Below are 57,671 nucleotides of genomic sequence, written 5' to 3' on the forward strand. Positions count from 1 at the left end.
ACCCCTTCTCTGACCACAACGTACTGAGTTATAACGGCCATGACCTTCCTCACACTGTTTAAATATACAGTAAATAGATTGACATAAAATGCGCTATAGATGCAAGAGACGCGCTCTTTCTGATAGTATTTGCGAGTTTGTTTTGTCGACTCACTCCAATGGACCACAAGCAGCGCTGTTAGCGTGTTGACGATTAAGCTTGGGTCACCATGGCCAGAACAGGATATATCCAGCATTTGAAAGCGTATAATCCAAGCGACAACAAACCGGACTGCAGCATAGTGCTCTGCCGCGCCTGTGATCTGGCGGTGAGCAAACGTGCCCTGCCCTCCGGCGTCAGAGCGCTTTGTCCAAGATGCCATACGGCGCTTTATGATGCCCCCTACTGCTCCATCAATGGCATGCTGGCGCTATGTATCAGCGCCCTGCTGTTTTATCTGCCCGCCATGCTGCTACCCGTGCTGGAAATGCACTTTCTCGGCAGTGTCAGAACCACGACCGCATACCAGGGCGCCTTGGCGGTGATGGACCAAGGTTATTGGATAGTGGGGATTGCTGTGTTGGTGGCGGCCGTCATCGCCCCCGGAGTACTCAACCTATCGATTTTTATCCAAGTGCTGATCATCAAGGCAGGTCTGGTGCAGCATCACTTCTGGCGAGGGGTTCTCACCTGGCTGCTCAAGAAGCAAGGTCTGCTGTCGCAAATGACCATGCTGGAAATTTATGTGATCAGTTTCCTGGTTTCCGCCTTTCAGTTGTCCGACTTCTCTGATGTTTACTTTGGCATGGGAACCTTTTGTTTTACCATGCTGTTCTTGGTGACTCTCTTCCTGCAGCGCGAATATAACCTGGAGCATATGTGGAGTTTTCTCGATGAAAGCTAAAAAGCAGCTCCAGGGCAAAGACATGGGCCTGTGCAGCTGCCCCGCCTGTAAAAAACTCAATCAGATAGAGGATGAGTATTGCAGCCGCTGCCAAAACCCGCTCAGGCTAAGGGATGAAACCAGTCTGCAAAAAAGCTGGGCTTTGTTGATCACCGCGGCCATCTTGTTGATCCCGGCCAACATCTATCCCATTACCATGCTCACCAAACAGGGCAAGGTCACCTACGACACCATTTTTTCCGGCATCACCCATCTGGTACAGTCGGATATGTTACCCATCGCCATCATAGTCTTTACCGCCAGTATTCTGGTGCCCTGGCTGAAGATTATCGGCCTGGCTTTCTATCTGACGGCGATCAGTTTCAACCTGCCTATCCCCAAACGGCCAATGATGGCCGGGTTTCATATCATAGAATGGATTGGACGCTGGTCTATGCTGGATCTGTTTGTCATATCCATTACCGTTGCCCTGGTTAATATGGGGCAATTGCTGGACGCCAAACCGGCGCCGGCGGCAACCGCGTTTGCCTTGGTCATCCTCTTTACCCAACTTGCGGCCAAGGTGTTGGATACACGTTTACTTTGGGATCAACTGGACACTGAAGATGACGCAAATCGAAAAGCCTAAAATAGTCAAAAAGAAGCTTTTTTCCCCCATCTGGCTGTTACCTATAGTGGCGTTGGCTTTAGGCGCTTGGCTGGGGCTGAAGAGCATTAAGGAGTCCGGCATTGAAGTGCGGATCCACTTCCCCAGTGCCAGCGGTATGGATGTGGGCAAGACACTGGTGCGCTATCAGGGCCTGACCGTCGGCAAGGTGGTGGATATCTCCATCGATGAAGAGCTGCAGGGCGTTAACGTCGATGTCTTGATGGACTACCGCGCCGAGCCTTTCCTCAAGGATGAAACCAAGTTCTGGCTGGTGACACCCAAGGCATCCATCACAGGTGTCGAGGGTTTGGATGCCTTGTTCTCGGGGAACTATATAGGTATTCAACCCGGGGATGGCGATTCGCGTTACCGCTACGAGGCCGAGCGCTCTGCCCCGCCGGTGCTGCCCAGTAATGATGGTTTAGTGATTGAACTGAGCGCCGAGCGCCTTGGCTCACTGGATGTGGGCTCTCCGGTATTCTATCGCCAGGTACCGGTCGGCAGTGTGGTCAGCTATCGACTCGACAACAGCGACAAATTGCTGCTAAGCGCCTTTATTCAGGAGCAATATGCCTATCTGGTCAAAAAGGATTCCCGCTTCTGGAATGTCTCCGGCATAGAGATCAACGCCTCGCTTTCCGGCGTCAAAGTCAGTGCCGAGAGCTTGGCGGCGATACTCGCCGGCGGCATCAACTTTGATTCCCCAGAAAACTCAAAGCATGCAAAGAACGGCGACAACTTCACCCTATACGACAATGAAATAGAAGCCAGTGGCGGCGCCAGCTTTATTCTGTCGGCAAACAACGCCGAAGGCCTCGCCAAGGGCAGCCCCATTCTCTATCGAGGTTTGCCCATAGGGGAAATCGAAGAGATAGCGCTGGCCGATGACGGCGTGGCGCTGCATGCCCGCCTGGACGCCCCCTACTCGAGTCTTTTGACCGGCACGGCGCAGTTTTGGCGTGAAGGCGCCGAGCTGTCACTGTCCGGCATAAAACACCCGGGCCGATTGCTGAGCGGCGATGCCATCGCCTTTCTCCCGGGTACGGGCGAGGCTCAAACCCGTTACGCCTTGGCCGAGCAGGCACCGGATCTCAGCAAGGCCAAGGCGCTAAAGATAACGCTTAGAGCCGATGAAAACCCCGGCATCAGCCCTGAGGCCGAGCTGAGGTACAAGAAGATCGCCATAGGCAAGGTCACTTCAGTTGCCCTGAGCCGGGACTTCAATTCGGTAGAGTACCAGGCCGAGGTGTTGCCCGAATTTGCCCCGTTGCTGACTCAAGGCAGTGACTTCATCGCCGAAGCCGCACTGGACTTCAACGCCTCACTGGATGGCGTCAGCCTCAAGAGCGGCGATTTTGCGACCCTCACCAAGGGCAGTGTCAGCTTAAGACGCGGCCAAAGCCGCAAGGGCGCCGATCTTTCCAAACCGCTGCCGCTGTTTGCCTCGAGTGCCGAGGCCGGCCACTATTACCAAGGCATGGAGCAGCTAAAATGGCAACTCTACAGCGAAGATGGCGCCGACTTGAGCCCGGGCGCACCTGTCTACTACAAGAAGATGCAGATAGGTCAGGTGAAACAGGTCAGTTGGCAGAGCCAGGATGACAGATTTGCCGTTGCGCTCGCCATAGACCATACCTTTGCGCCCCTGCTCAAACCCAATGCCGTGTTTTGGCGCAACCAGGCGGTGTCAATCGATGCCGGACTTTCGGGAGTCAAGCTGGATGTCGCGCCGCTGGCCGGTGCCATCAAGGGCAGTATCAGTTTGGGCTTTTTGGAGCAAGGCGAGCCCAACAATAAGCAGCTTTATGCTTCCGAGTCACTGGCGCGCAATCAGGCCGTTGCCATTGGGCTGAGTTTCCCGGCCAGTGCCACTATCAAACCAGGTGCCGCTATCCGCTATCAGGGGCATCAGATAGGTGAAGTCACCCGGGTAACCTTGAGTGACGATCTCCACAGCCAGCAACTCAGTGCCGTTCTCTATGGCCGCTATGCCGAGCCGTTTCTCAAAAGCGACAGTCGCTACAGCCTGGTCAACGCCGAAATATCCCTTAAGGGCATAAAGGCACCGGAAACCCTGCTGACCGGCGCCTATATCAGTGCCCTGCCGGGCCAAGCCGCCGAAGTAAGCCAACAGTTCAATGGCCAAGTACACACGGCGGTTGCCCCAGAGGCCGATGCGCTGCAACTGGTGCTGAGCAAGCCCAGCCTGGGCTCGGTCAACGTAGGCACAGGGATCTTCTTTCGCGGCATTCAAATTGGCGATGTAACCAGTTACCGGTTGGCGCCCAAGGGCGATGAAGTCTGGATCCAGACTCAGATTGCCGCGCCCTATCGGCATCTTATCAACCAGAGCAGCAGGTTCTACGACTTGTCCGGTATTCGGGTCGATTTGGGGCTGTTTTCCGGAGCCCAAATCGAAACCGGCTCATTGGAAACCATACTCGCCGGCGGCATAGGAGTGGTCACTGAACTCGACAACCAAAGCAGTAAACCGCTTGAAAACCAGAGCCTGATGCCACTTCATGATAAACCCGAGCGCGACTGGCTCGATTGGCGTCCAAGACTCAGCCAGCCATAAAACCCAAACGGGGCTCATCTGAGCCCCGTTTTTTAACTCTGCAATCCTACCTATGTTTCACCTCAGCCATAAAACCAATAACACACCGCAATAGCAGTGCAGATACCCGCCAGATCGGCAAACAAGCCGCAAGCTAGTGCGTGGCGGCCATTGCGGATACCGACGGCACCAAAATACACCGCCAGCACGTAAAAAGTGGTTTCTGTACTGCCCTGGAAAATGGCCGCCAGCCTGCCGGCAAAAGAATCGACGCCGTAATGGGCCATGGTTTCCAGCATCATGGCTCTGGCGCCTGAGCCGCTCAAAGGCTTCATTAGGGCGGTTGGCAAGGCATCGATAAAGCGGCCATCCATCCCCATATGGCTCACCAAAGCGGCAATCACCCCGAGTAGATAATCCAGCGCGCCGGAGGCGCGCAGTAAGGCTATCGCCAGCAACATGGCCAGTAGATAAGGAATCAGCCGCACCGACTGTTCAAACCCCGACTTAGCCCCTTCGATAAACTCATCGTAAACCGCCACCCGCCTGAGCAGCGCCACCAGCACAAAGGCAAAGATGATCCCCAGCAGCAAACCGTTCCCCAGCATGGCGGAGACTTCGCCGATCCGCTCGGCTCCCAGGGTCAACAGGTACATCACACCGGCACTGAGACCGCCGAGCAGTATCGCGCCATAACCCAGCACCACCCAATCCAGTAAACGTATCCTTTGCACCAGCGCCACCAGACTCAAACCTGCCAGGGTCGAGCCCAGGGTCGAAAGCAAAATAGGCAGGAAAATATCGGCAGGATCAGCCGCCCCTTGCTGCGCCCGGTACAGAAAAACCGTCACGGGCACCAAAGTCACGGAAGAGGTATTGAGCACCAAAAACAGGATCTGGGCGTTGGTGGCGGTCTTCTTGTCGGGGTTCAGGCTTTGCAGGTCCGCCATCGCCTTAAGTCCCAATGGCGTGGCGGCATTGTCCAACCCCAGCATATTGGCGGTCAGGTTCATGGTGACGCTGCCATAGGCGGGATGGCCTCTTGGTACCTCCGGCATCAGCTTGCTGAGCAGCGGCTCAAACACCCAGGCGATGGCTGCAACCACTCCGGCTTTTTCCCCGAGACGCATCAGCCCCATCCACAGGGTCAACACCCCAATCAATCCCAGCGCTATTTCGGCGGCCAGTTTGGCGCTGTCAAACATCGCCGTGACAGACTCATTGAGAACGGTCGCATCGCCGCTCATCAAACGCAGCAAAATCGCTCCGAGCGCGATAATAAAGAACAGACTCCAAACCCGGTTCAACACCTAAAACACCCCACAGTCGCCGCGCCCGAGTGTGCTATACTGCCGCCATCCCGGGGTCACCCTTTTTGTTTATGGTTCAATTAAATCAGAATTTTATCAACAGTATCGCCAAGGATCTGCCTGAACATCTCAAGCTCGAGGATTTTATTCACTTTTGCAGCTTACCATTGAGAGCCGCCTTGCGGGTCAACACCCTCAAAATCAGCGTCGATGAATTCCTCTCGAGAATGCAAGCCAAAGGCTGGCAGTTTGAAACCATTCCCTGGTGCCCAGAAGGCTTTTGGTACCAGGCGGGTGATAGCCAACCCGGAAACTGTATCGAACATCAGCAAGGGCTGTTTTACATTCAGGAGGCGAGCTCCATGCTGCCACCCGCGGCGCTGCTTGAACCGGGAATGGAGCGGGTGCTGGATATGGCCTCGGCGCCGGGATCCAAGACCACACAAATGGCGGCCATGATGGCCAATGGAGGCGTGCTGATCGCCAACGAATACTCCTCCAGCCGCGTCAAAGTGCTTCATGCCAATCTGCAGAGAATGGGGGTCAGCAATACGGCACTGACCCACTTCGATGCCAGGGTGTTCGGCCAATACCAGTATGAATCCATGGATGCCGTGTTGCTCGATGCCCCCTGTAGCGGTGAAGGTACGGTACGTAAGGATCCGGATGCCCTCAAACACTGGGATCCACAGGAGATAGCCGACATTGCCGCCACCCAGAGGGATCTGATAGATTCCGCCTTTCTGGCACTTAAGCCAGGCGGGGTAATGGTGTACTCCACCTGTACCCTCAACAGCCAGGAAAACCAGGCGGTACTGCAACACCTTAAGCAAAAATATGGCGCTGCCGTGGTCTTTGAGTCACTTGATTCACTGTTTACCGGGGCAGAGAAAGCCTGCACTGCCGAGGGTTTCCTGCATATTTGGCCGCAAATCTATGACAGCGAAGGTTTCTTTGTTGCCAAGGTGCGTAAGCTGAGTTCAGTGGCACGCGAAAGTGATGAACCCAAACAGCAAAAGCAGTTTCCTTTCACTCCCGCCAGTACCAAACAGCAACAGGCCATCGCCGCCGAGCTGCAGCGGTTGCTTGGCAAAACGCTTCCCGAAGGCAGCCTCTGGATAAGGGATCAGGAGTACTGGCTGTTTCCCAGCGACTTTGAGCCCTTTATCGGCAAGATGCGTTATCAACGTATCGGCCTTAAACTTGCCGATGACAGTAAGCATGGGTTGAAACTGCGCCATGAAGCCTTAATGGCCTTGGGAGTAACCGCCGACAAGGGTTATGAAGTTACAGAGCCTGAGGCTCAGGCTTATCTGATGGGACGGGATATCGCGCTGGATGGCAGTGAAAAGGCCCGTGGTGAGCTGGTATTGACCTGGGGCGGGCAAGTGCTTGGGCTGGGTAAACATCTGGGCAACCGGCTGAAAAACAATCTACCGCGGGAACTGGTCAAAGACAAAATTTGTCTGTCCTGAACCCAAACACTAAGCTGCTATAGTTAGTATTCCATTAAAAAGAGTGGATTACCCGGTCAATCTGTTTGAGCGCTCGCATTTTGGTTATACCTTATAACAATTAATGCTAACAAATCCACTGTCTAAATGCATCTTTCAGCGGTTATCGGCTAATATTTATTCAGAGATAGCCAACCCTGTCGGATCTCAACATTAGCGCACGGCTCAACCATGAGCCATTCCCCTAGGCCCAAAACAATTGGAATAGTTTTGGGCCTTTTTTTGCCCACTTTCCAGCTGAATAACAGCTCATAACTTTTATTTACTGCCACTAAGGTTACAACAAACCAGGTAAACACCTTATCACCCGGGCATTTAATATCCTGCTCTGCGGTTAGGGCAGGCACCTCTTCTTCTTGGAGTGACAACATTGAAAGAGATACAATGCATTGTCTAAAGGCTGTTTCTTTTGATGTTAACCGTTTTAAGGAGTGCCAATGTGGCGTCAGCAACAATTGACCTTAAGCCCCAAGCAACGTGGTTTTCATTTAATAAGCGATGATATTGCCAAGGCTCTTGATGATATGCCTTACGTCAGTTGCGGCCTGTTGCACCTGCAACTGCTGCATACCTCTGCCTCGCTGACGCTCAACGAAAACGCCGATCCCACGGTGCGGCAGGATTTTGAGGCTTGGTTCAATCACGCCGTGGCCGAAAATACCTCTTACTTTCGCCACACCTATGAGGGCGCCGATGATATGCCGGCCCATATTAAATCCAGCCTGCTGGGCACCAGTTTGCTACTGCCTGTCAGCGCCGGAGAACTGGCACTGGGTACTTGGCAAGGGATCTATCTTGGCGAGCACAGAGACAATGGCGGTCGGCGCCGCCTGCTGTTGACCCTGCAGGGGGAATAAAGCGGCAAGACTAGGCAAACCGGTAAGTGTGAGCGGCGCGGTTTTTGTTGAGATGCTTTTGTTGAGATGCTTTTTGAGGCGGATGTAAAACCGCCTGTTTAAGTCAATATGACTCAAACAGGCTTGATTGTTACTCGGCTATCCGCTCAATTCTTGCCAGATAGAAGCCATCGAAACCGGTTTTGGCCGGGCTGATGGTTTCCTCATCGAGTAAGCGGAAATGGCTTTGCTGCTTCAGAAAACGCGCTACCTGCTGCTCGTTTTCCTGCGGCATAATCGAGCAAGTGGCATAAACCAGGATCCCGCCCACCTTCACCATGCGGCTGTAACTGCCGAGAATATGCTCCTGCAGCTCCATCAGCACCGGCAAGCGCTCAGGGGTATCACGCCATTTGGTGTCCGGGTTGCGTTTCAGCACCCCAAGTCCTGAGCAAGGCACATCCAAAAGTACCCTGTCGGCGCTGAGTTTCAAACGTTTGATAGTCTTGCTGGATGCAATAAGCCGGGTTTCCACATTGTGGGCGCCGGCGCGGCGGGCCCGCTGCTTAAGGTTATCCAGCTTCCACTGCTCGACATCCATCGCCAGTAATCGTCCCTTGCCCTGCATTTTGGCGGCCAGGTGCAGCGTCTTGCCGCCGGCACCGGCGCAGGCATCAATGACCCGCATCCCGGGTTCAACCCCAAGGGCTTCGGCAACATGTTGCGAGCCGGCATCCTGCTGCTCAAACCAGCCCGACTTAAAGCATTCGGTGCGAAACAGCGCTGAATCGGAAATCACTTCAAGAGCACTGGCAACCTCGGGGACTTCACAAGTCTCCACCCCTTCCTTGGCAAGACGAGCCTTGAGTTCTTCCCGGCTGCACTTAAGTAAATTGGTGCGCAGATAACGTTTGGGGGCCTGAGTCAAGGCGTGGCGCTCCGCCGGCCAGTTGTCCCCCAGTTGTTCACTCCCTAGCGCTTCGAGCCATTGCGGGCAACCATCGAGCAGCGCAGGCTGTGCTTGGGCCGCCGCCATCCGCTGCTCAAGCAGTTCACTGTCCATCTGCAGCGCGTAGCGCATTTTCGGCAGCTCAAGGCCATTGGCCATATGCCAGGCGTTGATGAGCCTGGTGCCTTCACGCTCAATTTGCTCCGCTGCAACATCAGCCAAAAAACTGTAATAACTTAAACGGCGCAAAATATCCCCGGTGACCAGAGCAATTCTGGCTTGCTCCCAAGGCTTGAGCCGCTCAGGTGCAAACTGCTTTGAGTAGGCGCGGTCCAGTGGCGCACCTTGAGTCAGTACCTGATTGAGAATCGCAATGACCAGCTCACTGGCATGTTCACTAAGCGGGGAGTTAAGCATATTTGGGCCTCGGGATGGAAAACCGCTGGATCATAGGAGTTCGCCCCCGGCTCTGCAAGGGGCTTGAGTGGCTTTGGCCGGATTAATCCCGTTTTAAGACACTATTTACCCGATTTGAGCTTTGGCATGCTTTGGCTCAGGGGCGATATGTCATCCCAAAAGAAACCCGGCAATCGCCGGGTTGGTTGAGTTAGCTCAAGTAACCTTGAATGCCGTCTTGTTAACGAGCCACGTACTCGCGGGCAATCTCAGCCGCCAGCTTGGCATTGTTGTATACCAGCTCTATGTTGGCAGTCAGGCTGTGACCTTCGGTAATTTCGGCAACTTTGGCCAACAGGAACGGCGTTGAAGCCTTGCCGCCTATGCCTTTCTCATCCATTTCAGTCACTGCGCGGGCGATGGCACCATCGATCAGTGCTTTATCCAACGCATGCTCATGGGGAATTGGGTTGGCAATCACCATACCGCCCTTAAGCCCCATGTCCCACTTGGCTTTCATGGCAGCAGCGACCTCTACCGGCTGCTCCAAGCGATAGTCGACGCCGAAGTCACTCTCGCGAGTGTAGAAAGCCGGCAGTTTATCGGTTTGGAAACCAACGACAGGCACGCCTTGCGTTTCCAGATATTCACGGGTCAGGCCCAGATCCAGAATAGACTTGGCACCGGCACAAACCACGGCCACATCTGTGTTGGCCAGCTCCTGCAAATCGGCAGAGATATCGAAAGTTTGCTGAGCGCCGCGGTGTACACCACCGATACCACCGGTAGCAAACACCTTAATACCGGCCATTGCGGCCAGGATCATGGTAGAAGCAACCGTGGTGGCACCGTCTGCACCTTTGGCGACAATAAAGGGAATGTCGCGGCGACTGGTTTTAATCACGGCTTCACCGGCCTTGCCCAGGTAATTGATCTCTTCCTGGCTCATGCCCACTTTAAGGCGGCCCTTGAGAATGGCGATAGTTGCAGGCACAGCGCCATTATCACGGATGATCTGCTCCACCTTGAGCGCTGTCTCAACGTTCTGCGGATACGGCATACCATGAGAAATAATGGTCGACTCCAGTGCGACCACCGGCTTGCCTTGTTCCAGGGCTGCTTGAACTTCAGGATGAATATCCAGATACTGCTTCAGCATAACGACTCCTTGATAATACGGTTTACAGAGATTTCAGACATATTGGGGTTGATAGTCGCGATATGAGACAGCGCCAAACGGGCCGCTGCCATCGCAAATTCTGTGGTTTCCAGCAATGGCCACTGCTTGAGCCAACCGTGAGCCAATCCGGCCAGGAAGGCATCTCCGGCGCCATTGGCGTTGACCATTTCCACCTGCTTGGTGGGCACCATCTGCGACTCGCCGCCATCACTGACAAATACCCCTTCACTGCCCATACTGAGGAAGATCCGCTTGACGCCCTGTTCATGGAACCAGTTAGCGATGGCGCTTAAGTCTTCTTTGCTGCGCATTTCGATGCCGGAGAGGTGTTCGGCTTCCTTGAGGTTGGGTTTGAGGGTGTGGATGGCGTTGAGATAAGGCTTGATTTTCATCGCCTTGACACAGGAAACCGTGTCAATAAATACCGGAACTTGAGGAAAGTTGCTCAAAAGATAGGATAAGGCGGCTTCAGAAAGGTTGGTATCCAACACCAGAAGTTCGGCGCGGCGCAGCATATCTTCCAGCCCTTTGAGCACTTCAGGGCCCAATCTTTCAAGAATGGCCATGTCATTGATGGCTACATGCATATCGGCGTCGCCATCCAATACCGAAAGATAGGTGGAGGTCACCGCGTCTTCAAACTGCAAGCTGTTGCCCATATCGACGCCGGCCTGACGACACTGGGCGGTAATCATCTCACCATAAGCGTCTTTGCCTATCGCCGTCACCAATCGAGTATCTGAACCCAGGCGCGCCAGGTTTTCGGCAATGTTGCGCCCAACACCGCCGGGTGAGCAACTGACGCAGCCAGGATTGGAATCCCCTACCCTTAGCTTGGAAGTCGGCCGACCAAGAATATCCATATTGGCACCGCCTATCACGACAGCATAGGGGTTCTCCACCAGGATATAACCCTTACCACGGATCACACCTTTATGAGTCAGGTTCATGATATGACCTGCGACTGCCGAGCGGGTTATGCCCAATTGATCAGCTAGTTTTTGTTGTGGGATCAATGGGTCAGCTTTAATCAGGGCCAGAATTTCGAGTTCACGTTCTGTCATTGGCGCGCTCCTGCACAAACATTTGTTTACGTGACAAACTTTTGTTTGCACAATAAACACTATATGAAGTGTAGGCAAGTAAAATTTAACCCCGAATGATAACTTCGTGATCCACCCAACAAACCCCAACAAATCCCAACAAGTAGGAAACAAGGTTTAACCACTACATATCAGTGAGTTGCGTTATAAATTACACCTAAGATTAACAGGTGCTTTGGGGGGCAAAGTTAACCGCAACAAATTAGAGGCTGAGCTATGCTGTTGATTAAAGAAACTCAACAAAATGGGAGACTTCGGCGAGTAAAATAAATTGCCGGACAGCCTCTTCCGCCAAAGAGTTGGTAGTTCCATTGCTGCAGAACTCAACTCGCTTTCATTCAGATACCTTGACAGCCATTTGGAGACAACCAAAGCCGGTGACCCTTTTTCGCATCAAAGTAACAGAGCTCTGATGAGACATAGAAAAATGGCGGGTTTTCTCAATAGGTTATACTATACCTTTCCATATCAGGGTTTATTCAGTCACGAAAATGATGAACATATATACACCTTTTACAGATCGCGTCGGCTACACGTCAGTCGTCTGATTACACGCCCATAGTCTTGTTATAACCCTCAGACACTAAACGATATAATTTAACTGGGGGCAAGTTTCCGGGAAGGCTAAGCTCCCATCAGGAATTATATTAAGCAACTGATTTAAAGGCTTATTACTGAGGATATATGCAAGGGAACCAGGCGAAGCAACAATCCACCCCATTACCTTGGCTTCCCGGCTGGTTGAAACGCCTGCCGGTTAAATTTGCCCTCAGCCAGTTAATTATCAGCGCTCTTATCGTTATCAGTACTGTACTTGTACTGCTCAGCATCCAACGTAACCAGTTGCTTAGCCAACAAAGAGCATTGAATCAAAGTTATGGTCAAGTCGTTACCGCAAGACTGCAGGAAGTCACCTCCCAAATAGAAAGCCTGGTCAGTACCATGGCGAACCTCGGAGCTCTGTATCGTGGCAACGAATTTGAACTTCAGGCCAGTATCAAATCTGTGTTGGAATTAGATACCCAAAAGGAAATGATTACCGGCGGCGGTATTTGGCCCGAACCAAGAGCTTTTGAACCGGGAAAAATTCTTGACAGCCTCTTCTGGTATCGAGACGGTTATGGCGAATTGCAGCAACTCAACAGTTATAATGAACAACCCCAACAAGGTTACCATAACGAAGATTGGTATAAACCGACACGCTTTTTCCCGGCAGACAGAACCTTCTGGTCAAGTGCCTATCGTGATCCTTACACTGCAGAAGCCATGGTCACAGCGTCTGTTCCTATTTGGCAAGATCATGAATTTATTGGTGCCGCCACTGTAGACATTAGCCTGGGAGGCCTGAACCGTTTCTTTAGAGGCGCCCTGAAAGATCTTAGTGGTTATGTGTTTGCCCTTGATTATCGCAACCACTTACTCGCATCCCCCTGGGAAGATGAGTTTCAAGACAATACTCGAGAAAAGCCGCTGAGTTTAGATGATTTTCAACGTTTGGAACGCCTTTTCCCAGAATTCCAATTCGTTGGTGAAGCGCTTCGCAGTGCGGATCAAGTACTTATCCAACAGGCAAACCAACACAAAGCCTTTAGCAATCAACAATTGGCATCCTTGTTGGGGGACCGTGATGAAACAGACGCTGCGTTACTCAATACTATAATCAATAACTCTGCCAGAGAATGGCCAGCAAATGCCAAACTTTTGTTAACTCAAGAGCTTAATCAAGACCCCTTGCTCAAGGAACCTGCACTGGTTTCGGTATTTTTGATGCCAAAGACCTATTGGAAAATAGTAATAGTTACGCCACTGTCCTCGCTCAAGAAAGATGCAACCTTAATAGCCGGTAAAGTGGGTATCTATCTTGTTGCAATTCAACTGCTGGCGCTGTTACTGCTGTTTCTGGTTCAACACAGGTTATTTATTAAACCTATTAGCCGTATGGCCGAGGCGCTCAGAGAAAACAACCCTGCCCGTTTGGAGTTGGATGCCAGAGATAGAGAAGATGAACTGGGGATATTAGCCGGCAGCTTTATCTCCCGTACCCGGCAGTTGGAAACAACTATGGCTAGCCTGGACGCCAGTAACCTGGCGCTGGAGCAACAGCTGGAAGTACAGTATAAGGCCCAACAAGTCCTAAAAATACGTACCGAGCAGCTGAACGCCTTAATGAATCACTCGCAAAATATAATATATATCAAAGACTTGACTGGTAAATACACACTAGTTAATGATAAATACTGCGAAATAACCGCCCATGAACGCAATCAATTTATCGGCGCCAATGATACTCAGGTATTTCCGCTTGGCTTGGCGCAAATATACCAGGCCAATGATAAAAGAGTGATAAACAATCACAGTCCGTTCTGCTCTGAAGAACCCATAGCAACCCCTCTGGGAGATGTGACATTTCAAGTAACCCGCTTCCCAATTCGGGATGAATTTGCCGAGATCTGCGGCATAGGCGCCATAGCATTTGACCTTTCCAGTCACAAACGACAAGAGCGACAACTGGAACAGGCCCTGGAATTGCAGGTTGATCTCAATAAGCGTAACAAACGTACCATCCAACAACAGCAGCAACAGCTTGAGCAGTTGGAAACCATGTTGCAACAAGCACAAAGCAAGTCCCAGTTACTCAGCCTCAGCACAACATTGATGCAGGAACAGGAGTTACAACTCCCCAATTTATTTGGTCAGCTCATCTGTGAGCTATCTAGCGCTTTTGATCACTTGGGATCCCGACTGTTCGAGCCTGACATAGGCGAAATACAACAAGAGTCCAAAGAGCTTATCTTGGCTGAGTCCGCCAGATTACGCCATCTTTTGGCCTTGGTTAACCATCCTCAAACAGAAATCAAAGCGCTCTACTTCGACGAGTTTGTCTTCCATATGCAGGCTCTGTTGGCATCTGCATTTACTGAAGCCAATGTTGAAATGAGAATAATTATTGAAGAAAAGCTCCTACCTGGCGCCAAACCATGGCAATTATTATTGCTCTTCTACCCTTTGTTGAGACAAATATTACATGATACTCCCCAAGGTTCATGCATCACGCTCAACGCCACCAAAATAGATGAACATCATTTCGAGACTAAGCTAACCAACAGAAGGGAAACAAATCCTGAGCATGTAGCGAAAGAACACAGCGCAACAGATTCCCTTGTCAACTTGCAAGATTACGTTAGATTAAAGTTGCTTGGGGAGATGACCATAAGCGTCGATGATGACAAATACAGCCATATAAGGCTGGTTATTCCTTTAGAATCAATGAGCTAAAACATAAGCTGTATATTGAGAAGTTGATATTAACTCAAAGTATTTAACCAAGCACCCTGAGTTAACAAAGGTCACTTATCATATCAGACAAGTAACATAGCAAGTGTTTACAGGAACCCAAACTTAGGGAAAAGGATAGGCCATTTGCTGCTTGCACTGCTTGCATCCAGCCCTGCAAGCAGTGCATACATGGGGCTTATTCGCACTTTCTTTAAATATTTATTGGTTATCCTGAGCCATTTCCAACGGCATAGCATCACGTAATTTTTGCCACATGATGCCGCTATCAATACCATAAGATCGCATCAAGGCCGGTACTTGAGTATAATTTTTGTCCTTGGCCAGGGTTTCAAGTTTTTGATAGAAAGCCAATGCCAAGGCCCGAGCCTCGGAGCTGCTGAAATAGTAGCGTCCGACTCTGGCATACAACCCTTTGAATCCGTTTAGGATAAGCACATACAGAGGGTTCCCCGATGAAAACGCTAGGGTGTGATGCAACTGGTAGTCAAACTCGGCATAAGCCTCTGCTTCATCTTCCAGATCATGGATTTTAGACAGTGCCTCGACCGCAGTATCCGGGTTATGCCGTAGCGCTCCACGAAAATAGATGGCACTGACATTGGTTCTGGCGGACAAGAGCTGATCAACCAGTACAGGAAAACCTTCCGGGTTGAGATCGGCAATCGTCTCCAAAATGTTAAGTCCTGAGGTTTCCCAGAAATTATTCACTCGGGTGGGTTTGCCATGCTGAATAGTCAACCAACCGTCGCGGGCCAAACGCTGTAACACTTCTCTTAAAGTCGTGCGGGTAACGCCAATAAGCTCTGATAATTCCCGTTCCGCAGGAAGTATGGAGCCGGGGGGAAACTTATTTTCCCAGATTGAACGCACTATATATTTCTCTGCAAAACTTGCAGGTCCTTTGGCATTGATTATCATCAGCCCGGTTTTCCGATTGTTAGCATTATTCTGGCCACAGATCATACCAGAGCGACGAAAAATGAAAACCATCAGATCACAAATGGGAAATCCAGCCCTGTAGAGTTCTCAATAATTGCTATAAAAGTGACCAAGTTCAAATCAGCAGTCACTGAATTTTGCGCTCGAGATCCGCTTTTTGAAATCCCTGTATACCCTAATCATTACATTGAGTTTATCTTTAGGCTAGACTGAACTACGCAAATTTTACCGTTCGTCAAACAATGACGTTACAACCACTTATAACAGATTAGAGAGGAAGACATGCCTGCTACACCGATTCAGGCTTTTATGAGTAACTTCTTGGGTAACTCACCCAAGTGGTACAAGCTTGCAATACTGATTTTTCTTGTCATCAACCCGATACTCTTCAGTATCAATCCCTTTGTTGCGGGCTGGTTTTTGGTCGTGCAGTTTATCTTCACTCTGGCCATGGCACTTAAGTGCTATCCTCTGCAACCAGGCGGTTTATTGGCGATTGAGGCCGTATTCATCGGAATGACCAGCCCCAGCCAAGTGTTACACGAGATTGAGGCCAACCTCGAAGTATTACTATTGTTGGTATTTATGGTGGCCGGTATCTACTTCATGAAGCAGTTACTGCTTTATGTATTTACCAAGATGATCACCAAGGTACGTTCCAAAATAGTTGTATCCTTGATGTTCTGTGTCGCCTCTGCCTTCCTGTCGGCGTTCCTCGATGCCTTGACGGTTATCGCAGTGATCATTGCCGTGGCAATAGGCTTCTACTCCATTTACCATAAAGTGGCGTCCGGTAAAGACTTCAGCGCCGATCATGACCACACCTCGGATGGTAGTGAACAACTCAATGCCCAAGAATTGGAGGCCTTTCGTGGTTTCCTGCGTAACCTCTTGATGCATGCCGGGGTTGGTACTGCCCTCGGTGGCGTGTGCACCATGGTGGGTGAGCCACAAAACCTGATCATAGCCGCTCAGGCCAATTGGCAATTCTCCGAATTCGCCCTGCGGATGTCGCCTGTGACTGTGCCAGTATTCTTTGCCGGTATCATTACCTGTATGCTGGTAGAAAAATTCCGCATCTGTGGTTATGGCGCCCAACTGCCTGAGGCTGTGCACAAAATTCTGGTGGAATTTGCGGCCCACGAAGATGCCCACAGAACCAGTAAAGATAAGATGAAGCTGGTTATCCAAGCTCTGGTTGGTATTTGGCTGATTGTCGGTCTGGCGTTCCACCTGGCATCAGTTGGTCTCATCGGTCTGTCAGTGATAATTCTGACCACGGCGTTCAACGGTATTACCGATGAACACGCCCTGGGTAAAGCCTTTGAAGAAGCCCTGCCATTTACCGCACTGTTGGCGGTATTCTTTGCCATTGTAGGTGTGATTATCGATCAAGGCCTGTTTGCCCCTGTCATCCAATGGGCTCTCGGCTTTGAAGGCAATATGCAGTTGGTTATCTTCTATGTGGCCAACGGCTTGTTGTCCATGGTCAGCGATAACGTGTTTGTGGGTACTGTCTATATCAACGAGGTGAAAGCCGCGCTGATTGATGGCCAGATCACCCGCGATCAGTTTGACCTGCTTGCCGTTGCCATCAACACTGGGACCAACCTGCCCTCTGTAGCGACTCCTAACGGTCAGGCGGCCTTCCTGTTCCTGCTGACCTCAGCTCTGGCTCCGCTCATCCGTCTCTCATATGGCCGTATGGTTTGGATGGCCCTGCCATACACTATCGTACTGTCCATTGTTGGTGTACTGACCATTGAGTTAGGCTTCCTGGAGCAGATGACCCAATACTTCTACGACTCAGGTATGATCCTGCACCACAGCGCTCAAGAAGTGCTGGGTAAAGGTGCTGCTGTAGGTCATTAGTCGATTATTGACTGAACCTTTGGGTTTCAGTAGAGTCCAAAAAACGCCCCTTGGTGGGCGTTTTTTTATGGGGTTGGCACCCATCTTAGGAATTATCCCACCTCACCCCGGACTGATGGTCATCAATGGAGAATAGATTTGACTGCAATGATACGTTTCGCCCACTCCCGCATAGCTTGGGGAGTTCTGGCGCTCAGCGCCCTGTCTCTGGAGCTTGCTGCACTGTACTTTCAGCACGTAATGCAACTCGAGCCTTGCGTTATGTGTATCTACCAGCGCCTGGCGGTGTTGGGTTTACTGCTGGCCGGCATCATAGGTTTTCTGGCGCCGGGAATACGTACCGTACGACTGCTTGCCGCCTTGCTATGGGGGTTTAGCGCCAGTTGGGGACTGAGGTTAGCCATTGAACTCAATGATATGCAGCAAAACCCTTCACCCTTTTCCACTTGCTCATTTCTGCCGGACTTCCCTTCCTGGATGCCACTGCATGAATGGCTCCCTTCGGTATTTATGCCAACAGGCATGTGCACCGATATTCCCTGGAGCTTTATCGGCATCACTATGTCGCAGTGGATGATTGTTGCTTTTGCCACCTACCTGTTGGCACTACTGCTCTACGCTATGCCAATTCTGAGCAAAAGACGCAACTGATTGCTTCCACAATCAAGCTTTCAGGTTTTCTAAATATAAAAAAGCCAAACATGATTTGTTTGGCTTTTTTATATAAATAGTATTAATCCAAATCTTTCAGCGGCCAAAGCACAATATGATCTTCCAGATCCCTGACTTTAGTTTCACTCAATGTCTTATCTTTCACCGACATCCCCACTTCATGCATAGCATTCTTGGAACCGGTCAAAAGCGGATGCCAGGCGGGTAATGGTCGTCCCTGATACAAACGCCGGTAAGCACAACTATCCGGTAGCCAGTCCAGCTCCCCGATATTATTCGCCGTCACCGCAGTACATTGGGGAACAAATTCAAAGCGCTTTTCATAATGAATACAGCTGCAATCTTTATCAGACAATAACTTACAAGCCGCATTGGTATAGTAGAGTTCATCGGTTTCATCATCAATGAGCTTGTTGAGACAGCATTTGCCACAGCCATCACAGAGAGACTCCCATTCATCGGGAGTCATTTCGGCCAGGGTCTTGGTTAACCAGAAGGACATAAACTTGTTGATTCGTTCTTGAAAACTTGCGTAACCGCTATTTTACACTATTTTGAGGATGGATACTTGATCCGTTCGGAAAGATAGGCCGCTGCCAAAGCGAAATAATCTGAATCCTGCCAGCTTCGCAAGGCGCGATAATTCTGATACACGAGATAGTGACGACCACGTTTGCCATCAGGCATGATCAGTGACACTTGCATATCAGTTCGGCCTGGTAGATCACCGCCATCGTAACGACGAACGCCCAACTTCTGCCAGTGACTGAAACTCGCCTGATAACCTACACCCAATTGGTCATTCTTTATCGACTCGGGCGCTTTAACCTGACGTCCCCAGGTTTGCGTGTCATCCCAGCCTGCTTGCCGCAAATAGTTAGCCACAGATGCCAAACCATCAGCAAAACTATTCCAGATATCGACCTTGCCGTCGCCATCGCCGTCGCTGCCATATTGAAGGTAGGTACTTGGCATCAGCCCCAAAGGCCCCATTGCGCCGGTACTCGAGCCCTTAAGCTCGTTAAAGTCGACCGATTGTGACGCGAGAATTTTCAATGCCGAGATGAACTCTTTGCGATAAGCCTCTTGCCCCTCATAGGCCAGTGACGCTGTCACAGACAGCACAGGATAACTACCCTGCTGATTGCCAAAATCCGACTCGAGTCCCCAAAGGGCCAGAATAAACCTGGGTTGCACCCGGTATTGTTTTCCCAGCCCAAGCAACAGCGGCCGATACTCTTCAGCCAATACCCGTCCCTTGACCACCATCTCTTCATTGATAATCCGGGGGATATAATGTTCCAAATCCTGTGGAGGCTTTGGAATGGCCTTGTCATCATTTGAGGCCTTTTTAAACAGCTTTATTTGACTGAAGGCCTTATTCAAGGTGAATTGATCTATCCCTTTCGCTGCCGCGTCCTGTTTTAATATATCAAGATACTGCTCGAAACTGCCCTCGGTGGCCACGCAGACCTTGGTCAGCGACGCGCCCAGCAGCGAAATAAACACCAGGGAAAGTCTATCCATAAAATGCGTTATTCCTTAAGCAGAGTGATCATCCAGGCCCTTGCTAAGTCTCAGCTCCTTCAGCATATCCACCGGAGGCGGCGGTAATTGCAAATAATAGCCCTTTTCCGCCAGTTCTGCTTTTACCTTGTTAATATCAGCGATGCCCAGTTGCCGCCTCTTTTGCAACGGTAACAACATGACCAATTGTGGTGGTCCAAATACCTGCATCAAGGGTGCAGGTACATCATCAAACTGATCTTTCTTGTTGACGAATAAATAGGTGTCGGCTTTTTTCAGGCTTTTATAGACAGCACAGATCATAATTGTATCAATTTCCATGGGTTCAAACTTGCCACTTATCGGGGCACACTATAACATGGACGCCTTGGAATATAACGCTGTCACGCAATCTGACTGCTCATTTTCTGGAGAATGATGCCGGGATGCCAAAACCTAGTCTAGAGCTAAAAGGCTCTTCTTTTACGCTCTCTGTACTTCACATCAACACCCCTGATCTGGACGCCCTTTTCAAAGAGCTCGATGGCAAGCTCGCCCAGGCTCCGCAGTTTTTTATTAATGCTCCATTGGTGCTAAACCTGAGTCAAGTTAATGGCACAGATATAGATCTCCAAGGACTGCGCCAGGGACTGACCGACAGACAGTTGGTGATAGTTGGGGTAACTGCAGCCGATAAGGATCTCAATGAAACCGCCAAAGCCCAGGGGTTAGCCAGTATCAAGGCAGGAAAGCAATCCGAACTGCCACCGCCTCCCCCGAGGGTCACCAAGATCGTCAAACAAAACGTGCGTTCAGGGCAACAAATCTACGCCAAAGACGGTGATTTAATCGTTTTTGGTGCAGTAGGGAATGGCGCTGAAGTCATTGCTGATGGTAGCATTCATGTATACGGGGCACTGCGTGGTAAAGCTATGGCGGGAGCCAACGGCGATAAGCATGCCGTGATCCTGGCCCAGTCCATGGAAGCTGAACTGGTTTCGATTGCGGGACAGTACTGGTTGACTGAAAACCTGCAGCAACACTGTACCGCCAAGAGTGGTTGTATTAGGCTCAGCGGTGAGTCATTAATCGTTGAATCGCTGCCCGGATAAGGCAGATGGAAAGGATAAAATAGAACATGGCACAAATTATTGTTGTCACCTCAGGTAAAGGCGGTGTGGGCAAGACCACATCGAGCGCGGCTATCGCCACCGGCTTGGCGCTCAAAGGACATAAGACAGTCGTTATCGATTTTGATATTGGCCTTCGAAATCTGGATTTGGTCATGGGCTGTGAACGCAGGGTTGTTTACGACTTTGTCAATGTCATCAATGGTGAATCCAATCTAAATCAAACACTTATCAAAGATAAGCGCTGCAATAAACTGTTCGTTTTACCTGCATCCCAAACCCGGGACAAGGATGCCCTGACCCGGGAAGGTGTCGGCAAGGTACTCGATGATTTGAGCAAAGACTTTGATTACATCATCTGTGACTCCCCTGCAGGTATCGAAACCGGCGCTATGATGGCACTCTATTTTGCCGATATAGCCATAGTAACAACCAACCCTGAGGTCAGTTCGGTCAGGGATTCAGACAGAATTCTAGGCATGCTGCAAAGCCGTAGCCGCCGTGCCGAACAAGGGCTTGAGCCTATCAAGGAGTATCTGCTGCTGACCCGCTACTCCCCTGCCAGGGTGAAAACCGGCGAAATGCTCAGTGTGGAAGATGTGCAGGAGATCCTGGCAATAGATCTGCTTGGAGTTATTCCTGAGTCCCAGGCAGTGCTCAAGGCTTCCAACTCTGGTGTGCCGGTGATCATAGATCATGACAGCGATGCAGGGCAGGCCTATGAGGATACTGTGGCTCGTCTGCTGGGTGAAGAGCTTCCGCTACGCTTTGTCGCGGAAGAAAAGAAAGGATTCCTTAAACGAATATTTGGTAGCTAAATTATGTCATTACTCGATTATTTCAGAAGCAGCAAGAAAAGCAGCACCGCGGCAACTGCCAAGGAACGTTTGCAGATCATCGTTGCCCATCAACGCGGTGAGCGCGGGGCACCGGATTACTTTCCGCAGATGAAGCAGGAGATAATTGAAGTGATCCGCAAGTATGTGCACATCTCTGAAGAGCAAGTATCTGTGCAGTTGGATCAGAACGATGACAACCTGTCGGTACTCGAACTCAATGTGACACTGCCGGAACGCCCCTGATTAAAGGGCAAACCAATGTAAATAATGCCGTTTCTGTAAAGAGACGGCATTTTATTATCTGGTCATTGCCAATACAATTCCCTCTGCCAAGCGCTGTTTGCAGGCCACTCAAAAAGCTATTTAATGATGGTTTCAGTAAAAAGCAACTTTGGAGAACGGCCGACAACACCCATAAAAAATCCGATGAGTCTGTATCATCGGATTTTGGATTTCAGTTTCAGCTTGCCAGAGCTGCATTTAATTTATCCCAGGGGATCAGCGCCTGGCTACCGGCACTTCCAACATAGCCATAGCGGCCATACTGGATTCCAGAGGTTTACCTTCAAAACGTGCCTGGAAACTGTACCCCTCAGGACCAATACGCTCAAGCGCCTTGGCTGGCACCTTGAACATCACCTTCAGTGTCTGCCCCGGCTTGACGCTGGTATCTCTGATTGCTTGAGTGAACATCATTTCGTCTGACCAAGCCCAGACTCGCTGTTCCTTATCATCCACCAACCAAAGATCAGCTGTCATCCCAGAATTGAAGCGGATCCCAATCGCGTATGCTTTGGGATTGTGGATCTCCAACATCACCTGCAAAGGTTGCTTATCAACCACATCGCTAAACGTCAGCTTACCTTCAAACAGTGCCGGTGTAGGCGCTTTCTTGATGGTACCAAAGTGCAGTGTCGGCATTCTGAGTTCCTCCATCCCTGTCGGGCTCTTTTGAGGCACAGGCTGAGTAGTTGCGGCATTGGAGCCGCTGCAACCAGCGAGTGCCAAGACCGCTAGCAAAGGCAAAACGGCGCGCATCAATTACCTCCTCCAAGTTTTTTGAAGATGCTGTCTTTAAGCTTGTCTTTCACCTTCTCGGTCTCTTCCTTGAGCTTGGAATCAAACAGCGCCTGAGTATCGAGTGCAAATTTGGGTTCCTGGAATGAACCGGAAATCATCAGCGGAATTTCGACACCGGCCAGATCATTCTTGCCTTCACCGCCCTGGCCCTTGAGGCTGCCGACTACTGAGGTTTTCAGCTTATAGTCCAGCTGCTCACTGATAAGGTTGGCACTACCTGCACCCGCCAAACGAATGAGTGGTGATGCCATAGCGAGATCCGGGTTATTGGCCAGACCATTTTTCAGACTGAAACTGCCGGTCAGGCTGGAGAAATCTGTCTTGCGTTCGCCCTCTTCCTGAGCCGACAAATCACCTTTAAGCTTGGCTTGGGCACTGCGGATCATATAAGGGATATTCACCCCATAGAGCGCACCATCGCTGATTTCAAACTTGCCGTTGGCGTCCAGGTTCTGCTTGATGTTATCCGGAATTAGGCTCTTGCCTTTACCTTTGACATTAAAAGCGGTGGCCCCGGCCAGAATTTTCAAGTCGGCCGCATCCTTGAGTAAAGGTTGAATTTTGACGCCATTGAGCTGAGTATCAAAATTGTAGCTGGCAACCTTATTGCGACCGTCAAGCTGTGCCTTGGTCATCAGTTTGCCCTGATACAAGTCAGCACTGAGCTGCTTCATATTCAGCACGCCATTGTTCAGTACCAGATCCATCTGCCAGTTTTCAGTGGTCAAACCGGCAACTTTAATGGCCTTAACCGTTAAATCCATGGCGAAGTTGACCTGCTTCATTGCACTCAAGTCAGGTTCACTGCTGGCCTTGGCGGCCGTTGCCGATTCAGTGGTTTTGGCTGCGGCTTTGCCTTCCTCACTGGCCGGCAGCAACTTGTCGAGATCAATTTCTCCCAAAGCCAAGTTGGCTTTCACATCCGGTATCTTGCCGCCGAAAGCCACTTTGAGATCCCCTTTGCCTTCAATATCAGCCACCTTGAGGCTACTCAATACCAACTCGGCATTTTGACGATTGAGATCCAATTTCACATCAGCATTCAGAGTGGCGCTCAACTTACCGCCGGGCATACTCTTGCCTTCGACACGATTGTCAATGGCAAAGCCGGTGATCTCCAACTGCTTCATGTCCGCTGAGATTTTCAATTGCCCTTTACCCTCGCTGACAATTTTCATCTCCGGCATGCTGCCGCTGAACTTATAGGCCAGAGGGGCAAATTTACCCAGCGAAAACTCGCCCAGGGTCAGGGACTCAAGTACAAAGGTTTGGTCACTGCCACTGCGCTTGTCGAGCAGATGAATTTGGGTATTGGTGATATTGATGCCGCCTATATTGAGACTGGCCAGCCCCTGAGCACTGCCTTCGGTATCCTTGGGTTGCTCTTTGGCCGTACCTGTGTCACCACTGAGCCCATCCAGACTGGTACGGCCGTCCTTCTGGGTAATGAGATCCAGTTTCAAACCATCGAGGTTTAATTGGGCAATTTCCACTTCTTTACGAAACAGTGGCATCAAGGCCACTTCAGCGACAACCTGGTTGACCGCCAACATCTGTTTTTCATCAAATCCATCAGGGTTACTCAGGCTGATACCGCCCAATTCAATTCCCAGAGTCGGGAAAAAAGTCCAGTTGAGATCTTGACTGATGACCAATTCACGCCCTGTCTGTTTTTTTACCGCATCGACAATCTGAGGTTTAAAGTCGTTGGGATCAAACAACAAGGTCAAATACAGAACCAGACCGAGAAACAATACCGCGAAAATACCCAGTATCCACTTAACCACTTTCATAATAGTTTCCTTGTTCAACAATAAGGACTAAGGCGCTTGTTCAACTGATAAAGGCCATATTCAGGGGATTTTGACTAATTGCGATGCCATTATCGTCAGCATAAAGCATCATTCCGGGGGTTATATGCACATCTCCGATGTAAAGTGCACAGTTTATTTCTCCTGCTCCCTTGCGCTCGGTTTTAATGGGGACTGGCGCCAGAGCCTTTACCCCTAGCGGCATAGTTGCCAAGGTGGCAACATCACGCACAGCGCCGTAGATCACCACTCCCTGCCAACCATGGTCAACAGCACTCTGGGCAATGAGATCCCCCATAAGGGCCTTGGCGGTAGAAGCGCCACCGTCCACCAACAGTACTTTACCCGTACCATCGGTTGCCAACAGCTGTTTCACCTTGGAATTATCCTCGAAACACCTGACGGTAACGATTTCGCCCCAAAAAATCGATTTGCCACCAAACTGACGAAAGACAGATGGCAGCAACGTGAGATCATTTTCATAATGATCAAAGAGATCCGGTAACAAATCCAGCATAGAGGCCTCCGTGCAAATACTGCTTTCTAGGTTAACGCCCTTATCCTGTCACCACAAGTTCCATGATAGCAGAACAGCTGTCTCCAGATTTATCTCATCCAATAAACGGTGAAATGCTTGAGTAATTTCAGAAATATACTATAGACTATTATAGGTGACAGCTTTGCGATCCCTTTATCCTGTCCCCCCTTTCGGGCAAAACTTCGTTTTAAGTGAACATACATGACAAAAGATCTCGATTTGCAGAGTGCTATTGCGGCACTCGATGCATATGGATATGAAAAAAAACACTCAACGGATCTTGAGCAAGCCAGAAACAAACAGCAGATGACCCGCTATTTGAAGTCTTTGGACTTTAGCCTTAGGCGTCTGAAGCTTCTTCAGGAAGCGGTCAATGAATTGGTTGAAGATACGCAAAACAACTTGCATAAACAGGAGCAAGTACAAACCTTTAAGACCAAGGTCATCAATTTATCCCGCGAACTCAACATGTCCTATGATGAAGTATTGGTCTATATGGCCAATCAGGGTAGTAAGTAAGGATGTGAGTTTAATATCGATTACAATATTGTTCGATATCAGAGAGGCGCAGACAATATCTGTGCCTCTCTTTTTATGGGACAAGGATGTGCGTTATCAACCCAAATAATATTTCACAACTTATTTCACTTTTTGAATTCCATCGCGTTATTGTTCGCTTACTACACTTAACCAAAGAAATAACTGTCTTCCGCGATCGGTTTCACTTTCCAACCGAATACCACAAATAATCCCATGAAAAATATGAGCCTTTTTATAGCACGCCCTTCTGTTTGCACTACACTTAAGAAACTTGAAATCACCTGATTGAACAAAACTAGGGCTTCAGACTATGACGAATGGAGGACAGCAATAACCATGGGAAAAATGCTAGTGCCTTTGGCTCTATTGCTATTCTTGTTTATCTGGCTCAGCATACCCAGACAGCCAAACTCCCCAATTTTGCTCAACCAGACTCCGGTTCGCATCGCCGTATCCACCTCACTGCTTTCAGCTCCTGTCATTATTGCCGACAAGCTCGAACTCTTTGCCCGCGAAGGCGTCTATGTAGTGCTGCAACCACTTCAAGGAGGCGATCTTTGCTTCGAAGCTCTGCTCAATAACAGGGCTGATCTGGCCACCAGCTCTGAATCCGTAGTGATGTTTAATAGCTTCAAGCGAACCGACTTCACCGTGCTGGCAAGCTTTGCCGAATCGGATAACGACATCAAACTGTTAACCCTACATAAGAGCGGTATCACCACTCCAACCCAGCTGGATGGTAAGCGCGTTGGCATCGTCGCCGGCAGCGCCAGCGAGTATTTTCTTGATACCATACTCAACATAGCCGGACACCCGTCCTTGGCGCCGGTTCGGGTGGATATCCGCCCGTCAGCTTTGGCGTCGGCGCTGCTTGCAGGCGATGTGGATGCAATTTCGGTTTGGGAGCCATACGGATTTCAGCTATTGCAACATCAACCAGGCAAGATAAACGAATTTCCCAGTCGCGGTTTGTATAGCCTGTCTTTTAATCTCATCAGTCGTAAGGGCGACAATCAGACGCACTACGAACACCATGTTCGGATCCTTAAGGCGCTGAAACTCGCCAGTGAATTTATCGTCCTGCATCCACAAGAAGCCCGTCAGTTGGTTGCCGAATATCTGCACCTACCCACTGAAGAAGTCGTCGCTCTATGGCCGGACTATCTGTTTCGTCTGTCATTGGGTAATAGCCTGCTCAGTAATCTGCAATCACAGGCTCGCTGGGCCATGACCAGCGGCACCATAGAAGCCCAGCAGTTGCCCGACTTCAGAAATGTTATCGCTCCCAAAGCACTGGATCAGATACAACATATGTCATTGGTGGAACAGAGATGAAATTATCCAGCCGCCTCAGCATTCTGGTCATTCTCTGCATCACCCTGACACTGGTACTGGCGCTGTCACTGTTGCAACAACGTCATTTCTCCCAGCAGACGTTTCAACAGATGCACAAACTGGTTGAACTGCAACTACACCTGGATCTGCTCAGGTCCAACTTATGGCTGCTGCAACAATACCGGGACACCCAAGCTGTGGAAAACACCCAAAGGGATCTGCTGCGCCTAAACGCCCTCTTGACTACCACTCAGGTCGATGATGAACAGCAACAACAGCTATTGGCTAACCTCAAACGCCAAAGCAACAACATCAGCACCCTATTGGAGCATTCTCTGCCCAAGCTGTCTCTGATAGCAGATGATCAGTTGGTCAGTAGTATGTTGCTGTCAAGATACAATATGAGCATTCAATCCATGAGCGAAGATCTGTTTCGCTTTCAACATCACACTATGGACAGAGCCCGTGTGCTGCAGCTCAGCCATCTCTATCTCAACGGTGCCCTGCTGCTGGCCATTGCCCTGTTGGTGACAGGCTTTACCCTGCATACTCTGAGACGTTTTCGGCGCCATTTGGGCAGTTTAAAACGCGGCATACGCGATCTGGCCAAGGGCGATCTTCATAGCCGTATCAGGCTGGAACAACAAGATGAACTCTCTGAACTGGCCCATGAATTCAACAATATGAAACAGGCATTGATGGAAGCAACCGAACGAAAAGAGCAATTGCAATTAGAGGTAGAAGTGCAAACCCAGCAGTTGCAACTACAGCAAGACAGGTTGCGATATCTGGCAGATCATGACGACCTCACCGGCGCGCTCAATCGCGGCGCCGCCACCACTGAACTGGAACACGCCATAGTACGTTGCCAACGTCAACAGCTTAAGGCTGCGTTGCTATTCATTGATCTGGATAAATTCAAACCCATCAACGACAATTTTGGCCACAGCGCCGGTGACGCAGTGCTGGTGGAAATTGCCAAAAGGCTGAAGGAGACATTAAGACGCTCGGATTTGGTGGCCCGTATCGGCGGCGATGAATTTATCATCTGGCTGGAGCCGATAAATAGCCGCGAAGAAGTCTGTGCCGTGTTGGAAAAGATTCATGCCTTGGGTGCCGATATCCCCTGGCAAGGGCAACAACTTCAGGTTGGCCTGAGTACCGGCATCAGTCTCTATCCCGAACATGGCGACACCCTGGCCGAACTCATCGGCGCTGCCGACAGTGCCATGTATCAGGCCAAGCAGGCACAACCTCAGGCTTCCATGGAACTGGCACTAAAGAAGCGCTACAGCTTTGCCTCACCCAGTGCCGATGCCTGACTTGCCCGGCCACACACGCCTGAACTTCAAACTGTCGGCCAGAGGCGCCTAAACCAGCTGAACCTCGGCAGTCTTATCGCCAACAACAGCAACATGGCAGCAAGGTAAAGGCTGGGCTCAATGACTTCAGACTTCACCGACCAGTAATAATGCACAGGTACCAACAGGGCAATGGCATAAATACTGTAGTGCAGTTGCTGCCAACGCCGCCCCATCCGGCGCTGCAATGCCTTGAACGAGGTCAGCGCCAGCGCAGCTAGCAACAACCAGGCACTGGCCCCCACTAAAATATAGGGGCGCTTGATAATTTCACTGAATAGCAGCTCCCAGGCAAACAGCAGATCCAGGCTGAAATAGCTGAGAATATGCAAGCAGGCCCAGGCAAATACCCAAAGTCCGAGCAAACGCCGAGTCTGCATCAACAACCCCAATTTGAATTTTCTGGCAACTGGCGATACCAACAAGGTGGCCACCAAAGCATTGAGCGCCCCCTTGCCGGTGAAATGGATAATATATTGCACAGGATCGCCACCGGCCCTGTCTGTCACCACTTGCAGGACCAAATAAAGCAGGGGCAAACCGGCGGCCAGATGCAGCAACGCCTTTAACCAAGGCAGTTGCTTGGGAACTAGACGCATCAATAGTATTTCCTTAAATCCAGATCCCGGTACAGATGCGCGACCTGCTCACCATAGCCGTTGAACATCTGGGTCGGGATCCGTTTGGCAGAGAAGATCCCGCCTTCGGCAATCCGCCGCTCTGTCGCCTGTGACCAACGAGGGTGATCCACTCCTGGGTTCACGTTGGCATAAAAACCGTATTCATGGGGTGCCAGTTGATGCCAACTGGTCGGCGGCTGTTTGTCCAAAAGCCTAATTTTCACGATAGATTTAATGCTCTTGAAACCATATTTCCAGGGCACCACCAAACGCACAGGAGCCCCATTTTGCGGCGGCAGCGTCTTGCCATAGAGGCCGACCGACAGGAAGCTCAACTCGTTCATCGCCTCATCGAGTCTTAATCCCTCCACATAGGGATAATGAATGCCGCCGCCCATCAAGCGATTGCGTTGCCCCGGCATCTGCTCGGGATCAAACAGGGTTTCAAAGGCCACATGAGTCGCAGAGGATTTGACTCCGGCCCTGGCCAGCAAAGCCGCCAGCGGAAAGCCAACCCAGGGGATCACCATGGACCAGGCCTCGACACAGCGCAAACGATAGTGGCGCTCCTCCAGGGGAAGCAACTTGAGCAGGTCGTCATAATCCAGCGTTAAGGGGCGCTCGACCTCGCCTTCGATTTTAAGCACCCAGGGATTGACCTTGAGGCTCTGACTATTTTCGAAGGGATCTTGTTTGCCGGTGCCAAACTCGTAAAAGTTGTTATGGCGGATCACCTTGTCAAGGGGTGTCAGGCTCCCAGGTAATTGAAAGTCCGGGTTGCTGTGATAATTGAGATTTGAGGTGACAAATGCCTCGCTCTCACGCTTGTCACCGAAAAGGTCAAACAAGCCGGCCTGAACATGGCCGGGAATACTGGCACCTATAACGCCGAGCCCCAGTGCCTTGACTATGTTGCGCCGATCGCGAAATACGGCTTCCGGCGTGACTTCAGTTGCCGGCAACTCCCAGAGCATTTGCCTGCCAATCCCTAGTTTAAATTTTTTATTGCTCACAGTGACCTCTCAATAGCTGCAGTCAATTCAGTTTATAAGACCCAGGCAGGCAAAGAAAAATTTCCTGCTGGAATAATTCCTGCAACTCCATTGGCTGAACCTTGACTGACAAGAGGTACAAAATGGGCAACTCTTAGCCATTTATCCTGAGTCTACACGCCCTAGCCCTTGAAGGCCCTGACTCATTCTGCGACTCTATTCGGGTTTTCCGCTCCTCTTTTTTGCACTCAAGGGACATGATATGGACTTGGCCACTACAATTTCCGCGCCTCAACTCATTGCCGCCGCGGCCCTATTACTGCTGGGTATCTTGCTTGGCGCCCTCTTTAATCAGCGCATGACCCGCGGCCGTTGGCAACAGATTAAAGACCAGTTAGTGCTGCAACATGAACAAAGATGCAGCGAACTCAACGAACAACTTGGCAGCAGCCAGGAAAAAGCCGAATGGCTGGTGTCCCAGCTCGGTAAAGCAGAAGCCATTGCCGAGCGGGTGCCCGACCTTGAACAGCAACTCAAGGATGCTCAGCGCAAGCAGTTGGAAACTCAGTTAAACCTGTCAAAGTCCAATGCCATGCAGCAGACAATCAGCGCTCGCTTCGACGCCGAGCAACAGGCGCTCAACGATAAAATCGAACTGCTTGAGCGCAGTGAAGCCCGCTTAAAAGAGCAGTTTGAAAATCTCGCCAACAAGATTTTTGAAGACAGAAGTGAAAGACTAAAATCCCAAAACCTATCGCAGCTAGATGGTGTTCTCGGACCACTGAAACAACAACTTGAAGGTTTCAGAAGGCAAATTCATGAATCCTACTCACAGGAGCAGAGTGAACGTTCATCATTGAAACACCAACTGGAAGATCTCAAGCAACTCAACCTGCGCATGAGTCAGGATGCGGTCAATCTCACCAAGGCGCTCAAGGGCGACAACAAACAGCAAGGCAACTGGGGCGAAGTGATCCTGGAGCGGGTACTGCAGGAAAGTGGTCTCAGACAAGGACATGAGTATGACGTGCAGCAGGATCTGAAAAATGATGCCGGCAAGCGCTTTAAACCCGATGTCATAGTCCACCTGCCGGCCAATAAGGATGTGGTAATAGATGCCAAAATGTCACTGCTGGCCTATGAGCGCTACTACAATGCCGAAACCGATGAAGAGCGCTCCCTGGCGCTGCGTGAACATATCAACTCTATTCGCGGCCATATCAAAGGCCTGAGCCAAAAGGACTACCAGCAACTGCACGGCATCAAGAGCCTGGATTATGTATTGATGTTTATTCCGGTGGAACCCGCCTTCCTGCTGGCACTGGAACAAGAGCCGCAGCTGGTGAATTTCGCGCTCGAAAACAACATCATGCTCGTCAGCCCAACCAATCTTTTGGTAGCACTGCGCACCATCAATAACATCTGGCGCTACGAATACCAAAACCAACACGCCCAAAGGATCGCCAAGCAAGCCGGTAAAATTTACGATAAACTCTGTGGCTATCTGGAAGATATGGACAAACTCGGGCGCGCGCTGGACAATGCAGAGAAGTGTTTCAACGGCGCCATGAATAAACTGGCTACCGGCAGGGGTAACCTTATCCGCCAGGCTCACCAGATGCAACAGTTGGGCGTTGAAACCAGTAAACAACTGGATAAACAATTACTTGAAAAGGCGATGACAGAAACGCCCTTGCCAATAGGCAAGGAGGTTAATGCCATAGAAAATACAGAGAAGGACGGCGAACTAACCTCCTGAATTCAGCCTCTCAAGTGAAACAGGCCATCAACAAGGAGTTTTAGATGCGCAAAGCCTTGACCCGAATAGCCCTCGCCGGCAGCGTTGCCTTGAGTGCAGTGACAATATCCACCCCTTGGATACTGTTTCCCGGGATAAGCCATGCGGCCAAGGCGCCTACCTCTTTGGAACAACAACGCCAAAATTACCTAAAGGCCAGAGAGGCGCTGGATAAAGGCCAACTTGACGAGTATCGCAAGCTCAGGGCCCAACTCAAGGATTACCCGCTCAATATCTATCTGGATTTTCACGCCGAACTGGATGACATAATGGCGCTTGCAGGCCCAGAGGCACAAAAGGCAATAGACAAATTTGAGCATTCGCCCCTGCATGGCAGCGCTCGTCACAGGTATCTGCTGCGAGCCGGCGGCGACAAACGCTGGCAGGATTTTCTGGCCATTTCCCCGGAACTGCCCAGAGCCACTGAGCTGCAATGTTACTTTTACCGGGCCCAGCTTGGCCAAGGGAATAAACAGCTAGCCTGGGACGGTGCCCGTCAACTCTGGCTCTATGGTCGCTCCCGTCCCAAGGAGTGCGATCCCCTGTTCAATGCCTGGAGCAAGGCCGGGCACCGCACTCAGGAGTTGATCTGGTCGCGGATGATGCTGGCCTTTGACGCCGGACAAAGCGGTCTGCTGCAGTATCTGGGACGCAAAGTTACCCAACATCAGAATCAGGCCAAAATGCTGCAGGCGGTCTATAAAGATCCCAACCGCCTCAGGCACATGAATCAGTTTGATGGCGATGCCCCCATCTACAGTGATATCGTTTCTGCCGGACTAAAGCGCCTGGCCCGTAGAGATCTGCGTCAGGCGGTGCGTTTGTACGTCAAGTATGAAAAGGCCGGCAGATTCAGCGACTTCCAGGGGCGGCAACTGAACCGTTATCTGGTCAGGCGAGCGCTTATCGTCGAGGACGAGGGGCTGAGAGATCATATCGACACCATGCTGCCGCTGCTCAAGGCTGACGATCTGACCGAGCGCCGTTTGCGCTGGGCGATTGCCGAGCAAAATGATGCCGATATCCGCCGTTTTCTCCCCTTACTTAGCGATCAAGGCCGCAACGATGCGCGCTGGCGCTACTGGCACCTGAGGGTCAATGGCCGGGACGATGCTATGCTCGAAGCACTCAGCCAAGAGCGCAATTTTTATGGTTTCTGGGCCGCAGCCGAGTTAGGCCTAGCCCCCAACCTGGCACATGTGCCGACTCAACCCCAGGCGCAAATGCAGGCAAGACTCGCTGATGACAAGGCGCTTGCCCGGGTATCTGAACTGCTGGCACTGGATAAACTGGTCGATGCCAGAATCGAATGGAGCCAAATGCTCGCCCGCCACAACAAACAGATGCGCGCCCAGTATGGGGTCTATGCTCAGCAGCAAGGATGGGACGCGTTGGCGGTTGAAGCCAGTATTCAGGCCAAGCTCTGGAATGATATGGAGATGCGTTTTCCCTATGCTGCCGATAATTTCTTTACCCAAGCCGGTAAAGAGTTCAAGGTCAATGTCAACGAAATTCGCGCTATATCTCGCCGCGAAAGCGCCTTCTACCCCTATGCAACTTCTTCAGTGGGTGCCAGAGGTCTGATGCAATTGATGCCGGCAACCGCCAAGCAAACCGCAAAAGAGTTTAAATTGACATTCAATGGCAATCGCAGTCTGTACAACCCGGCCATCAATGTGCCGCTGGGCAGCGCCTACTACACCAAGCTGCTGGCACAGTTCGACAACAACCGGGTACTGGCCGTTGCCGCTTACAATGCCGGACCTCACAGGGTAAAGCGTTGGCTAAAGCAGAGCGACGGCAAACTGGATGTGATGAGTTTTATCGAAACCATCCCCTTCAGCGAAACCCGCGCCTATGTGCAGGCGGTGTTCACCTATCGGCAGATTTATGAGCTGCGTCAACAGCAAGCTCTGCCACAGTTCAGTGAAACAGAACTGGGCCGCCGCTATTGACGCGGCGGTGAATTGGCACTGAGTCAAATTCCCAACGCTTTGATATTAAAGAGCTTGTTCCTAGACGTATTTTTCAGCGCTCGATGCTTTAATGGGGTAAATTGACTTGTTATCTTGACACCATAATGGGAATAATTAGCATTCATTTAGCTAACTCCGTTGATAACTGCATGGATCTTTCCCCTCCGCGGCACATTGCCTGTGAATATCAGCCGCTTGTCTGTCCCCGAACTTTGGCCATTCAGGGTTATGAAGCCCTGGCCCGCTTTTACGATCACCAAGGCGCCTCCTTGGCACCTAATCTTGTATTCGACTGGCTGCATAAAGACAGCCGTGCTCTGGCAGCGGTAGAGTTGCAGGCCAAATTATTGCAACTCAGTCAAGCGCCCAAGACCCCCAGACTCAACGTCAACCTGGATCCTCACGCGCTGGACAGCGCCAATTGTCAATGCATGATGCAAGCGCTGGATAAGTATCAGCAGCAAACCGGAGGCTTAACGGTGGAGCTGATAGAAAACACCTGTGTCAACGATGCCGACAAGGCACAAACATTACTCAAAGAGCTGCACCGGCGCGGAATTACCGTAGCCCTTGATGATGTCGGCGCCCCCCATGCCATGGTATCACTGCAACTGCTGACCGCCGTAGACTGCATCAAGCTCGACCGTCACTGGCTCAGTGCCATCCAGGTACCACTCATGGCTAAGCTTCTGGAAAACTTGCTTAATTTTGCCAAGTCCTGCCAAAAAATAACTATACTCGAAGGAATCGAAACCGAGCAGCAGCTGTCTCAGGCACTGGCGTTGGATGTGGATTTGGTGCAAGGTTTCTACTTCAGACCTCAGTTCATCCAAACCGAGCCGGAACTGATTTCAGTGACCATCTAACAAGGAAGCCAATGTGTCCAGGAGCCAGATAATCCAGGTACTGCAGCAACTCGAGCAAGTTTTGATAGGCAAGCCCAGGGTAATACGGCTGGCGCTGGCCTGCATTCTGGCTCGCGGCCACCTGCTGATTGAAGATCTACCGGGTATGGGCAAAACCAGTTTGTCCCATGCACTGGCGCAAACCTTAGGCCTGAGTTATCAGCGGGTACAGTTTACCAGCGACATGCTGCCGGCGGATATTCTCGGGGTTTCCATCTTTGATAAGCAGCAATCTGAGTTTGTATTCCACCCTGGCCCTATCTTCAAACAGATGGTGCTGGCCGACGAAATCAACCGTGCCAGCCCCAAAACCCAGAGTGCCTTACTCGAGGCGATGGCAGAGCGACAGATCACAATCGATGGTATAACCCACAGACTGCCGCATCCTTTTTTCGTGGTCGCCACCCAGAACCCCACCGATCAATCAGGCACCTTTCCACTGCCGGAATCCCAGCTGGACCGCTTTATGATGCGCCTCTCCATTGGTTATCCCAGCCAGGATGCCGAGTTGGCCATGCTCAAAGGACAGGAACGCAACCAACCCCTGCCCCAGTGTTTGAGCGCGCTCGAGCTGGATCAACTGCAGCAGGAGTGCGAACAGGTGGCGGCTTCCGATGCCCTGCTTAACTATATTCTGGCACTGGTGGAAGCTTCCCGTAGCCAAAACGAAGGCTATGGCCTTTCCCCCAGAGCCACCAAGGCGCTGCTGGCGGCGGCCAAGGCCTGGGCCTGTATCCAGGGGCGTCAATATCTGGTGCCCGAAGATGTGCAAGCTGTGTTTGGCGCCGTTGCCGAGCACCGCCTGCGACATTCGAGCCAACTTCAGGGCGAGCAGTTATCGACCAGGTTACTCGGCACCATCAATCCCATTCGGTGACGGCGAGATGGCCTCTGTGACCGCCCTGTTCTCTGCCCGGCTCAACCGCTGGTTGTCACGGCGTATTCCCGCCGCCAAAGAGCAACGTTTGAGCCACAGAAGCATCTTTATTCTTCCCAGCGGCTTTGGCGTTATCTGGCTGGCGCTGGTGCTACTGCTGTTTCTGTTCGGTACCAACTATCAAAACAACCTGGTGATCGGCCTGGCCATAGTATTGGCCAGCGTGTTTCACACCTGCATCATTCACAGTTACCGCAACTTAGCGGGACTGAGACTCAGTGCCCGTAAGCCTCCGCAAGCCTACGCCGGCGACAGTCTCTCCTTCCCTGTGACCGTCAGCGCCGACAGAAACCTATTTCGTCTCGGTTTCAGCTACCCGGGAGAGCGGCAAGTCTTTGTCTCCCGTGTCGATAACCAGGAGCAGACGGCTCTGGTGCCCATGCAGCCAAGGCCCAGGGGCCTATGGCATCCAGGCAGGCTCAAGGTGGAGTCATGCTACCCTCTGGGGCTCTGCCGTGCCTGGTCTCATCTGGATCTCGACACCCGTCAATGGGTGTTTCCAACGCCCGTGGTCAGCACGCCTAAACTGGGGCGCAGTGAACACGCCCCCGGATCCCAAGACAGTGGCGAGTGGCTCAGCGGCGTCGATGAATACGCCGGGCTTAAGAGCTATGTCCCAGGCGAATCGCTCAAACAGGTGGCCTGGAAACAGTGGGCTCAGGGCCGAGGCATGCTCAGCAAGGAGTTTGCCGAGCCTCAGGGGCCGCCTTTGTGGCTGGAGCTTGATAGCAAATTAACCGGCGATGAGTTGGAACAGCGCCTGGGTGAGCTGAGCTATCAGGTCAATCAATTGGCCCATTCCGGCCAAACCTGGGGGCTTAAGTTAGCGGGCAGAACCATAGCGCCTTCTCAAGGCGAAGCTCAGCGTCAGGAGTGCCTCAAAGCCCTGGCACTCTATCCGGCCAAGGCTGAAGGTACCGGCCGATGAAAGCCGCTCGCTTGCAAACCGCGCTCAAGGAGTCCTCGGAGGAGATCATCGCCCGCCGCACCTTGCTTTGGCTGCTGTTCACCAATCTGGCAGTGCTGGCGCCGCTTGCAGGCAAAATTACCCTGGGAACCCTGGGGATCTGCGCCATCTGTTTTATCTGGCGCTTGGGGATCTATCTTGGCAAGGTCGCCAGGCCCCCCAGAGTGCTGGTGACTGTGCTGGCCATTGCTGCGGCGCTGACGCTGGCGCTGGTGAGTCGCGAACTTGGCCTGCTCAATGCCTTGGTCAACTTGTTGATCCTCGGCTATTCCCTTAAATATATCGAAATGCGCAGTCGCCGCGATGTCAAAGCCGTGGTACTGGTGGGCTACTTTCTTATCGCCCTCACCTTTATCGACCATCAGGAGATGCTCGACGCCCTGCAACTCTCGCTGGTGGCGGCGCTCAACACTTGTGTGTTGGCAAGCCTCTACCACGAACAGGCTTCGTTCAATCGCCAGATCAAGCTAACCCTGGTGCTGCTGGCACAGAGTCTGCCGCTGGCGCTGCTGCTTTTTGTGGTGCTGCCGCGTTTCAGCCCGCTTTGGATGGTACCGCAGATGAAAAGCAGTACCACAGGCCTGTCCGATGAACTTAGCTTTGGAGATATCTCGCGCCTGACCAAGTCCAACGAGCTGGCATTTCGCGCCAGTTTCAAGGGCCAGATACCGGCTCCCGAAGACAGGTATTGGCGCGCACTGGTGTTGGAAGAATATGACGGCAAACGCTGGCAGCAGTCGCGGGGAATAAAGGCGCTGCAGCAAGACAGCTTTATCATGAATCGCCGCCCCGAACCCGGCGCCCCCAAAGGGCCTTTTATCGATTACAGCATCATAGCCGAACCGAGCGGCCAGCATTGGCTGTTCGGCTTGGATCTCGCCTACAGCATGGATCCGCGCCTGGTGAATCTGCCGGACTTTCGCCTCTATGCCATAAGGCCGGTAGAACAAAGGTTGCAATACCGGGTGATGAGCTATCCGAATGCCCCCCTGGATAACCGCTTGAGAGCGCCGCTGCAACAGCTCAACCTGAATCTCCCCGATGAAATCAACCCCCGCAGCCGCAAACTTGCCGCCGATTTTGCCCGCCGTTACCCGCAAGCCGAGCAGCGCTTGACGGCCATGATGCAGTATTTCAACAGTCAGCCCTTTTTCTACACCTTGACGCCCCCGCCGGTGGGACCGCAGCAACTGGACGACTTTTTGTTTGAAAATCGCGCCGGTTTCTGCGTTCACTACGCCTCGGCATTCACCTTCATGGCCAGAGCCACCGGCTTGCCCGCCCGCATTGTCACCGGTTATCAGGGCGGCGAATACAACCCGCAGGCCGGTTACCTCAGCGTGTATCAATATATGGCCCACGCCTGGAGTGAGGTCTATCTCGAAGGCAAAGGCTGGGTACGTTACGACCCCACCGCCATGATAGCGCCCGAACGAATTGAACAAGGATTTAACTCACTTTTTACCCCGGAAGAAAGCTACCTTTCCGACCGTTCTTTTGCCGGGGTGCGGGCCAGCAACTGGTACAACAGCCTGAGACTCAGGCTCGCCAGCCTGGATTACTACTGGAGCGTCTGGGTGCTGGGTTTTGACAACGAGCGCCAGCAAGAAGTGCTCTCCAAACTGCTGGGGGAAGTGAGTATCGGCCGTCTGGCAACCTTGGTACTCGCGGTGATGGCTCTCACCTTTATCGTCATTTTGTTCACTACTGGCCTGCTGCGGCTTAAAAGAGGCCCGGACAGCATCAACCGTCACTATCTCAAGGTATGCCGCCAGGCTGCCAGGCTCGGGCTGCCAAGGCCAGCCTCCCTGGGGCCTGTGGATTACGCTGCGGCGCTGGCCGCACGCTGGCCGGCGCTGACAGAGGAGATCGAGAGCTGGACCTCACTCTATATTCAGCTCAAGTATCAAGGCGCTTCCAAGGAGTCGGCGATATATAAACGCCGCTTTATCCGTCAGTCCCGCGCTTTGTGGTTCAAACTGCTGAAACAAGATTTGCAACCCGATAAATCAAGCACCTAGAATAGAGCACCAAAGCAATAAACGGCCCAAAGCCAGGTAACCCTGCTGCCTATGTTTACTCTTATCCAGTCCAACAAGATGGAATTGCTGTCGGCCACCCTGGCAGACCGGCTTCGCGAAGGCGTGCCCGGCATGTCGCCGCTGAGCTGCGAGCAAATTCTGGTGCAAAGCCCCGGCATGTCCACCTGGCTCCGCCTGGAGCTGGCGCGCCACAATGGTGTGGCGGCGGCGCAGGAGTTTCCGCTGCCGTCCAGCTTCATCTGGCAGCTCTGTTATCTGCTGCTCGATGACGTGCCCAAGGAAAACCCCTTTACCAAGGCGGCGATGACCTGGAAACTGATGGCGCTGTTGCCCTCCCTTCTGGATAGAGACAATTTTGCACCGCTCAGACATTATCTGGGCGACGATGTTGAGCTCAAACTGTTTCAACTCAGCGGCCGTATCGCCGATATTTTCGATCAATATCTGGTATACCGTCCGGAATGGATCCTCGGCTGGGAGCAAAATGAATCCCCGCTGGAGATAGCGCCGCAGCACGCCTGGCAACCCGAACTTTGGCGCGAGTTGGTACGTTACAACAATCAGGAGTTGCAACAGAGCCATTACCACAGGGCCAATCTGCACCAGGCGCTGATCGAAACGCTGACAGGCGGCAGCGATCATGCCTTGGAAGGCCTGCCGCCCAGGTTGTTCGTGTTCGGGATCTCCTCGATGGCGCCGCAAACCCTGGATGTACTCTATGCGCTCGCCAGTCGCATCGAGGTAGTGATGCTGAGCCTCAGCCCCTGTCGTCACTACTGGGGCGATATCATAGAGCCCAGGGCGCGGGCGCGAATGGCGCTGGCTTTTGAGGGCAAGAAACAGTTGCCCGAACTCTGGGAAGACAAGCTGGAAGTGGGTAATCCCATTTTGGCCAATAATGGCCGTCTCGGCCGGGAGCTGCTGGATATGGTGCTGGAGCTGCCACCCGAGCGGCTGGAACTGGAAGAGCTGTTTCACCCAGGCAACACAAATACCCTGCTCGGCGGCATTCAAAATGACATTCTGGAGATGGAAACCTTAGGCGAGCCCCTTGGACCGGATGTCAGCAAATACCTGAATATCGCCCGGCGCAGGCCCTTGGCCGCCACCGACGACTCCATCACCCTGCGAAGCTGTCACAGCCCGCTGCGGGAAGTGGAAACCTTGCACGATCATCTGCTGCATCGCCTGCGCAGCGACCCTTCGCTTGCCGCCAAGGACATCATGGTGATGCTGCCCGATGTGGCCGCCTACGCCCCCTATATCGATGCGGTGTTTTCCGCCAAGAGCGGCGATCATTTCATCCCCTATGCGATAGCCGATCGCGGCGCGGCCCAGGAATCCCCTTTAATTGCCGGTTTTCTCAACCTGCTGGCGCTGGACAAGAGCCGCTTTGGCCTGACAGACATCATCAGTATTCTCGAAGTGCCCGCTGTGCTGGCCCGCTTCGGTATAGCCCAGGAGGAGCTGGAGCAGCTCAAGGGCTGGCTCAAGGCCGCCGGTATTCGCTGGGGCCGCGACAGTCACAACCGTGAAGAGCTGGGCTTGCCCGGGTTTGACAAACACTCCTGGGCCTTTGGGATCCGTCGCATGCTGCTGGGCTATGCCCTGGGCGATGATGCCGAGCTGTATCAGGGCGATCTGCCACTGGCCGGTATTGAAGGCCAGTCGGCGCAGGCGCTCGGCAAGCTGTTGAATTTTATCGAAGCGCTCGATGACTTCAGGGAAGAGCTCAAGCAGCAAACCCCGCCTGATGAGCGGGTGGCGCAGCTTAACGCCCTGCTCGATGCCTTTTACCTGGCCCAGGAGGACGATGCCAGGGAAGAGATCAACGACATTCGCCAGGCCATAGACAGATTCGCCGAGGAGCTGCGACTGTCGGGTTTTAGCGGGGTATTGCCGCTGACAGTGGTTTGGCAATGGTTCAACTCAACCTTGAGTGAGTCCAGGGTCGGTCAGCGTTATCTCGCCGGCAGCGTCAACTTCTGTACCCTGATGCCGATGCGCTCCATCCCCTTCCGCCAGGTGTGTTTGCTGGGGATGAACGATGGCGTCTACCCCAGGGTGCAACATCCTGTGGGATTCGATCTCACCGCCCATGAAAAGCCAAGACGCGGCGATCGCTCAAGACGCCTGGATGACAGATACCTGTTTCTCGAAGCATTGCTGTCGGCCCGGGATCAGCTCTATATCAGTTACATAGGCCACAGCGAGCGCGATAACAGTGAGCGTATTCCCTCCATGCTGGTATCGGAATTGCTGGAATACATTCAGCTGTGTTACCGCCCGGACGAGGCGCAATTTACGCCGCCCGCAGTGCCCACAGATGCCGATGAGATAGCCGCCCTTGGCGATCTGGCGGCCGATGCGCTGATGCAGCGCCTCATCATTCAGCAGCCGTTGCAACCCTTTGATGCCCGGCTCTACAGTAACAGCGAGCTGCCCGGCAGTTTTGCAACCCAGTGGTGCCCGCGGGAGATGTTTGCCGCCCAAAGCCCGGCGCCTTTTATTGAGCATCAGCTGGGCGAGGAAACCGGCCTCAAGGAGCCGGAGCTTGAACTCTCGGCGCTGATCCGCTTTTTCCGCAACCCGGCGCAGTATTTCTGCCAGCGGGTGCTGCAGCTGGACTTGAGGCTGGATATCGACAGTCAGGACAATGATGAGCCGTTTGAGCTCAGCGCCCTGCAACGCTATCAGCTGCAGCTGCTGATGATGCAGGATGCGCTGGAAGACGAACGCGGAGAGCTGGATGAAACCCTGCTCGACAAGCTCAAGGCCGAAGGTCTGCTGCCGATGGCGCCGTTTGACGATCTGCTGCTGGATCAATACCGCCGCGATATCGCCCCGGCGGTGGAGCGCACCCGTTTTCTTCGCGCCGAATTGCCCAAGCCGGATGCCGTTGAAATAGCGCTCAAGCTTGAGGTCAATGGCCGCGAGCTGTTGCTCTGTGGCCGCATCGATGACTGCTATCCCAAGGGCCTGGTCAACTTAAGGCCGGGTACCACCAAGCCCAAGGATCTGTTGAGCCTCTATATTCGCCATCTGTGCCTCAATGCCAGCGGCATTCACAGGCACAGCTATCTACTGGATGCCGGTCACTTCCACGCCATGGCGCCGCTCAAGGCCGAGTCCGCCAAGACCCTGCTGGGTCAGTTGGCCGCCTTGTTTGAGCTGGGGCAACATAGGCCGCTGCCCTTTATGGCGCAAACCTCCCTGGCGTACTTCAGCGCCGAGGTAGAGGATGGCTTAAGCGTTGACACTGAACATCAGCTGCGGCTTGTTGAGGCCGAGAGCGCCTGGTTGGATGATGCCGGGTTCGGTGACGGCCAGGATCCCCATAACGCCCGCCTGTTCCGCTTTCCGGAAGACTTTGGTTTAACCCTTGATGACAGCGCCTATGCTGGCTCGGCGACGGATTTTGGGCGCAAAGCCTGTGAAGATGAGTTAAGTGAAAATGAGTTTACCCTGAGCAACATGAGTGCGGGGTTGCCAGGCGGTTGGCAACTCAGACTCCAGCAGAGCCTGAGTTTCCCGGCGTTGGCCGAGGGGATTTTGGCGCCGCTCATCAGCCTTTACCACAAAGACAAACTGGCCGCCCTGGCCGATTTTACCCAGATGGGACAGGAATAATATGCAAGCACTGGAGCCATTGAGTTTACCGTTGAGCGGCCGGCGCCTGATTGAGGCCAGTGCAGGAACCGGCAAGACCTACACCATTTCCGGCCTCTATCTGCGCTTATTGCTGGGTGATTTTGAGCGCCCGGGCCTTAGCTGTGAGCAGATCCTGGTGGTCACCTTTACCAACGCCGCCACCGAAGAGCTACGCGACAGAATACGCAAAAGGATCCGCAGCTGTTATCAGCGCTTTATCGGCCTAAGCGTCAAAGACGATTTTATCGAGCAGCTTTATCAGCTCTGCCCGCCAACGCAGCGCGCAACCGCCCTCAAGCAGCTGGATCTGGCGCTCAAGAGTCTGGATGAAGCCGCCATTTTTACCATTCACGGCTTTTGCCAGCGGATCCTCTCGGATATGGCCTTTGAGTCGGCGCTGCTGTTCGAGTCGGAATTTACCCTGGATGACAGCGAATATCTGCGCCAGAGTGTGCGCGATTTTTGGCGCCATGTCTGTTATCGGCTGCCGACAGCCCTGGCGACCGCGATAGCCGCCCATTACGCCACTCCGGATGCGCTGGGGCGCGAATTGAGACCGCTGCTCGGCGCCAGCCAAGCGAGCGCCAACCGCGACCCGGGTGAGTTCGATCAATATGCCGAGCAGTTGCAGACTCAGCTCGCAAGGCTGCGACTGAGCTGGCCAAGAGAAAGGGACGCCATCGAGGCCCTGCTCCACAGCCTGCCGCTCAACGGCACCAGCTATGGCAAGCAAGCCGATGGCTACCCCAAACTCACGGCCATGCTGGAGCAGATGGACAACTGGGCCAAGTATCATCAGGGACTGCCGACACCCAAGCTGCTGGACAGCCTGGCTCTCGGGTCACTGAAACTGAGAAAAGGCGGCGAAATCCCCACAGCGCAACAGGCGCCGCTGCTGGCGCAGATAGAAGCGCTCAGAGACAGTGTAGACTCGCTTATTCCGGCATTCCTCTATCAGGCAAGAGCCCAGATAGCCGAGCGTTTTGCCGAGCTCAAGGCCGAGCGCAACCTGCTGAGCCCGGACGATCTGCTGCTGACCCTGGCCAAGGCCATAGGCGGCCTGACCCAGACGGCGCCGGATAGCGGCCTTGCCATCGGCGAGCAGCTCAAGCAGGAGATAGGCAAACGCTTCCCGGTGGCGCTTATCGACGAATTTCAGGATACGGATCCGCTGCAGTTTGCAATTTTCTCCGGCATCTACCCGGCGCAATTGCCACAGCAGGATGCGGATGCCGGCGCCGAGCCTGAACCCAAGCCTGAGCCTGAGGCAAGTCGCACTCTGTTGATGATAGGCGATCCCAAGCAGGCGATTTACGCCTTTCGCGGCGCCGATATTTATACCTATATTGAGGCCAGGCGCAATACCGCCGATCACTATAATCTGGACACCAACTACCGCTCGGCCAGCAACATGATTGCAGCGGTCAACCGCCTGTTTGCCAACCACAGCGACCCTTTTATCAGTGACGCCATCCCGTTCGAGCCGGTCAAGGCCAAGGACGCCGGCAGCAAACAGCTGCTCGCGCCCGGCACAGACTCGGCGGCGCTGCAGCTCAGGCTGCTCAAGGAAGATCCGGACAAGGGCCTCAACAAGACCCAGGCCCGTAAACTGCTGGCCGAAGATGCCGCCGCCGAAATCGTGCGCCTGCTCAATGCCGCCAACCGCGGCGAGTGTCGCCTCAGTGGCAATGAGCAGCCGCTGCGCGCCCGGGATATCGCCATTTTGGTGCGCGACAGAAACGAAGCCGCCGTCATGCAACAAGCGCTCAATAGTCGCCAGATCGGCGCCGTGTTCCTCAGCCGCGACTCGGTAATGGTCACGGAGGAAGCGCGGGAAATCGCCCTCATCCTCAAGGCGCTCGCCAGCCCCAGGGATGAACGGGCGATTCGCTCGGCACTGGCCTGCCGCTTGCTGGGCTTCAGCGCCAATAAGATCCATGAGTTCAACCAATCTGAGACACTGCGCGCCGAAGTGCTCGATACCTTCATGTCGCTGCATGAGCTCTGGAGCCGCCGCGGCATCATGCCGGCGCTGCTCAATCTCGCGGATCACTGGCAGCTGCTGGAGCGGCTTGGCCGAGAGGCCAACGCCGAGCGGCGTCTCACCGATTTTCGCCATCTGGCGGAACTGCTGCAGCAAAAATCCACCGAGCTCGAAGGCATGAGCGCCCTGGTCAACTGGTTTGAGCAGGAACTGCTCTCCGGCCAGAGCCGTGAAGAGCAGCAACTGAGGCTCGCCAGCGAGCAAAACCTGGTGCAGATAGTCACCATCCACAAGAGTAAGGGGCTGGAATATCCTGTGTGCTTCATCCCCTTTGTCAGCCTGGCCCGCGACGGCAGTCGCCGCCCCTCGCCCATGCTGTACCACAAGGACAATCAATTAGTCTGGGATCTGGACGCCAGTGACGAAGGCTGGGAAGCCTGTAAACGCGAGACGCTAGCCGAAGATCTGCGCCTCTTGTATGTGGCGCTGACCCGGCCCGTATATCGCTGTTATCTGGGGCTGGCCAATCACTGCCGCATGAACAAGACGGGCATCAACAGCTTTTTGAAAGATACCGCCATAGGCTATCTGCTCGGCATTGAAGACAAGGACTGTGACGGCGATAGGTTGCAAAGCGCCGCCGCATCCCTTGCTTGCGAGGCCATCTCCTTGACCGAGATAGGCGATGCAGATCCAAGTCACCTTCAAGGCACTGAAAACCACTCCCAAAGCCCACTTTGTGCCCAGGTGCCGGCGGCGCGTCAAGGCGCGCCCTGGCGGGTCGGCAGCTATTCCGGCCTGGTCAAACATCTGCCCCACGAGCGGGTATTGCCGGGCGCCGGTGATGAGGAGTTTGAAATCGAGCTGGCCTCTGTCTATGAGCCGCAGGATGTCTTGCAGGCCAACCGCTTCAGCTTCGAGCGCGGCGCCAATGCCGGTTCTTTTATGCACCTGGTACTGGAGAAAATCGACTTTACCCAGGCCGAGGAGGAACTCTTGCTGCATCTGCCCCAGGCGATGCAGCAGTACGGCATCGACAGCGATTGGCAAGATGTGCTTTATGACTGGTATCGGGATCTGCTTAACGCCGAAATCGCTCTGCCTCAGGGGCAGAGTCTGCGCCTGGGCGACCTCAGCAAGCGCCAAAAGCTGGTGGAGATGGAGTTTTATCTGCCCCTTGGCGGCGATACCCAGCTTATCGATACCGAGCTCAGCCGCTTGCTGGCCAAGCACGGTTATGGCGGTGAACTGCGCTTCGATGCCTTCAAGGGCATGCTCAAGGGGTTTATCGATCTCACCTTTGAATATCAGGGCCGTTTCTACATTGCCGATTATAAATCCAACCATTTGGGGGACGATTTCAGCGATTACCGCCAGGACAAGATGGCCGCCGCCATCAGCGAGCACAGATACGATCTGCAGTACCTGCTCTACAGCCTGGCGCTGCACAGATATCTGAGCCTCAAACTGCCGGACTATTGTTATCAAAGCCATTTCGGCGGCTGCTGTTATCTGTTTTTACGGGGCATGTCCGCGGCCCATCCCGGCGCCGGGGTGTTTGTGGACAGACCGGATGAAGCGGTGATCCTGGCCCTGGATGCCTTACTCAAGGGCGAGTCGCCCTCGAGCGCCCCTCAGTTGGAGTTGAGTCTATGACAGATAGCCCATCAATACTGCACAGCAGCCAAGCTGTTACTGCGCTGCTCAAGCAATGGGAAGAACAGCGGCTGCTGACGGCGCTCGACCGCCACTTTGCGCTGCAGATGGCCGCCATTCACCAGGAGCCATCGCCGCTATTTCTGCTGCTGTGCGCCCTGCTGAGCCGCCAGTTATCATCGCAGCACGCCTGCCTGCCACTGGGGAGCATAGCGTTTGATAATCCGCTGGCAGAGCCCTACCCCAGTGTGCGCCTCAATACCGACCCGGCAAGCCTTGAGCTGGCGGTGGCCAATTTTGCCGCCGTCGGCGCCCCGGGTGAAGACAAACCCTTGATCCTCGACGCTGGCCGCCTCTACCTCAAACGTTATTATGATTTTGAGTGCCGGGTCGCCCGGCGCCTCACCGCCATGGCCGCCACTGAATACCCCGCCACCGACGAAGTGCGACGCGCGCTCGATTGCCTGTTTTTGCCGCCCGCCAGCCATACTGGCCAAGCGACTAATGAGGCAGCTCAAACTGATAGTGAAACTCAAACTGATAATGAAAATTCCGGCAAACGCGATTGGCAAAAAGTCGCCACCGCCACCGCCTATTGTCGCCAGTTGGCGGTGATCACCGGCGGCCCGGGCACAGGCAAGACCACCACAGTCACCAAGCTACTGATGCTCCTGTGTCTCGGCAGTGAAATGAACATACGTCTGGTGGCCCCCACGGGTAAGGCGGCGGCGCGCCTGACCGAATCGATAAAGGCCTCCAAACAGCGCCTGGCAAAAGAGCTTATGCCCTTTGCCGCCGAGCTTGACCTTGGCGCCATAGACAAGATCCCCGAAGAAGCCGCCACTGTGCATCGCCTGCTGGGGGTGATCCCCGGCTCGCACAAATTCCGTCATCACCAAGACAACCCGCTGCATCTGGATCTGCTGATTGTCGATGAAGCCTCCATGGTGGACTTGCCTATGATGGACCGGCTGCTCGATGCCCTGCCCGCCAATGCCAGATTGATACTGCTCGGGGATCAGGATCAACTGGCCTCGGTGGAAGCCGGCGCCGTGCTCGCCGATATCTGCGCCGGTCTGCGCCACCAGCAGGACTGGCGCATGCGTTACAGCGCCGAGTTTGCCGCAACACTGACAAGGCTCACCGGCTTTGACCTCAGCGATTGCGTCAATCTCGCCCCCGGCATAGGCAATAATCTTTGTATGCTGCGTCACAGCCACAGATTCCGCGGCGATGCCGGCATAGGCGTGCTGGCCAAGGCGGTCAACCTCAGTGATGGCGCCGCGATAACTGAGGCCTGGAATGGCGGTTATCAGGAGCTTGAGTGGCTGGAAATCGGTAAACAGCAGCAAGGGCTGGCTCAGCTTCTCAGCCAGGCCTGTGAGCACTACCGCGACTATTTGGAAGTGGTGCACAGGCCGGACATCAGCGCCGAGGAGATCATCGCCCGTTACAACCGCTTTCGACTGCTGTGCGCCACCCGTGGCGGCGATTTCGGTGTCGAGGGGATCAATCGGCAACTGACGCAAGTGCTGAAACAGGCCGGACTGATCGCCCCGCAGCAGGAGTTTTATCCGGGCCGACCGCTGATCATCCAAAGCAACGATTACAACCTGGGGCTGTTTAACGGCGATATCGGCGTTATTCTGCCCGACCGAGACAGCAACAGGCTGCTGGCGCACTTTATTCAGGCCGACGGCAGTGTGCTCAAGGTGTTGCCGGCGCGTCTTCCCGGCCACGAGACCTGTTTTGCCATGACAGTGCACAAGTCCCAGGGCAGTGAATTTGATTCTGTGGCCTTGGTGTTGCCGCCGAGCCCGAGCCCGGCGCAGCTGCAACTGCTCACCAAGGAGCTGATCTACACCGCCATTACCCGCGCCAAGCAGCATTTTTGCTGCCTGGGCAACAGCTCAGTGTTTGATGGCGCCTGTCGTCGCCTCACTCGCCGGGCTTCAGGGCTGGCCGATAGGCTATGGCAGTGATTGTGGCAGAGATTATGGCTATGGCGGCTTTGGCCGCGACTGGCTGGGACGATAGCGAGAACAGCAACCGGGCCAGATGCCATACGGCCCGCTTCGCTCTGGCGGCAAAATAACCAGATGAGAGCCTGCGTCAGCTGCCGTTATACTCAAGGCCTGTCTAAGCAGGCATAATATCGGCCAAGGTTATTTATCAGGCCGCTCAGTCAGGAGAATTCATGAGCAAAACCCATATCTTGTTACTCTGTGGCGGCGGGGCCGCCGAGCACAGTATCTCTTTGATGTCGGCTGACTATATCGAAAGCTGCCTGGCAAATATTCCCGACATGGAAGTGCTCAGGTTGGAGCTGGACGCCGCCGGCCACTACCACACCAAGCAGGGCCAGATTTGCGAGCTGACCAATCGCCGTGAAGTGCGCTTCGATGAGGCCGAGCCCAGCTGGCCGGTGGACTATGTGATCCCCTGTATTCACGGCTATCCGGGCGAGACCGGCGATATTCAGTCCTATTTCAATCTGATCAACCTGCCCTATTTCGGCTGCGGTTCTGAACCCAGCAGCAACTGCTTCAACAAGGTCACGGCCAAGATGTGGTTCAGTGCGCTCGGCATCCCCAATACCCCTTATCTGTTTCTCAGTGAAGCCGGTGAAGCGGCCAACAGCCGCTGCCGTGAGGCCTTGAATGAATGGGGCTCACTGTTTATCAAGGCAGCATCCCAGGGGTCATCCGTCGGCTGCTACCGGGTAGACAACGGCGATGATATCCCTTCTGTGCTGGAGCAGGCCTTCAGTTACTCCCCCTACGTGGTGGTGGAAAAGACCATCAAAGCCAGGGAGCTGGAAGTGGCCGTATATGAATACCAGGGTGAAGTGATTGCCACAGTGCCGGGTGAAATCATCTGTGCCAACAACACCTTCTACAGCTTCGATGAGAAGTATGATGCCAAGAGCAAGGCGGTGACCAAGGTCGAGGCCGAATTGAGCCAAGCGCAAATCGATACCATACGCGATTATGCCATTCGCGCCTTTAAGGGCATGAAGCTGTCCCACCTGTCGCGTATCGACTTCTTCCTTACCGATGAAGGCGAGATACTGCTCAATGAGATCAATACCTTCCCGGGCATGACACCCATCTCCATGTTCCCCAAGATGCTCAGCAACAATGGCCATGATGTCAGCGAGTGGCTGGTGAGTAACATAAGACGCCAGCTGAGCGTTCCGCTCAAGTAAAGCATCCGTCCTGAGCCAAGCACCAACCGGACCGAAGCACCAACCGGACTGAAGCAAAACCACACCCGCCACTCGCGCGGGTGTTCTTTATCCTGCTAAGCTGAAAAAAGGTGTGAAGGCATGCAGGAGAACTTATGTTCAGTGCGATAGATATAGATCATCTGGTGTTGATCTGCAGCAGTCTCGAAACCAGCCAAGCATTCTATACCCAAGTGCTGGGGGCTCGTTTCGAGCGGCGGCTCGACTCCCCTAGCCTGCTGCAACTGAGATTCGGCAACGCCCTTATCGATCTGGTGCCAAGAAGCGATCAACCTTTAGGCCTCAATATGGCGCACTTCTGCCTTAATATTGCCGCCAAGGATGAAGCCTCAGTGCTGCAACACCTGGAGCAACACGGTGTGCACCATGAAGGCTTTTCGGAAAAATATGGCGCCCGGGGATACAGCCGCTCTATCTATATTTACGATCCCGACGGCAATCAAGTGGAGCTTAAACTCCTGAGTCGGCAACAGGAAAACTGCCAATAAGGCGTTGCTTAATCGTGGATTTTTACTGGTGATTTAACAGATAAAAAGCGCGCCGGGAAAGTTCGGCGCGCTTTTTTCATGAAGCAATAGGCTATGCCCAGAGCTTTGGGCTCAGAAGCCTTCCACTCCCTGCATATCCGGCAGGTGGTGGGCTATCCCCTTGTGGCAGTCGATACAGGTCTTCTCACCGCTTGCCAGCGAGGTGGAGTGCATATTGGCCGCCCGCTGTGACTGACGGGTGAAGTCCATATACTGGAAGTTATGGCAGTTTCGACACTCCAGCGAGTCGTTGGCCTTGAGTCTGGCCCACTCATGCTCGGCCAGTTCGCGCCGCTTGGACTCGAACTTCTCCCGGGTATTGATGGTGCCGAACACCTTGCCCCACACCTCCTTGGAAGCCTGCATCTTACGGGCTATCTTGTCGGTCCAATTATGGGGAACGTGGCAGTCCGGACAGGTCGCCCGCACCCCGCTGCGGTTAGTGAAATGTATGGTGGTCTTCAGCTCCTGATAGACGTTGTTTTCCATCTCGTGGCAACCGATACAAAAAGCCTCCTGGTTGGTGGCTTCCAGGGCAGTGTTGAAACCACCCCAGAAGATGATCCCGGCGACAAAGCCTCCCAGGGTCAGAAAACCCAGACTGAAGTGAACACTGGGCCGGTTCAGCACCCGCCATATCTGTTTCAGTTTCTCAAACATAGCGACTCCTAATGGCTGGATGGGTTCTCAGCCCCGGACTTGAGCAAGTGATCCATATCGACAAAGTCATTCTCCACCATCAATCTGGCGTCCAGTTGCGGCACATGGCACTGGGTACAGAAATATCGTCTGGGTGACAGCTCGGCCAGGAAGTTGTTGTCTCTGTCCATATAGTGAGTCACGCTCACCATAGGTGCCTGCGATTCGCCGGTGCGACTGCGGGCATGACAGGACATGCACTTGTTGACCTTAAGATCCAGCTGGTAGCCGTCTATCTTGTGCGGTATGACCGGCGGCTGCATCGGGTAGTTACGGGTCTGTTTGATATCCGTATTTCTCACCTTCTGCATCACAGGCGGTGTCGGCTGGCTATTGAGCGGCGCCTGACGCAAAGTCGCCACCTTATCTTCGGGAATGCCGGCAGCATTGACAGACAGCGCGGTCATCAGTGCAGCAAAGGCCAACAGGGTATGATTCGATTTCATCTTCTTATCCTCCTCAGGCCTTCATCACTTTCACGGCACACTTCTTGAAATCAGTCTGCTTGGACAGCGGATCCGTGGCATCCAGAGTCACCTTGTTGATCAACTGACTGGCGTCGAACCAGGGCACAAACACCAAACCCACCGGCGGCTTGTTGCGGCCGCGGGTTTCCACCCGGGTCAGTATCTCGCCGCGGCGGGACACCACCTTGACCTCATCACCTCGGCGCAGGCCGCGTTTCTTGGCATCATCCGGGTGCATAAAGCACACGGCATCCGGGAAGGCGCGATAGAGCTCGGGTACCCTCTGGGTCATGGAGCCTGAGTGCCAATGTTCCAGCACCCGCCCGGTGGAGAGCCAAAGATCATACTCGGCATCCGGGGATTCTGCCGCCGGCTCGTATGGCAGCGCGAAGATAACTGCCTTGCCGTCTTTTTTGCCGTAAAACTCAAAGCCTTTGCCGGGTTTAACGTAAGGATCCGAGCCCTCACGGTAGCGCCAGAGGGTTTCTTTGCCGTCAACCACAGGCCAGCGCAAACCATGGGCCTGGTGGTACATTTCAAAGGGAGCCAAGTCATGACCATGACCACGGCCAAAGGTGGCGTATTCTTCAAAAAGCCCTTTTTGCACATAGAAACCAAAGTGCTTGGCTTCGTCGTTCAGATACTTGTTATCGCTTTCACTGAGAGGGAACTTGTCAACATTGCCGTTCTGATACAGCACTTCATACAAGGTCTTGCCCTTGTATTCGGGATTGGCCGCCAATACAGCCTCGGACCAGACTTCGTCTGTGGTAAAGCGCTTGGAGAACTCCAGCAACTGCCAGAGATCCGAGCGCGACTGTCCGGGCGCTGTCACCAACTGGTGCCAGAACTGGGTGCGGCGCTCGGCGTTACCATAGGCGCCCTCTTTCTCCACCCACATGGCAGTGGGCAAAATGAGATCCGCGGCCTGGGTGGTAACCGTTGGGTAAGCATCGGACACCACAATAAAGTTTTCCGGGTTACGGTATCCGGGCAAGCCCTCTTCGTTGATATTGGGGCCGGCCTGCATATTGTTGTTTACCTGCACCCAGTAGCAGTTGAGATCGCCATCTTTCAGGCGCCGGTTTTGCTCTACCGCGTGGTAGCCTGGCTTGGGCGGAATGATCCCGGAAGGGATTTTCCAGATGGTCTCGGCAATCTTGCGGTGCTCTGGATTATTCACCACCAGATCCGCCGGCAAGCGATGGGAGAAGGTGCCCACTTCCCGCGCAGTACCGCAGGCTGAAGGTTGACCTGTGAGTGAAAACGGACTGTTGCCCGGGGTGGCTATTTTGCCGGTCAGCAAATGGATATTGTAGATAAGGTTGTTACACCAAACCCCGCGGGTATGCTGGTTAAAGCCCATGGTCCAGAAGGAGGTCACCTTCACCTCGGGATCGGCGTAGAGTTTCGCCAGCTCCAGCAATTTATGTTCGGGTACGCCCGAGAGCTTGCTGACCTTTTCCAGGCTGTAATCGGCGACAAACGCCTTGAACTGATCAAAGTCCATCGGGGTCGATTCACCGGCGGTGGCCACGTTTTTGGCTTTTTGCTGCAACGGATGTGAGGGCCGCAGGCCATAGCCGATATCGGTTGTACCTCTGCGGAAGTTCACATGCTTGTTGACGAAGTCCCAATTAACCTTGTCATTACTGATGATGTAGTTGGCGACATAGTTGAGTATGGCCAGATCGGTTTGCGGCGTGAAGACAATCGGCAAGTCGGCCAAATCAAAGCTTCTGTGCTCGAAGGTGGACATCACAGAGACTTTTACATGGGGCGCGCTGAGGCGTCTGTCTGTGACCCGGCTCCAGAGGATTGGGTGCATCTCGGCCATGTTGGAGCCCCAAAGCACAAAGGCGTCGGCAGCTTCAATATCGTTGTAGCAACCCATAGGCTCGTCCATGCCAAAGGTACGCATAAAGCCGCCCACGGCCGAGGCCATACAGTGACGGGCGTTGGGATCGATATTGTTGGAACCGAAACCCGCCTTCATCAGCTTGGAAGCGGCATAACCTTCCCAAACCGTCCACTGACCTGAACCAAACATGCCCACCGCCGTCGGCCCTTTGGTCTTGATGGTGTGCTTCCACTTCTCGGCCATAATGTCAAAGGCCTGATCCCAACTGATAGGGGTAAATTCACCATGCTTGTCGTATTTGCCGTCTGTCATCCGCAGCATGGGAGTCTGCAGCCGGTCATGGCCATACATGATCTTCGACAGGAAGTAGCCTTTAATGCAGTTGAGGCCGCGGTTGACCTCACTGTTGGCATCGCCATGGGTCGCCACAACCCGGCCTTCGCGGGTGGCTACCATCACAGAGCAGCCAGTACCGCAAAAGCGGCACGGCGCCTTGTTCCAATTTAACTGGGTGTGCTCTGAACTGGTGATCAGGTTGCTGGCTGTGGCAGGTAAAGCCAATCCGGCGACCCCGGCTGCCGCCATGGCGGCATTGGCCTTCATGAATTCGCGTCTGTTCATTTTCATTGCTCTTCCTCTTCGAGCTGTTCACACTGGTGATACACCATAGCGGTGGAGATCACGCCCTTGAGGGCATTGATTCTGTCCATGGTGGCGAGGATCGCCTGTTCGGTCGGGCCTTCCAGCACCACAACCAGCTTGCTTTCATCGTTAACCGATAGCTCGGCATTGCCGAACGACAGAATTTGCTGACGAACGCCGGCCATCTTGGATGGCATCACCTGAAGGATCAGGCTGCTGACATGCAATTCCCTACTCATCTCGTTCCCCTGTTTTAAGGACTCTCGTTATGCTGGCGTTAACCGGCTCCCGGTGGGCCGGTTAAGATTTGGCTGAACCAGATGGCAAAGCCCAGACCGCTGACCAGCAAAACCGACAATAGCGGCGCCAAAAAAACCGTCAGGAAGATAAATATCTTCAGCTCCAGACGTTTTTCATCAGTATTCGGTGTCTCACTCATGGCTCCTCCCTAGGCGCTATGAAGATGGCTTGCTGCTGTGCTGTTTCAGGGCAACGGCCGCCAAGCCCGGCAGATTAAAGCCGCCTTTTAAATGCAACTTGTTTTCGGTTTTGATCATAAAGCCAAAGTGTTAACAAACTGTATACCCCCAAGTTGGTAAACACCTGATGCCGTTGATCTGGATCATAAAAATAGCCGCCAAAAGACGGATATCACCCATTTCAACCGCCTCAATCGATTGTAATTTCGAAATTTTCCGCTTTTAGCTATTCAGGCTTACATGAAATACAGCAAAGAAGTGGCTATTTCGCCAATAACTAACGGTTAAAAAACCAACGAAATAAGTAAAATATCCCTTAGGGAGTAGTGCCCAGGCTGGGCGGGCTTTAAAGCGATAAAACGGCTATAAAAGGAGAAACTGAATCCTGTTTCAGGTCACAGAATTCAGTAAAAACAATATCTTGCGGTTGCAACGACTAACAGAGCTCCTTAGCATTATCATGCATTTTATTTATGTCTTTTTTGTTTTCAGGGACCAAACTTCAAACGCCTGTTTGTGCGTCGTCCCAATCTAGGAGAGCCTTTAGTGAACCCCTTTACCCACCCTACTACACTACCCATTGTGCTAGGTCTGAGTCTGTCATTTTCCGTTGTCGCAGCAGACAAAACATCAAGCCTGCAATATCAAACCTGGGCCCAAACCTCAGAGGAGCAACAGCGGGAAGATATGCTTGAGAAAAACCCCGCCAGCATCATCCTCTGGGCAGGCTCGGCTTATGCCAAGGAGTACCATAGCCCCAGAGGGCATCACTTTGCCGTCGCCGATGTCAGCCACAGCCTACGCAGTGGTGTTAGCCCCAAGGCTGGTGAAAAAGGACTGTCGGCCAGCTGTTGGACCTGCAAGACACCGGATGCGCCCAGGCTGATGAAAGAGCTGGGCGTCGAAGGCTTCTCGGCCAAGAACTTTGCCGAGCTGGGTCCGGAAATCCAGAACCCTGTGTACTGCTCTGATTGCCATACCCAGGGCTCAGCTGAACTGGCACTGCCAAGACCTCATGCCCAGGACGCCATGGCAAAAGTGCACAAACCCTTTGGTGAACAAAATCAATCGATGCAGCAATCACAGGTTTGCGGCCAGTGCCATGTCACTTACTACTTCCAGCCAGAGCGTCAGGACAAGGTCAATATCCCCTGGATCTTCGGCAACAGCGCCGATGAAATAGAAAAGTATTATGATGCCCGGCAGTTTTTCGAGTGGGTGCACCCGGTATCGAGAACGCCGCTGGTGAAGGCGCGCCATCCCGAGTTTGAGCACTGGAATCGCAGCGTCCACGCCAAGGCAGGTATCAGTTGTGTCACCTGTCATATGACCCAGGAAACCAGCGCCGACGGCAAATCTTTCACCAACCACAAGATAACCAACCATCTGCCGGACTTTGAAGCGGCCAATTGCAGCAGTTGTCACCAGAGCCAACAGCAAATTACCCAGCTGATTGCCGACAATAAAGCGCTACTGGAGACCAAGGCGCAACAGTTACAGGAATTACTTATCAAGGCCCACTATGAAGCCGGCGCCGCCTGGAAGGCAGGAGCCCAATGGCAACAGATAGGGTATGCCATCATGGGGATACGACATGCACAGTGGCGCTGGGACTTTGCCATGTCATCCCACGGTATTCACGCCCACAACGCCAAAGAGGGTGAAGCCCTGCTGGACAAGGGCTTAGAGCAGATCCGCGCTGCCAGAGAGATATTGCGCAAGCTGAATGCCGACCTTGGCGTCACCCGAGTCGATTATCCGGACTACAGCACCAAGGCCAAGGCGCAGGCAGCCATAGGCGTGGAGCTGGAGAAACTGACCGAGGAGAAGCAAGCCTTTATCGAGACTGAAGTGAAAAAACATTGGTCCAAGGCTGCAAACTTCGGCTATTGAAGGCAAGGAGAACAACAGCCGGAATAAGAGCCAAGCCTTAATCAAAACATGTAATTTTGATTGGGGAATAAGCGGCGTTCGACAATAGCCACCGTGGGAAATATGACCGCGTACCAGGAGGGCACCAGCAGGCACTGTGTGTTCTGGCTGTGCTCTGGGCCTGCCTGGTTTTTATCACGTCCACTTTAGGAGCCAAACGCGGCTGTCAGTTGGATTTTAAGTTAAAACTGCTGCAACTGGTTAAGGATGCGCTTTTCCGATATCGGATAAGCAGTGCCCAGACTCTGGGCAAAACAGCTGACCCTGTACTCTTCCAGCATCCAGCGCACCTCGGCCAGCGCCTCCGGTACCGCCTGGCTGCGTGGCACCTTGGCAAGCGCGGCCTTGAACTCTTTTTCGGCGTTGTGAATGCTGTGCAGGTGCAAACGGTCACGGTTGGGATCCACCGGCAGCTTGTCCAGGCGCAGCTCAATCGCCTTGAGATAGCGGATCAGATCCCCAAGACGGCGCCAACCGGAAACTTCAACAAATCCCTTGAACACCAGGGCATCTAATTGGCTTTGAATATCACTCATGGCAAAAGCGATATCCAGGCTGATTTTGCCCTTGAGACGCTTACGGATCTTCTGGTGCAAGGTCAAAATCTGCTCTACCTTGAGAGCGATAACCGCTGCGGTTTCATTGAGTTCGGCCCTGACAATCTCCTTGGCTTTGGCAAAGTCATCGGCGCTTCGGATATCCAACTGCTGCTCATCCAAAAGCTGCTGAATTGCCGCGGCAATAATGTCATCTATCAGTATTTGCACCTGGCCGAACGGATTGAAATACATCGCCAGTTTGGCCTTGTTGGGCAAGGCCTGCTGTAGATGTTTCACCGGCGATGGAATATTGATAAGCAGCAGCTTTCTCAGCCCTTGTCTGTGGTGGGAAAGCGCCTGTTGTTCATCATCAAATAATTTGATGGAAACTGTATCACCGGCATCCACCAAGGCGGGGAACGCCTTCACCTCATAGCTGCCTTTGCGGCTTTGATATTCTTTCGGCAGGTCGCCAAAGCTCCATTCGGTCAGGGCGTTTTGCTCTATGCCCTTGTCTGCAACCTTGCGTATCGCTTGGTTCACCTGTCCCTGCAATGATGCCTTGAGGCTGTCGAGATCCCGGCTCTGAGCCAGGAGTTTGCCCTTATCGTCTTCCACCTTGAAGTTCATCTTCAGATGGTCGGCAATGGCGTTGAGATCGAAATCCTCCGGATTGACACGGGTGCCACTCATTCTCAGCAGCTGTTTGCACAGGGAGGGCAACAAAGGCTGGGCAAAAGGTTCCATCGCCTGCACACAGGCGCGGGCATAGTCCGGCGCCGGCACAAAATTGCGCCGCAGCGGTTTGGGCAAGGACTTGATCAGGGCAACACACTTCTCTTCCCTGAGCCCCGGCACCTGCCAGTCAAAATCGATTTCATCCAACTGATTGAGCAGCGCCACCGGAATAAGCACAGAGACGCCATCATCCTCGGCCGCCGGTTCAAAATGGTAACTCAGCTTGAGGCTGAGGTTGCCCTGCTGCCAGCTGTCGGGGAAGTCCAATGCCGATACATGGGTGTCATCCCTTTGCATCAAGAGTTCGCGGCTGAAATTGAGCAGCTCAGGGGTCTCTCTTCTGGCCTGTTTCCACCAGGTGTTGAATTTGGGCTGGTTGTATATCCCTTGTGGAATGCGTTCATCGTAGAAGGCGAACAAGGCATCGGTATCCACCAGAATGTCGCGCCGCCGCGATTTGTGTTCGAGATCTTCCACCTCTTCAAGCAACGCCTGGTTGGCCTTGAAGAAGGCTTCATTGCAGCGCAGCTCGCCCTCGGCCAGAGCCGAGCGAATAAAGATTTCCCGAGCCTTAACCGGCTCCAGCGGGCCAAACTGTACCCGGCGGCGGTTGACTATGGTGAGGCCATAGAGCACCTGATTTTCCAGGGCGATCACACTGCCCTGTTTGGCTTCGAAATGGGGCTCGTTGTGCTGCTTCTTGACCAGATGCGC

At 53.1% G+C, this 57,671-nt stretch carries 46 protein-coding genes (2 of these 46 cut by a window edge); 26 read left to right on the forward strand and 20 right to left on the reverse strand.

Translation table 11 applies throughout. From position 1 onward, the window contains the following. Positions 1–41, reverse strand: partial view of a YebG family protein gene (locus ACMHXH_RS15130; RefSeq protein WP_039033243.1) — the 5' end (the start) only. It extends 247 nt beyond the left edge of the window; only the first 41 of its 288 coding nucleotides appear in the window; the start codon lies at positions 39–41; its stop codon lies beyond the left edge, outside the window. A 195-nt stretch (positions 42–236) separates the two neighbouring features. Between ACMHXH_RS15130 and ACMHXH_RS15135 the strand changes: the two genes are divergently transcribed. From ACMHXH_RS15135 to ACMHXH_RS15145, 3 genes are read left to right on the forward strand one after another with little or no spacing between them, the layout of a single operon-like run. Continuing rightward, complete coding sequence (locus tag ACMHXH_RS15135; protein ID WP_039033313.1) at positions 237–884, forward strand: paraquat-inducible protein A; 648 nt, start codon at positions 237–239, stop codon at positions 882–884. Next, positions 874–1,512 (forward strand): paraquat-inducible protein A, encoded by a 639-nt coding sequence (locus tag ACMHXH_RS15140; RefSeq protein WP_233962371.1) that lies wholly within the window; start codon positions 874–876, stop codon positions 1,510–1,512. Before ACMHXH_RS15135 ends, ACMHXH_RS15140 begins: the two co-directional genes overlap by 11 nt. Then, complete coding sequence (locus ACMHXH_RS15145; RefSeq protein WP_335912192.1) at positions 1,490–4,111, forward strand: PqiB family protein; 2,622 nt, start codon at positions 1,490–1,492, stop codon at positions 4,109–4,111. The genes ACMHXH_RS15140 and ACMHXH_RS15145 overlap by 23 nt, the downstream gene beginning before the upstream one ends. A gap of 62 nt (positions 4,112–4,173) precedes the next feature. On the opposite strand, the gene ACMHXH_RS15150 is transcribed toward ACMHXH_RS15145, so the two are convergent. Then, complete coding sequence (locus tag ACMHXH_RS15150; protein WP_144361338.1) at positions 4,174–5,400, reverse strand: nucleoside recognition domain-containing protein; 1,227 nt, start codon at positions 5,398–5,400, stop codon at positions 4,174–4,176. A gap of 71 nt (positions 5,401–5,471) precedes the next feature. Between ACMHXH_RS15150 and rsmF the strand changes: the two genes are divergently transcribed. Then, positions 5,472–6,875 carry a 16S rRNA (cytosine(1407)-C(5))-methyltransferase RsmF gene (rsmF, locus tag ACMHXH_RS15155; RefSeq protein WP_335912191.1) on the forward strand — a complete coding sequence of 468 codons (1,404 nt, stop codon included), beginning with the start codon at positions 5,472–5,474 and terminating at the stop codon, positions 6,873–6,875. A 476-nt stretch (positions 6,876–7,351) separates the two neighbouring features. Beyond that, entirely contained in the window at positions 7,352–7,771 is a 420-nt protein-coding gene (locus ACMHXH_RS15160) for a secondary thiamine-phosphate synthase enzyme YjbQ (RefSeq protein ID WP_335912190.1), read from the forward strand. A gap of 130 nt (positions 7,772–7,901) precedes the next feature. Here ACMHXH_RS15160 and ACMHXH_RS15165 read toward each other — a convergent pair whose 3' ends face one another. The 3 genes from ACMHXH_RS15165 to ACMHXH_RS15175 form a co-directional block, all read right to left on the reverse strand. Then, positions 7,902–9,116, reverse strand: a complete 1,215-nt coding sequence (locus ACMHXH_RS15165) for an RsmB/NOP family class I SAM-dependent RNA methyltransferase (protein ID WP_039033249.1) — start codon at positions 9,114–9,116, stop codon at positions 7,902–7,904. 220 nt (positions 9,117–9,336) lie between these two features. Beyond that, entirely contained in the window at positions 9,337–10,254 is a 918-nt protein-coding gene (locus ACMHXH_RS15170; RefSeq protein WP_039033250.1) for a pseudouridine-5'-phosphate glycosidase, read from the reverse strand. Continuing rightward, complete coding sequence (locus ACMHXH_RS15175) at positions 10,248–11,339, reverse strand: PfkB family carbohydrate kinase (RefSeq protein ID WP_335912189.1); 1,092 nt, start codon at positions 11,337–11,339, stop codon at positions 10,248–10,250. Before ACMHXH_RS15175 ends, ACMHXH_RS15170 begins: the two co-directional genes overlap by 7 nt. 780 nt (positions 11,340–12,119) lie before the next feature. On the opposite strand from ACMHXH_RS15175, the gene ACMHXH_RS15180 reads away from it, so the two are divergent. Beyond that, entirely contained in the window at positions 12,120–14,654 is a 2,535-nt protein-coding gene (locus ACMHXH_RS15180; RefSeq protein ID WP_413738239.1) for a PAS domain-containing protein, read from the forward strand. Positions 14,655–14,873: 219 nt separating this feature from the next. Here the strand turns inward: ACMHXH_RS15180 and fadR are convergent, their stop codons facing one another. Next, positions 14,874–15,593, reverse strand: coding sequence for a fatty acid metabolism transcriptional regulator FadR (gene fadR / locus ACMHXH_RS15185; RefSeq protein WP_039033316.1), 720 nt, complete (start codon positions 15,591–15,593; stop codon positions 14,874–14,876). Between the two features lie 303 nt (positions 15,594–15,896). On the opposite strand from fadR, the gene nhaB reads away from it, so the two are divergent. Together nhaB and dsbB are read left to right on the forward strand one after the other, a co-directional pair. Further along, a complete protein-coding gene (gene nhaB, locus ACMHXH_RS15190) occupies positions 15,897–17,486 on the forward strand; it encodes a sodium/proton antiporter NhaB (protein ID WP_039033252.1) in 1,590 nt (529 codons plus the stop codon). Between the two features lie 138 nt (positions 17,487–17,624). Further along, positions 17,625–18,137: a disulfide bond formation protein DsbB gene (dsbB, locus tag ACMHXH_RS15195; RefSeq protein WP_039033253.1), complete on the forward strand. Its 513-nt coding sequence runs from the start codon at positions 17,625–17,627 to the stop codon at positions 18,135–18,137. Positions 18,138–18,219: 82 nt separating this feature from the next. On the opposite strand, the gene ACMHXH_RS15200 is transcribed toward dsbB, so the two are convergent. From ACMHXH_RS15200 to ACMHXH_RS15210, 3 genes are read right to left on the reverse strand one after another with little or no spacing between them, the layout of a single operon-like run. Further along, a complete protein-coding gene (locus ACMHXH_RS15200) occupies positions 18,220–18,660 on the reverse strand; it encodes a YcgN family cysteine cluster protein (protein ID WP_039033254.1) in 441 nt (146 codons plus the stop codon). Between the two features lie 47 nt (positions 18,661–18,707). Then, positions 18,708–19,685, reverse strand: coding sequence for a lytic transglycosylase domain-containing protein (locus tag ACMHXH_RS15205; protein WP_039033255.1), 978 nt, complete (start codon positions 19,683–19,685; stop codon positions 18,708–18,710). Positions 19,686–19,700: 15 nt separating this feature from the next. Continuing rightward, positions 19,701–19,988, reverse strand: a complete 288-nt coding sequence (locus tag ACMHXH_RS15210; RefSeq protein ID WP_039033317.1) for a YcgL domain-containing protein — start codon at positions 19,986–19,988, stop codon at positions 19,701–19,703. A gap of 122 nt (positions 19,989–20,110) precedes the next feature. Here ACMHXH_RS15210 and minC point away from each other — a divergent pair, with 122 nt between their 5' ends. Genes minC through minE form a run of 3 tightly spaced genes read left to right on the forward strand, consistent with a single transcriptional unit; the run spans position 20,111 to position 21,876 of the window. After that, positions 20,111–20,776, forward strand: coding sequence for a septum site-determining protein MinC (gene minC / locus ACMHXH_RS15215; RefSeq protein ID WP_039033256.1), 666 nt, complete (start codon positions 20,111–20,113; stop codon positions 20,774–20,776). 26 nt (positions 20,777–20,802) lie between these two features. Next, a complete protein-coding gene (gene minD, locus ACMHXH_RS15220; RefSeq protein ID WP_039033257.1) occupies positions 20,803–21,612 on the forward strand; it encodes a septum site-determining protein MinD in 810 nt (269 codons plus the stop codon). Between the two features lie 3 nt (positions 21,613–21,615). Continuing rightward, positions 21,616–21,876, forward strand: a complete 261-nt coding sequence (minE, locus tag ACMHXH_RS15225; RefSeq protein WP_039033258.1) for a cell division topological specificity factor MinE — start codon at positions 21,616–21,618, stop codon at positions 21,874–21,876. 255 nt (positions 21,877–22,131) lie between these two features. Here minE and ACMHXH_RS15230 read toward each other — a convergent pair whose 3' ends face one another. Genes ACMHXH_RS15230 through ACMHXH_RS15240 form a run of 3 tightly spaced genes read right to left on the reverse strand, consistent with a single transcriptional unit; the run spans position 22,132 to position 25,041 of the window. After that, the gene (locus tag ACMHXH_RS15230; RefSeq protein WP_144361331.1) at positions 22,132–22,671 is read right to left on the reverse strand and encodes a BsuPI-related putative proteinase inhibitor; all 540 of its coding nucleotides are present in this window, start codon (positions 22,669–22,671) and stop codon (positions 22,132–22,134) included. Further along, positions 22,671–24,506: an AsmA family protein gene (locus ACMHXH_RS15235; RefSeq protein ID WP_335912187.1), complete on the reverse strand. Its 1,836-nt coding sequence runs from the start codon at positions 24,504–24,506 to the stop codon at positions 22,671–22,673. Before ACMHXH_RS15235 ends, ACMHXH_RS15230 begins: the two co-directional genes overlap by 1 nt. A gap of 40 nt (positions 24,507–24,546) precedes the next feature. Further along, positions 24,547–25,041 carry a putative 4-hydroxy-4-methyl-2-oxoglutarate aldolase gene (locus tag ACMHXH_RS15240; protein ID WP_039033260.1) on the reverse strand — a complete coding sequence of 165 codons (495 nt, stop codon included), beginning with the start codon at positions 25,039–25,041 and terminating at the stop codon, positions 24,547–24,549. 222 nt (positions 25,042–25,263) lie between these two features. Here ACMHXH_RS15240 and ACMHXH_RS15245 point away from each other — a divergent pair, with 222 nt between their 5' ends. The 3 genes from ACMHXH_RS15245 (at position 25,264) to ACMHXH_RS15255 (ending at position 28,259) form a co-directional block, all read left to right on the forward strand. After that, entirely contained in the window at positions 25,264–25,581 is a 318-nt protein-coding gene (locus ACMHXH_RS15245) for a hypothetical protein (protein WP_039033261.1), read from the forward strand. A gap of 357 nt (positions 25,582–25,938) precedes the next feature. After that, complete coding sequence (locus tag ACMHXH_RS15250; protein ID WP_039033262.1) at positions 25,939–26,937, forward strand: ABC transporter substrate-binding protein; 999 nt, start codon at positions 25,939–25,941, stop codon at positions 26,935–26,937. After that, positions 26,934–28,259, forward strand: coding sequence for a GGDEF domain-containing protein (locus tag ACMHXH_RS15255; protein WP_071476060.1), 1,326 nt, complete (start codon positions 26,934–26,936; stop codon positions 28,257–28,259). The genes ACMHXH_RS15250 and ACMHXH_RS15255 overlap by 4 nt, the downstream gene beginning before the upstream one ends. A gap of 26 nt (positions 28,260–28,285) precedes the next feature. On the opposite strand, the gene msrQ is transcribed toward ACMHXH_RS15255, so the two are convergent. Further along, positions 28,286–28,900 carry a protein-methionine-sulfoxide reductase heme-binding subunit MsrQ gene (gene msrQ / locus ACMHXH_RS15260; RefSeq protein ID WP_335912186.1) on the reverse strand — a complete coding sequence of 205 codons (615 nt, stop codon included), beginning with the start codon at positions 28,898–28,900 and terminating at the stop codon, positions 28,286–28,288. Then, positions 28,897–29,892: a protein-methionine-sulfoxide reductase catalytic subunit MsrP gene (gene msrP / locus ACMHXH_RS15265; protein ID WP_162206556.1), complete on the reverse strand. Its 996-nt coding sequence runs from the start codon at positions 29,890–29,892 to the stop codon at positions 28,897–28,899. The genes msrQ and msrP overlap by 4 nt, the downstream gene beginning before the upstream one ends. A gap of 280 nt (positions 29,893–30,172) precedes the next feature. Here msrP and rmuC point away from each other — a divergent pair, with 280 nt between their 5' ends. The 11 genes from rmuC (at position 30,173) to ACMHXH_RS15320 (ending at position 49,561) form a co-directional block, all read left to right on the forward strand. Further along, positions 30,173–31,669, forward strand: a complete 1,497-nt coding sequence (rmuC, locus tag ACMHXH_RS15270) for a DNA recombination protein RmuC (protein WP_144361328.1) — start codon at positions 30,173–30,175, stop codon at positions 31,667–31,669. Between the two features lie 44 nt (positions 31,670–31,713). Further along, positions 31,714–33,663: a transglycosylase SLT domain-containing protein gene (locus tag ACMHXH_RS15275; RefSeq protein WP_039033266.1), complete on the forward strand. Its 1,950-nt coding sequence runs from the start codon at positions 31,714–31,716 to the stop codon at positions 33,661–33,663. A 170-nt stretch (positions 33,664–33,833) separates the two neighbouring features. After that, positions 33,834–34,550, forward strand: a complete 717-nt coding sequence (locus ACMHXH_RS15280) for an EAL domain-containing protein (protein ID WP_039033267.1) — start codon at positions 33,834–33,836, stop codon at positions 34,548–34,550. A 13-nt stretch (positions 34,551–34,563) separates the two neighbouring features. Continuing rightward, positions 34,564–35,466 carry an AAA family ATPase gene (locus ACMHXH_RS15285; protein ID WP_039033268.1) on the forward strand — a complete coding sequence of 301 codons (903 nt, stop codon included), beginning with the start codon at positions 34,564–34,566 and terminating at the stop codon, positions 35,464–35,466. Further along, the gene (locus tag ACMHXH_RS15290) at positions 35,354–36,454 is read left to right on the forward strand and encodes a DUF58 domain-containing protein (RefSeq protein ID WP_335912185.1); all 1,101 of its coding nucleotides are present in this window, start codon (positions 35,354–35,356) and stop codon (positions 36,452–36,454) included. Before ACMHXH_RS15285 ends, ACMHXH_RS15290 begins: the two co-directional genes overlap by 113 nt. Then, complete coding sequence (locus ACMHXH_RS15295) at positions 36,451–38,514, forward strand: DUF3488 and DUF4129 domain-containing transglutaminase family protein (protein ID WP_335912184.1); 2,064 nt, start codon at positions 36,451–36,453, stop codon at positions 38,512–38,514. The genes ACMHXH_RS15290 and ACMHXH_RS15295 overlap by 4 nt, the downstream gene beginning before the upstream one ends. 51 nt (positions 38,515–38,565) lie before the next feature. Next, positions 38,566–42,165, forward strand: coding sequence for an exodeoxyribonuclease V subunit gamma (recC, locus tag ACMHXH_RS15300; protein WP_335912183.1), 3,600 nt, complete (start codon positions 38,566–38,568; stop codon positions 42,163–42,165). A gap of 1 nt (position 42,166) precedes the next feature. Then, complete coding sequence (gene recB, locus ACMHXH_RS15305; protein ID WP_071476069.1) at positions 42,167–45,826, forward strand: exodeoxyribonuclease V subunit beta; 3,660 nt, start codon at positions 42,167–42,169, stop codon at positions 45,824–45,826. Continuing rightward, positions 45,823–47,808, forward strand: coding sequence for an exodeoxyribonuclease V subunit alpha (gene recD, locus ACMHXH_RS15310; RefSeq protein ID WP_335912182.1), 1,986 nt, complete (start codon positions 45,823–45,825; stop codon positions 47,806–47,808). Before recB ends, recD begins: the two co-directional genes overlap by 4 nt. A 215-nt stretch (positions 47,809–48,023) precedes the next feature. Further along, on the forward strand, positions 48,024–49,034 hold the full coding sequence (locus tag ACMHXH_RS15315; protein ID WP_335908921.1) for a D-alanine--D-alanine ligase: 1,011 nt from the start codon (positions 48,024–48,026) through the stop codon (positions 49,032–49,034). Between the two features lie 134 nt (positions 49,035–49,168). Next, positions 49,169–49,561 carry a VOC family protein gene (locus tag ACMHXH_RS15320; RefSeq protein WP_028779281.1) on the forward strand — a complete coding sequence of 131 codons (393 nt, stop codon included), beginning with the start codon at positions 49,169–49,171 and terminating at the stop codon, positions 49,559–49,561. A gap of 111 nt (positions 49,562–49,672) precedes the next feature. Here the strand turns inward: ACMHXH_RS15320 and ACMHXH_RS15325 are convergent, their stop codons facing one another. The 5 genes from ACMHXH_RS15325 to ACMHXH_RS15345 are packed head-to-tail and all read right to left on the reverse strand — an operon-like array spanning position 49,673 to position 53,708. Beyond that, a complete protein-coding gene (locus ACMHXH_RS15325; protein WP_025009645.1) occupies positions 49,673–50,260 on the reverse strand; it encodes a cytochrome c3 family protein in 588 nt (195 codons plus the stop codon). Between the two features lie 8 nt (positions 50,261–50,268). Next, the gene (locus ACMHXH_RS15330; RefSeq protein WP_025888064.1) at positions 50,269–50,745 is read right to left on the reverse strand and encodes a nitrate reductase cytochrome c-type subunit; all 477 of its coding nucleotides are present in this window, start codon (positions 50,743–50,745) and stop codon (positions 50,269–50,271) included. A 13-nt stretch (positions 50,746–50,758) separates the two neighbouring features. Then, complete coding sequence (gene napA / locus ACMHXH_RS15335; RefSeq protein WP_335908924.1) at positions 50,759–53,248, reverse strand: nitrate reductase catalytic subunit NapA; 2,490 nt, start codon at positions 53,246–53,248, stop codon at positions 50,759–50,761. Between the two features lie 2 nt (positions 53,249–53,250). Continuing rightward, positions 53,251–53,508, reverse strand: a complete 258-nt coding sequence (locus tag ACMHXH_RS15340; protein WP_039033271.1) for a chaperone NapD — start codon at positions 53,506–53,508, stop codon at positions 53,251–53,253. Between the two features lie 38 nt (positions 53,509–53,546). After that, positions 53,547–53,708: a nitrate reductase gene (locus ACMHXH_RS15345; RefSeq protein ID WP_039033272.1), complete on the reverse strand. Its 162-nt coding sequence runs from the start codon at positions 53,706–53,708 to the stop codon at positions 53,547–53,549. A 619-nt stretch (positions 53,709–54,327) separates the two neighbouring features. Between ACMHXH_RS15345 and ACMHXH_RS15350 the strand changes: the two genes are divergently transcribed. Then, positions 54,328–55,641, forward strand: a complete 1,314-nt coding sequence (locus ACMHXH_RS15350) for an ammonia-forming cytochrome c nitrite reductase subunit c552 (protein WP_039033325.1) — start codon at positions 54,328–54,330, stop codon at positions 55,639–55,641. A 221-nt stretch (positions 55,642–55,862) separates the two neighbouring features. Here ACMHXH_RS15350 and hrpA read toward each other — a convergent pair whose 3' ends face one another. Next, positions 55,863–57,671, reverse strand: partial view of an ATP-dependent RNA helicase HrpA gene (gene hrpA / locus ACMHXH_RS15355; protein ID WP_335912181.1) — the 3' end only. The gene runs 2,067 nt beyond the window's last position; 1,809 of the gene's 3,876 nt are visible here — the last part of the coding sequence; the start codon falls outside the window, past its right edge; it ends in the stop codon at positions 55,863–55,865.

It is taken from the genome of Shewanella sp. BJSY2023SW001 (assembly GCF_047314685.1).
GTDB lineage: Bacteria > Pseudomonadota > Gammaproteobacteria > Enterobacterales > Shewanellaceae > Shewanella > Shewanella indica.

Bases quoted from the DNA above. Each gene is read 5' to 3' on its own strand.
- ACMHXH_RS15140 (WP_233962371.1), top strand. From the start codon at position 874: ATGAAAGCTAAAAAGCAGCTCCAGGGCAAAGACATGGGCCTGTGCAGC.
- ACMHXH_RS15145 (WP_335912192.1), top strand. From the start codon at position 1,490: ATGACGCAAATCGAAAAGCCTAAAATAGTCAAAAAGAAGCTTTTTTCC.
- rsmF (WP_335912191.1), top strand. From the start codon at position 5,472: ATGGTTCAATTAAATCAGAATTTTATCAACAGTATCGCCAAGGATCTG.
- ACMHXH_RS15160 (WP_335912190.1), top strand. From the start codon at position 7,352: ATGTGGCGTCAGCAACAATTGACCTTAAGCCCCAAGCAACGTGGTTTT.
- ACMHXH_RS15165 (WP_039033249.1), bottom strand. From the start codon at position 9,116: ATGCTTAACTCCCCGCTTAGTGAACATGCCAGTGAGCTGGTCATTGCG.
- ACMHXH_RS15170 (WP_039033250.1), bottom strand. From the start codon at position 10,254: ATGCTGAAGCAGTATCTGGATATTCATCCTGAAGTTCAAGCAGCCCTG.
- ACMHXH_RS15175 (WP_335912189.1), bottom strand. From the start codon at position 11,339: ATGACAGAACGTGAACTCGAAATTCTGGCCCTGATTAAAGCTGACCCA.
- fadR (WP_039033316.1), bottom strand. From the start codon at position 15,593: ATGATAATCAATGCCAAAGGACCTGCAAGTTTTGCAGAGAAATATATA.
- nhaB (WP_039033252.1), top strand. From the start codon at position 15,897: ATGCCTGCTACACCGATTCAGGCTTTTATGAGTAACTTCTTGGGTAAC.
- ACMHXH_RS15200 (WP_039033254.1), bottom strand. From the start codon at position 18,660: ATGTCCTTCTGGTTAACCAAGACCCTGGCCGAAATGACTCCCGATGAA.
- ACMHXH_RS15205 (WP_039033255.1), bottom strand. From the start codon at position 19,685: ATGGATAGACTTTCCCTGGTGTTTATTTCGCTGCTGGGCGCGTCGCTG.
- ACMHXH_RS15210 (WP_039033317.1), bottom strand. From the start codon at position 19,988: ATGATCTGTGCTGTCTATAAAAGCCTGAAAAAAGCCGACACCTATTTA.
- minC (WP_039033256.1), top strand. From the start codon at position 20,111: ATGCCAAAACCTAGTCTAGAGCTAAAAGGCTCTTCTTTTACGCTCTCT.
- minD (WP_039033257.1), top strand. From the start codon at position 20,803: ATGGCACAAATTATTGTTGTCACCTCAGGTAAAGGCGGTGTGGGCAAG.
- minE (WP_039033258.1), top strand. From the start codon at position 21,616: ATGTCATTACTCGATTATTTCAGAAGCAGCAAGAAAAGCAGCACCGCG.
- ACMHXH_RS15230 (WP_144361331.1), bottom strand. From the start codon at position 22,671: ATGCGCGCCGTTTTGCCTTTGCTAGCGGTCTTGGCACTCGCTGGTTGC.
- ACMHXH_RS15235 (WP_335912187.1), bottom strand. From the start codon at position 24,506: ATGAAAGTGGTTAAGTGGATACTGGGTATTTTCGCGGTATTGTTTCTC.
- ACMHXH_RS15240 (WP_039033260.1), bottom strand. From the start codon at position 25,041: ATGCTGGATTTGTTACCGGATCTCTTTGATCATTATGAAAATGATCTC.
- ACMHXH_RS15245 (WP_039033261.1), top strand. From the start codon at position 25,264: ATGACAAAAGATCTCGATTTGCAGAGTGCTATTGCGGCACTCGATGCA.
- ACMHXH_RS15250 (WP_039033262.1), top strand. From the start codon at position 25,939: ATGGGAAAAATGCTAGTGCCTTTGGCTCTATTGCTATTCTTGTTTATC.
- ACMHXH_RS15255 (WP_071476060.1), top strand. From the start codon at position 26,934: ATGAAATTATCCAGCCGCCTCAGCATTCTGGTCATTCTCTGCATCACC.
- msrP (WP_162206556.1), bottom strand. From the start codon at position 29,892: ATGCTCTGGGAGTTGCCGGCAACTGAAGTCACGCCGGAAGCCGTATTT.
- rmuC (WP_144361328.1), top strand. From the start codon at position 30,173: ATGGACTTGGCCACTACAATTTCCGCGCCTCAACTCATTGCCGCCGCG.
- ACMHXH_RS15275 (WP_039033266.1), top strand. From the start codon at position 31,714: ATGCGCAAAGCCTTGACCCGAATAGCCCTCGCCGGCAGCGTTGCCTTG.
- ACMHXH_RS15280 (WP_039033267.1), top strand. From the start codon at position 33,834: ATGGATCTTTCCCCTCCGCGGCACATTGCCTGTGAATATCAGCCGCTT.
- ACMHXH_RS15290 (WP_335912185.1), top strand. From the start codon at position 35,354: ATGTGCAAGCTGTGTTTGGCGCCGTTGCCGAGCACCGCCTGCGACATT.
- ACMHXH_RS15295 (WP_335912184.1), top strand. From the start codon at position 36,451: ATGAAAGCCGCTCGCTTGCAAACCGCGCTCAAGGAGTCCTCGGAGGAG.
- recC (WP_335912183.1), top strand. From the start codon at position 38,566: ATGTTTACTCTTATCCAGTCCAACAAGATGGAATTGCTGTCGGCCACC.
- recB (WP_071476069.1), top strand. From the start codon at position 42,167: ATGCAAGCACTGGAGCCATTGAGTTTACCGTTGAGCGGCCGGCGCCTG.
- recD (WP_335912182.1), top strand. From the start codon at position 45,823: ATGACAGATAGCCCATCAATACTGCACAGCAGCCAAGCTGTTACTGCG.
- ACMHXH_RS15315 (WP_335908921.1), top strand. From the start codon at position 48,024: ATGAGCAAAACCCATATCTTGTTACTCTGTGGCGGCGGGGCCGCCGAG.
- ACMHXH_RS15320 (WP_028779281.1), top strand. From the start codon at position 49,169: ATGTTCAGTGCGATAGATATAGATCATCTGGTGTTGATCTGCAGCAGT.
- ACMHXH_RS15325 (WP_025009645.1), bottom strand. From the start codon at position 50,260: ATGTTTGAGAAACTGAAACAGATATGGCGGGTGCTGAACCGGCCCAGT.
- ACMHXH_RS15330 (WP_025888064.1), bottom strand. From the start codon at position 50,745: ATGAAATCGAATCATACCCTGTTGGCCTTTGCTGCACTGATGACCGCG.
- napA (WP_335908924.1), bottom strand. From the start codon at position 53,248: ATGAACAGACGCGAATTCATGAAGGCCAATGCCGCCATGGCGGCAGCC.
- ACMHXH_RS15340 (WP_039033271.1), bottom strand. From the start codon at position 53,508: ATGAGTAGGGAATTGCATGTCAGCAGCCTGATCCTTCAGGTGATGCCA.
- ACMHXH_RS15345 (WP_039033272.1), bottom strand. From the start codon at position 53,708: ATGAGTGAGACACCGAATACTGATGAAAAACGTCTGGAGCTGAAGATA.